The sequence below is a fragment of the Microbacterium sp. WCS2018Hpa-23 genome, assembly GCF_031843845.1.
Classification (GTDB): Bacteria; Actinomycetota; Actinomycetes; order Actinomycetales; family Microbacteriaceae; genus Microbacterium.
This window is the reverse complement of the sequence record NZ_JAVTIZ010000011.1, coordinates 1-56,277: the sequence shown is the minus strand read 5'-3', so window position 1 is coordinate 56,277 and position 56,277 is coordinate 1. Positions and strand designations below refer to the sequence as shown.

Below are 56,277 nucleotides of genomic sequence, written 5' to 3'. Positions count from 1 at the left end.
CCGTACCCTGCGGGATCGCTCACAGTAGCCCTGGGAGGTTCGCGCTTGCTATCGACATACGTCCAGCAGACACCCTTCTACACGGGTCAGAACGTTGCGGTTCTCCGCCCGAAGCGACCGACGATGACGCTGAACCAACGCCTCTACTACTCGATGTGCATTCGAGCGAACGCGTTTCGCTACAGTGCCTTTGGTCGCGAGGCTAACCGGACCCTGGGAACCCTGCTCGTTCCGGACGATATCCCGGGGTGGGTTGAGCAAGCGAAGATTCCCAGCTTGTCACTGGAAGATGTATCCGATGTGGGCGTAGTCACAGGTGTGTACAGCGGTTCCCATGACGAGCTCGTGCCCATCTCGGAGTTGTTCGAGGTTGGCGGGGGCCACGCTCTCACTCTGAGCAAGTTGACCCCAGCCTTTGCGCCAGACGGAGTCAACTTCGTCAGCAGAAAGACGAAGGACAACGGAATCGCCGGGCGAGTGATGCCCCCGAGCGGCGTCACGCCAGCGCAAGCAGGCACGCTGTCGGTTGCGCTCGGTGCGACGCCACTTGCAACCTTCTTTCATGACGAGCCCTACGTGACAGGTTTCCACGTCGCGGTACTCACGCCGAAGACCGCGATGTCGACCGGAGAGCTGCTGTGGTGGAAGCTAGCAATCGAGGCGAACAAGTATCGGTACTCATACGGGCGGCAGGCCAATCGAACATTGACCTCCCTACTTGTTCCGGCGGCGCCACCGGCATTCGTGGCGGAGGTGCTGGCAAGACGCGCACTGGCTCCGTCCTGAATTGACACGACAGCCATGATCTTGCGCCCTAGTTGCGGTTCAGTCCGTGAGGGACTCGGCTGTCCAGCGCCAACTTATAGTGCCCTTCCGCATCATTGACCTCAGCGGTTGGTGTTGAAGGGTCGAATACGCGCAGGCGAGAGTGGGTGCCGTCGATGCGTGCGTATGCTGACCGCATCTCAGCGGTCACGTCAGCGCCCAGTGTGCGCACCTGCGTCAGGCTCGGCTGGCGTCCAGCTACATGCGGCACGAAGCGCACGTGCTCCTCGATCCGGTCAGCCTCAACCTCGAACGCCTCCGTGATCTCAACCTCGGTGTCGAATACCAGGAACACCGCCGTGTGGTAGCCCGCGCTCCGGAACGGGCTGAAGCGTGCCCCGGCTCCGGCCGAACGGTTGGCCATAGCCTTGACCTGGAGTCGGTGCCCGGATGCCGTCGTGATGTCGTGCGATTTGGTTGAGTTGGGTTCCAGTACTCCGCCACGCGCCAGCCATACGACATGCTCTGCGATGTCTCCCAGCGGCTTGTTGTTGGTCCGCACCAGCTTGCGTCGCCGAAGCTCCTTCACGACGCTGGCTTCTAGTAGAAGCAGATGCTTCACCGACAGCCGGGTGACGTAGGGCAGCACACCGGCGGGCTCGGTGTCGTGGTCGATGAGCTTGCTCATGGGTGCTCCTAGGTCGATCAGTGCTCGCGAGGCGATCTAGAGGTACTGCCTCAGCCAATCAGGCATGCTCGAGTCGTCGATCGCCCAGGAGCCCTCCGGCGTCTCGCCATGCTGCCAAGTGCTCTCGTCGCCATCAAAGAACTTGAAGCGATTGCACTTGTACTTGACAACGGTGTCGCCTTCGCGCCGGTACTCGTTCCAGTAGTAGTTCTGCTTTCCGTAGCCGTTCCACTCTTGGGTCGTGTAGATCGTCGTCATGCGTCAGAGTGTAGTCATGCCCCAACAAGACGCTTGTGCGTCTTGCAGACGGCATTCTCAGTCCATTTTGTGCCGGTCGCCGTGACAAGGCCTTCGGCGTTGAGCGGCTCGGCCGTGGCCGCGAGGGTGCGCGTAGCTCTGAGGGTCAGGAGCCGTGCGCCGGTAGCCTCCGCCAGTGCCGACACTCGGCTCATATGCCGACCCTGACGCTTTGCGGCTTGCATGTCGGCAGACGTGCGCTCACCGATCACACGGCGCTCCCACTGCGCAACTAACATCATTACATTGGCGACCAGCTCGCCGGTGGGTGTGGAGGTGTCCACGCCAAGGTCGATAGCGACGAGTGCTCATTTCCGGGCGCGGGCGAGATCTAGCACGCTTGCGAAGTCCACGACGCTACGGTTCAGACGGTCGAGCTTGGCGACCACGATGCCGTCCACGTCACGACGTTCGGCGAGGCGTTGAGCCGGTCGAGCGCGGCCTGCATCTGAGGGCGGGCAAGCGACTTGGCACTCAGGCCCGCACCCTCGAACCAGATCACGTCCCAGCCATGCGCGTCGGCGTAACGCTGGATGGTGTCGCGCTGCGCCTCCAGCACGAGTCCGCTGTTCGCTTGTTCTTCGGTGGACGCGCGCAGGTAGCCAACCATGGCCGTCATAAGGTGTTTCTTCCTGAAGGTGGCCCTTCGAGCAAACGCCCACTCGCCTGATGGCGGCGTCCACGCTGGACAGCCGTTGATGGTTACGGCTTCTGCCGACAGATGAGCATTTCGTGCGGAACTGATGTCTAGAAAGCAATCGGGATGGATGACCGGTCGATGGAAACGTTTGTGTAGCCGCGGCGAGCGAGCAAAGACTCCGCCACGCGCAGGCCGCGCTCGTCACTAGCAGGTCCGTAGCGTACCGCCACAATCGGAAGTGCGGTGGAGTCGCTTGCGAACCACCGGTGCGATTCGCTCGCCTTAGCAATGGGAACGTACGGGATGAGCCGCCCTTCGCTAGCGCGATACTCTTCGATGTCTCCTACGTATGCCTTGCTGCACAGCAGTCGGACTTCCCGTTCATCAACGAACGCAGGATGCTTCATCAGTGCGGCAGCGTGCAGCAAGTAGCTCCGTGTAGATACAACATGTGAGGGCCACTCGTCCGTTCGCTTTTCCCAGTCCTCCGGACCGGGTGTGCTTTGGATCGTGTCCTGTAGCACAGCCGTTGCCAGCGCGTACTGCGAGGCTAGGTCATATCTGACAGCGTTCCACGCGGGCACTACGAAGAGTTGGGAGGGCGGACTGGTCGGATCAAACACGAGGTGAAAGCCTGCCTCGTTTGGTGCGGTCTCTGGCGGCGTTTCGAGCGGGTTCAGCGAACCAGGAAGTAGAGGCGCGAGGGAGGACTCAGCATCAATTCCAATTGCGAACCCGTCAGCGCCGCCGTAACTTCGCCATTGGCTAAGAAGGTCACCGTCGAGGCTAGCCGAGACTGAAAAGAGGCCCTCTGCGGCGAAGTCATCGAAAGCAAAGTCGAGCGCGTACTCGGTGTAGCGCCTGCAAGCGTCGGGGAGACCTTCTTTGTTCGCTGCGGCCCACACATCTCTGATCAGACGTTCGCCATAGCTGACTTCAGAAGCGTCGTTGAGGGCGAGTGACGCTGTTGCCCACAACTGGCCCGAGTTTAGGATTCCGAGGAGCCCAGCTGCATCGGTGTAGTGCCACACCGTGCCTTGTGCCCTTTCCGGGTCGAAGTGCATGCGCACGAAATCGTGATGTTCTGGATGAGCCTCGCCTGGGTGGAGGAGGACTTCGGCGTCGAGAACAGGGAGGTCCATTGGTCGATGCTATCGATTCGGAACCGTCGCCACCGAAAAACCCTGGTTCGTGACCGGGGGTCTTTCGGTGCTGGGAACCCAATCCCAGCATTGGTGAGGAGGATAGTGCCGGAAAACCCCTCACCAACCATCTCGCGGATCAGTCGAGCGGCATCGCGTAGGTGATCTGCTTCGACAGGTTATACGCGCGCGTGAGCGATCGATAGCCTCCCTTTGCTCCTTCGACTGCGACGGTGTGAAGCCGCCGGCGGCAAGGCGCTTCTCCGCGAAGGCTAGGTCGCCCTGTGCTGGTCCGAGCAGCACCAGCAGATCCGCAGACCGCATCAACAGATCAAGTCGACCGCCTCGGTTTTCGGAGTAATCAGGAGCGAACCCGGCGACTTCCTGTTCAGGCGTTCGGATAAGACGATTGCCGCGCGACCAGCGGTATGCGAACGGGGCAACCGTGCCTCGAGGTGTCGCAGTCGCCGAGACGACGCGCGCGATCGGCAGGTATGCGACCATCAGAAAAGGCGTTGACGATAGCCAAGATCGCGATGATCGTCCCCGCGTCGGTGCTGGTGGTGACGCGATCAGGCGTAAGTGGATCGCTCGCTAGGCGTTGGAGCGCGCTGAACAGCACTGACGAGAGCGACAGCCAAGTGATGAGCAACCATGCGGCCCACACCTGCCCATATCTTCTTGCCGATCGGGCGGCTTGCTTGCTGAGCCGCTTCGCGAGTAACTGCGCTTCGAGCGCGAGGGCCAACGCGGCTACGGGGATGACCTAAGCGACGACGCTCCAAAATGCAACGTCCTGATTCGTCAACGTGATCTCACGCACGCGGTAGTGATGCTTGAAGACTCGGCCATGTCAGAACGGTGTTTCTTCGGCGGACGACCACACGTCTGGACGTGTCGGCCGTATCCGGAAGTCGTCGAAGCGCCAAACATGGGCTTCGTCGTACCACCCCAGCCGAAGCGAGACTCCCTGGGTCGCGCCCTTCCCGACGACAGTCCCTTCAAAATCACCTTGAGCAAGGCCAGAAAGGTCGTCCCAGAAGGCCGCGTCGGCAAAGGTGAAACCCCCACGAAGCGCCTCGACCCGCACGTTGTACGCAACGCTCCCAGGTACTAGGTTTCTGAACCCGTACTTGACGCGGCCAAGGTCGTTGACTGCACCGAAATTAACGAAGGACCAACGAGGCTCTGGGCCGGGCAGTCCGGCTCTCGGCGAAGCCTTCGCGTCGGCCACATCACGCTCGCTTGCTTCGAGCCGCGCTTCAAGACTGCGCAACGAAGTCTTCTGCTCCAAGTTGGCCAACGACAGCTTCGCGTTCTCCTGCTGTAGCCCGATGATCTGGTTCCTGGCCAGCTCCGCCGCCGCGTCCTTCTCAATGGAGATCAGGCGCGTCGCGTCCTCAACGACGCGATCGACGTGGGCCTTGCGGCTGGCTTGACTCGTAACGCGGAGCCCGCTGAGCCAACGCCATGGACGCCGCCAGATCACTTCACGAAGCCGTTGCCGAACGAACGACAATCCCAAGAACACGACGACCGCGATGCCCGCGAAGGTCAGCAAGATCCAGACCCAGGGTAGAGAGGTCGCGTTGTTGATGATCCACGTCACGACCGCACTTACGACAGCGGTGACTACTCCGTTAACGACAACGATCCCTGCCGTGGACTGCACCCACGGAGTCCGGTTGTCGATCGTCATGGTCCGAGATTATCGCGATGTGCCGACACCTCATTGGCAACGCCAGGCGCGTGCAAAATCGCGCACCGGCTCCCCAGACCGAAGTTAGTAGACGATCGCGGCTCCACGCGGCTCCTTCGGCAGTTGGGTTTGGCCCGTCCACTTGTCACCGTTCTCGTCAAACCAGGTCAGATCGAAGGTGACGCCAAACCGGCGGCCTGCCGAAGTGGGGCTACCAAACATGGTGTGCATCCCATCGGGGAAGTCACCGCGAATGAAGGTCTTGTCCTCGAACGTGAACTCGCTCGATTCCGCCCGGATCTGAACGTCTCGCACGACGCCGCACGCTTCGGCATTTGCGATCCAGAACTGGATGCTCTCCTTGCCCAGCACGGCGGCGATCCAGTGCGGTGAGTGCTTTCGTGCCTCGAAGCGCTGCGCCTCGACCTCTGCCAGCGCCTCATCGCGCCCTGCGTTCCGGGCGGAGTCGAGAGTGCGAGCCGTGGTGAACGGTCGCCAATGCCTGATCGAGCCCCAGACACCGTGCCTCCAGGGCGTGTAGATGACCGTTGCGATGACTGCGGCTCCAAGGAGGAACCCGAGGTACCACCAGAACGGCGCTTTCGCTTCTGCGAGCGTTGACCCGATCCACCCACCAACAACGCCCAGCAACGTCACGACGCTTCCAGCCACCACCTGACCGGTCATGCTCCCGGGGTGATCCTTTGCTTCTTCGCTCACACCCGAAGGGTAGCGTCACGTCGCGCTAGTAGGCGTCCTAGGCGCGTTCGCGCACTCTCAGGCGCTTGTACGAACCTGACTTCTTGAACTCCATCGGGACCGCGATGCGGTCGATGTTCCCGACTCGGGCTCGACGAGGCCGCATCGATCGCCGTGGAGGGGTCAACAGTGCAGAAGGTCTCGCGTCTGTGGGGGTCGGGGTGAGTCGAGGCGTTCGTCACGACGAGGGGAGCGTGCTGCTCCTGACCCTGGGGTACGCGCTTCTCGCGCTCGCTCTTATCTTCGTGAGCGTCTGCGCTACCGACCTGTACATCGCCCAGAAGCGGCTCGATGCCCTCGCCGACGTAGCGGCGCTCGCCGGAGCGGACGGCTTCACGCTGGTGGTCGAGGGAGACATGGTGCCGGCCAACCTCACCGATGACGGGGTGCGAGAACGGGCCGTGGCGCTGCTGGCGGAGATGCCGGGCGGCGCGTCGCTCGTATCAGCGACGGCGCCCGACGAGCTCTCGGCGCGAGTGAGCATCATCGCCGCCGACTGGCATCCGCCCCTCGTGTCTCTTTTCGTACCTGAGGGAGTGCGATTGGAGGCGACGGGCACGAGCCGCACCGCACTGCGGTGAGGCCGCGGGAATGAGCTCAGCCCGCCACGCGATCACGAAGGAGGCGCACTCGCTCCTCGAACCCCTGGGGAACCTGCGCCGGCAACGCATCGATCGGCCACCATCGCACATCCTCGGACTCGTCGCTCACAACGAGCGCGGCGTCTTCCGAGACGACGACGGCGACCCCGATGTCGAGATGCGAGGAACAACGGCCGAAAGCGGACGAGAGCCCGTGATGGTCGAGGTCGTACACGAGAGACTCGGCCAGACCCGACACGACGACACCGGTCTCCTCCCGCAGTTCGCGCAGCGCGGCATCCGCGATCGACGCATCGACGGTCTCGAGATGCCCGCCGGGCTGGACCCAGAACTGGCCCTTGGTATGGAACACGAGCAGCGTGCGGGTGAGTGTCTGGTCGAACACGAGTGCTGACGCCGTGGCGTGGTCGGGGCCGTCGTCGCGGGACACGGGGCCATGCTCGTCGGGAAAGAAAGTCGCGAAGTCGGCCCGCGCCGCCCGCTCGTGGTCGGAGGCCGCCGCGGCCCCGAGGACCAGACGACGTACATCTGCGGCGAGATCAGCGCTCACGACGGTTCCTCTTTCGTGCGGGGAACGAACCGGGGGATCCACCGGATGAAGCCTCCGGCGCCCACCAGGCCGATCACCCCCATGGCCGCGGCCGCTATCGGCAGGGACGCGATCGCGATGATCCCCGACACCATCAGGGGAGCGATGGCCCCACCGGCATCCGTCAACGTGCGCCACGAGCCGAGGAACGCGGCGGGTTCGGTCTTCGGAGCGACGTCGGCCCCGAGCGTCAGCAGGATGCCGCTCGACAGGCCGTTGCCGACGCCGAGCACCGCGGCGAACATGCCGAACCACAGCACCGCGGCATCGAGGTCATGGGTGAACGACATCGCGAGGAACCCCGCGCCCATGAGGACCATCGCCGGCATCGCCGCCCAGAGGCGACCGAACCGGTCCATCACCTGCCCGCTCGCGTAGAACAGGGCGAAGTCGATCGCCCCCGAGATTCCGACGACGAGGGCGATGGTCGACGCATCGAGGCCGAGCGAGAGACCCCACAGCGGGAGCACGACCTGCCGCGCCGATCGCACCGCCGAGAGTGACGCGGCGGCGAGGCCGAGGCGGCCGAGCACGGCGCGCTGCTGCCACATCGTGCGGAAGATGCCCGTACGACCGACGGTCGGGATCGAACCGGTGACCGGCTCGCCCGAGTCCTCAGACAGGGGAGCGGTGCGCACCGGGGTGGTCGGTGCGATCGTCTTCTCGGGATCCGGACCGAACAGCACCAGCAGCACCATGACGACGAGGCAGCCGAGGAAGAACCAGATCGCCGCGGTCTCTGACCCGAACAGTTGCAGGAGGCCCGCGGCGACGAACGGGCCGATGAAGATCCCGAGACGGAAGCTGCCGCCCAGCAGCGAGAGCGCGCGGGCGCGGAACGCGATCGGCACCCTCGTCGTCATGAAGGCGTGACGGGCGAGACCGAAGGCAGCGGCGCAGAAGCCGAGGAGGAAGACGGATGCCGCGAGCACGCCCAGCGACGGAGCGAAGACCATGCCGACACCCGCGCCGATTGCGATCACTCCCGCGATGACCATCGTGAACCGCTCGCCGATGCGTGACACGGCCCAGCCGGCGGGTAGGTTTCCGCACAGCTGACCCACCACCAGCGCGGAGGCGACGAGTGCGGCGAACGCCACATCCGCCCCCATGCGCGCCGCGATCACGGGGATCAGCGGGATGACCGCGCCTTCGCCGAGCGAGAAGAGGACGGTGGGGAGGTACACCATCGGCCCGAATCGTCTCAGGACCGTTGATGCGCTGCTCACTCGTTTCACGCTACTCCCGTTCGAACCCGTCCCCGCCCGCACAGGCAGCACGTTAGGCTGGACGCGACATGCTCGAACTCGATCTCTCCGCCGACATCCAGGCCCTGCGACTCACCTACGGTGACATTCGCGAGGTCATCGACGTCGATACGCTCCGTTCCGACATCGCACGTCTCAGCGAGGAAGCCGGCGTGCCGGACCTCTGGGACGACCCCGAGCGCGCCCAGAAGGTGACCAGCGCGTTGAGCCACCGCCAGTCGGCGCTCGCGAGGGTCGAGGGCATCGGCTCGCGACTCGACGATCTCGAGGTTCTGGTCGGGCTCGCGAACGAGATGGGCGATGAGGAATCGGCTGTCGAGGCGCGCGCCGAACTCAACGCTCTCACCGAGATCATCAACCAGCTCGAGGTCCAGACGCTGATGGACGGCGAGTACGACGAGCGCTCGGCCATCATCACGATCCGCTCGGGTGCCGGTGGCGACGACGCCACCGACTTCGCCGAGATGCTCATGCGCATGTACCTGCGGTGGGCCGAGCGTCACAAGTACCCCGTCAAGGTTCTCGACACCTCGTACGCCGAGGGCGCCGGCATCAAGTCGGCGACGTTCGAGATCGACGCGCCGTACGCGTTCGGCACCGTCTCGGTCGAGGCCGGCACTCACCGTCTGGCCCGCATCAGCCCGTTCGGCTCTGCCGACAAGCGGCAGACCTCGTTCGCCGCGGTCGAGGTCATCCCGCTCATGGAGGAGGCGACCGAGGTCGACATCCCCGAGAGCGACATCCGAGTCGACGTGTTCCGTTCGTCCGGCCCGGGTGGCCAGTCGGTCAACACCACCGACTCCGCCGTGCGCCTGACGCACCTCCCGACCGGCATCGTCGTCTCGATGCAGAACGAGAAGTCGCAGATCCAGAACCGTGCGGCAGCCATGCGCGTGCTGCAGACCCGCCTCCTGCTGCTCCAGAAGGAGGAGGAAGCCGCGAAGAAGAAGGAACTCGCCGGCAACATCACGGCGAGCTGGGGCGACCAGATGCGCTCGTACTTCCTCTACGGTCAGCAGCTCGTCAAGGATCTGCGCACCGGACACGAGTCGGGCAACCCCGCTGCCGTGTTCGATGGCGATCTCGACGGGTTCATCTCGGCGGGCATCCGCTGGCGCAAGCGCAAAGACGAGGACTGAGCTCGTCTCAGCGGGCGGCGCCTTCGAACGTTCCCGTGACCTCTTCGTAGTCGAACACGATGCACTGGATGGCGCGGTCGTTCATGCGCTTCCATGACGTCTCGGTGGGCACGAACCAGTAGTTGTCGAGCTCGGAGTCCGCATACGGGATGCCGATGAACTCCTCGAAGGCGGCGTCGCAGCGCTCGGTGGCGAGGGTCTGCAGCTCGGCGTCGCCGGGGAAGTCGCCGTCCGGCGCATCGAAGATGAAGTAGACCTCGTCGGTGTGCGGCTGATCGCACGGCACGACGGGAAGGTCGTAGACCTCGTCCTCCCACTCGACCAGGGGGAGGCAGTGCCCGACCTCGAGGTCGTTGATGTAGACCCTCTCGGCACCCTCCGCCGCCGACTCGTCGGGCTCTCCGCCGTCGGACGACGAGGAGCCGGGCGATGACGTCGGTACTGTCGCGCCGGGCGCGGCCACGCTCAGCGACAGGAGCATCACCGCGATCGCGACGATGCTCCCGAGAACGCTCACGGCGATGCCGACGATTCCCGGCCACTTCGTCCCACGGCGGAACACCGACACCAGCGAGACGACGAAACCGAGTCCCAACAGCACCCAGCCTGCGAGCGCGATCGACGGGAAGCAGGAGAGGACGAATCCGATCGCCGCGACGCCGAGACCGATGATGCCGAGAACGGAGACTTTCGGCTTCGCCGGCGGGGGAGTGGGCGCCCCGAAGGGAGCACCCAGACCCTGCGCGGGGTAGGCCGTGTCCTGCTGGCCGTACATCGGTGCCTGGCCCCAGACGGGCGCACCTGCAGCGGGCCCGGGGTGCGCATCCGCCGAGTTCGCCGTCTGCAGAACGTACGGTGGCTCGAACGTCGCGGACTCGGTCGCGGGGGACGCCAGGCTGTCTACGACCGGATCCACGCCCGCCGTCGACTGCCCGGAGGAGTCGACAGCGGGCGCAGCGATGCCTTCAGCGGCTGTGTCCTGTGGTGCTACCTGCTGCTGTGGGGATTCCGGCTGCTGCGTGATGGTAGATGCTGGCGCGGCGGTCGGAGCCTGCGCCGTTACGGTGTGCTCCGTCCACGCGACTCCGTCCCACCAGCGCTGCCGGCCTGAACCGTCGTCGTACCACCCCGCCGGGGTCGACATGACTGGTGCTCCGTGCTCGAAGCTCAGCCGGCCGACGGAGTGAACGAGACGCGTGCGACGTCCTGCAGGAGTTCATCCGTGAAGGTGATCACGTACGAGGAACTCTGCGCGACGTCGAAGGTGATCTTGCCGCTGACGGTGTCTCCCGCGGCGAGCTCCTCCGTCACGATTCCGTCGACGTAGTAGTCGTAGGTGCCTTCGGCGCCTTCGGCGGTCTCGAGCGCGAAGTAGAACGGGTTGATGTAGCTCGTGCCCGAGACGCCGGTGAACGTGACATCGAGGATCACGTAGCCGCCGTTGGTGGAGGGGATGCTCGATCCGTCCGACGTCGCCCACGTGGCCGAGTTGATCGTGACCTCGCTCGTGCCCGACATCTGCTCGATCGTGACGGGGGAGCCGAGCTCGCCCTCGACGACATCCGTGGGGGCGGTGTCTGGGTCGTCGGTGCCCTCGTCGGTACCGGGGTCGGTGCCGTTGTCGGTGTCGGAGTCGCTGGACGGCGGAGCGGTCGGAAGATCGCGCACGACTTCCGAGACCGTCGCGAACACGATGACGAAGAACATCACGATCGCGATGACCGCACCGACCACAGAGAGGATGAGGCCCGAGATGCCCGGCCACTTCTTGCCCTTGAGGAAGAGGGAGATCAGCGACACGATGAAGCCCGCCGCGAGCAGCAGCCATCCGAATCCGAAGATCACGGGGATGCACGACAGGATCGTGCCGAGGGCTGCGAGCCCGAGACCGACGATGCCGAGGATGGACGGCTTGGTGGGCGCTGCAGGTGCGGCGCCTCCGTAAGCGGGCGGGTAGCCGCCGGCGGCGCCGTAGGCCTGGCCTGCAGGCGCGTAGGCGCTCGCGCCGGGGTGGCTGGGCGCCGCTCCCGGATAGCCGGGTGCGGGGTAGGCCTGGGTCTGTCCTGCATCCGCGGCACCGGGGTAGGCGGGCGCGCTGCCGGGGTAGGCGGGTGCGGCATTCGCGTACGGCGGGACGTTGCCGTCGAGCGGCGGGGTGGCACGGGGCGGGGTGGCACCGGGCGCGGTGTAATTCGTCGACGAGGCATCGGAAGGAGTCTCGGGGGCCGACCACGATGCGGCGGAATCGGGAGCTGCGACCTCATCGGCGGGCGATGAGGAGTCGGAGCCAGCGTCGGCTGCGACGGACTCGGCGGCGGGCGCGTTCCACGAAGGGCTCTCGACGGCCGCCACGGAGTCGAGCGCTGCCGCGGTCTCGGCGGCTGCTGCGGACTCGGGGGTCGTATCGACTGCGGCGGCACCGTCAGCTGCGGCGTCATAGCCAGCCGCAGCGGAGTCAGAGAACGATGCGTCGGCTTCGGTCGTCACGGCCTCAGGCTCGGATGCCGCAGACTCCGTCTCGGCCGCTGCCGACTCCGCGACCGGAGCGAAATGCTCGGTCCACTGCGTGCCGTCCCACCAGCGCTGGCGCCCGGATCCGTCGTCATACCAGCCTGCAGGCGTCGTCATGGTTCCCCCTCGGAGTTGTGGTCCACGCAGACGGCATGGATCGGCACCTCCATGTATAGCAGTGCGGGACGACACTCCGGGGGTGCGCGGGGTGTCGCTCGCGAGCACGGGACACGGCGCGCTTAGGCTCGAACAGCCATGATTCGGTTCGAGAACGTCACGAAGCGCTACCGCGGGACCTCACGGCCCGCTCTGTCCGCTGTCGACTTCGAAGTGCAACGCGGGGAGTTCGTCTTCCTCGTGGGTGCATCGGGGTCCGGCAAGTCCTCCTGTCTGCGACTCATCCTCCGAGAGGACGTGCCCACCACCGGCCGCGTCGCCGTTCTCGGTCGCGACCTGCGATCGCTCGCGAACCGCAAGGTGCCGTACTTCCGTCGCCACATCGGGTCCGTGTTCCAGGACTTCCGCCTCCTGCCGTCGAAGACCGTCTATCAGAACGTCGCGTTCACGCTGCAGGTGACAGGATCCTCGCGCGGATTCATCCAGCAGGCCGTGCCCGAGGCGCTTGCACTGGTCGGGCTCGACGGCAAGCAGAAGCGGATGCCGCATGAGCTGTCCGGTGGAGAGCAGCAGCGCGTCGCGATCGCCAGGGCGCTCGTGAACAGGCCTCAGGTGCTGCTCGCGGACGAGCCCACGGGAAACCTCGACCCGGCGACCTCGGTCGACATCATGCAGTTGCTCGCGCGGATCAACGCCGGCGGCACCACCGTTCTCATGGCCACGCACGAGGCCGCGTTCGTCGATCAGATGCAGCGTCGAGTCATCGAGCTCCGTGACGGCGAGATGGTGCGAGACGAGGTGCACGGCGGATACGGCGACACCTCGAACATCCCCCGTCTCGTCCCCGAAGAGGTTCGGGGAGCCGCGGCAGCCGCAGCTCTCACCGCGGTGCAGGAGGTGCAGCGCCAGACCGCCGACCTGTCGGTCGTGCGTGCTGCGCTCGCGGAGGAGCTCAGCGCACAGCGCAAGGCCGCCGCCGCATCCGCCGACGCCGTGCCCACGGCATCCGAGACTCCTGAGGCGCAGGCCGCTCCCATCGAGCCGCCGATCGCCGACGAGAGGCCCGCGGAAGCGCCGGCATCCGTCGGTCCGCTCACGCATCCGATCCTGCTTCCGCAGGTCGACGTCGCCGAACTCGGGGTCGCCGATCGTCTCGGTCTGTCCGACGACGGCGCCGAGGAAGTGGGGCCGACCTCATGAGAATCGGACTCATCCTCACCGAGGCACTCGGTGGCCTCCGGCGCAACATCTCGATGGTCATCTCCGTCGTTCTCGTCACCTTCGTGTCGCTGACGTTCGTCGGCGCCGCGATCCTCATGCAGGCCCAGATCGGCACGATGCGCGGCTACTGGACCGAGCGCGCTCAGGTCGCTGTCTACATGTGCTCCGACATCTCGGAGCAGAACACGTGCGTCGACGGCGGCGCCTCGGAAGAGCAGGTCAACGCCGTGCGCGCCCAGCTCGACGGCGAGGCGCTCGCACCGCTCATCAGCGAGGTAAGCTACGACTCCAAGGAGGACACGTACGCGAAGCTCGTGGAGCAGCTGGGTGAGGAACAGGCGAGCGTCATCACCCCCGAGCAGGCCTTCGAGGTGTTCTTCGTGACCATGAAGGACCCCGGTCAGTCCCAGGTGATCGCCGAGGCGTTCAACGGCGTGGCGGGCGTGGAACAGGTCACGGACCAGCTCCAGTACCTCGAGCCGCTGTTCTCCGCGTTGACGGTCGCCACGTACATCGCCGTCGGCATCGCCGTGCTCATGCTGATCGCCGCCATCCTCCTGATCGGCACGACCATCAGGCTCTCGGCGTACGCCAGACGCAAGGAGATCGGCATCATGCGCCTGGTCGGCGCCTCGAACCGCTTCATCCAGACGCCGTTCGTGCTCGAGGGCGTGTTCGCCGCGTTCCTCGGCTCTGTGCTCGCGAGCGCCGCCGTGGTCGCGGGTGTGCACTTCGGTGTGAACGGCTATCTGCGAGGGCGGGTCCCGTTCATCACCACCTGGGTGACGATGCAGGATGCCGCGGTCGTCGTGCCCGTACTGATCGGTATCGGCGTGATCCTGGCGGCGCTGTCGGCCGGCTTCGCCATCCGGCGCTGGCTGCGCACCTGACCGCGTCGCCTGCGGGAGCGTCGTCGGTATAGACTGACAGGCTGTCGTGCGCCCGGATCGGGCTCTGGAACCACTGCGCGACGCGGATCAGGAGAGAATCATGCCCAGGGAACGCGGGGAGAAGGTCATCGCGACCAATCGTCGCGCACGTCACGACTACAACATCGAGAAGTCGTACGAGGCGGGGATGGTGCTCACCGGCACCGAGGTGAAGTCGCTGCGACAGGGGCGCGCGAACCTGAGCGACGGATATGCGTTCGTCAAGGGGAACGAGGTCTTCCTCGACTCCGTGCACATACCGGAGTACTCGCAGGGTCACTGGACGAACCATTCCGCGAAGCGCATCCGCAAGCTGCTGCTGCACCGCGAGGAGATCGCGAAGCTGCAGCATGCCGTGTCCGCCGGCGGCTACACCCTGATCCCCCTCAAGCTGTACTTCTCCGACGGGCGCGCCAAGGTCGAGATCGCTCTCGCGAAGGGAAAGCGCGAGTTCGACAAGCGTCAGACCCTGCGCGAACGTCAGGACACGCGTGAGGCCGAGCGGGCGATGCGCCTGCGCAACCGCACCGGAGACTGATCAGCTCGACGGGGTGAATCCGAACGCACGCCCGAGGAACGCGAGCTCGCGCTCGAGGGCGTCCACGATCGTCTCGGTCGAGCGGAACCCGTGTCCCTCGCCCGGGTACAGGACGTACTCGTGATCGATGGCTCGGGCCTCCAGGGCGTCGCGCAGGGCCTCCGACTGCGCCGGCGGCACGACACGGTCGTCCGCGCCCTGCATGATCAGCACTGGCACGTCGATCCGATCGACGTGCGTCAGCGGGGAGCGGTCGACGTACAGCGCCTCGGCCTCGGGCAGCGGGCCGACAAGGCCCTCGATGTAGTGCGCTTCGAAGTCGGGGGAGTGCTCGGCCAGCATCCGGAGGTCCGCGACCCCGTATCGGCTGATCCCCGCGGCGAACGCCCCGCCGCGCACGAGAGCGGAGAGCACCGTCCAGCCACCGGCGGAGCCACCGCGGATCGCGATGCGCGCGGGATCCGCGACACCCGTCTCGGCGAGGCCACGAGCGGCTGCGATCACGTCGTCGACGTCGACCACGCCCCACTCTCCGTCGAGGCGTTCGCGGTACGCGCGCCCGTATCCGGTGGAACCGCCGTAGTTCACATCGAGCACACCGATGCCGCGGCTCGTGTAGAAGGAGATCACGGCCGATGCGGCGCCCGTCACATGCGCCGTGGGGCCGCCGTGGACGAGCACCACGTAGGGAGGAAGCTCTCCTGCCGGAGCCGACGCAGAGGGGTGTGCCGGCGGATGGGCGAACGCGTGTACGGGGCCGTGCACGCCGTCGACGAGAATCGGCGACGCCGGTGGCATCCATCCCGGATCGGTCGGCTCCGCGCCCGCGACGGCGAACACCTCGTCGGAGTCGACGTCGATGCACCATACGCCGGGCGTCGTGGTCGAGCTGTTCCCCGAGAGCAGGACTCGGGATCCCGAGACGTCGTCGACGCTGACATGCCCGTCGGCGGGGACGGCGAGCGTGCGGGCACGTCCGTCCGCGTCGATCACGACCACCTCGTCGCGTCCGTTCGTGCGCACCGCGACGATCCGGCCGTCGTCGATCGGCCGATACCAGCGGTTGCCCAGTACCCACAGGCCGTATCCGGTGTCGGCGTCGACGTCGTCGACACGGACGGCAGGCCGTACGGCGCCGAGAGGGTCCACCTGCACGCGATGCAGCGCCCAGCGACCGGTCGGGTCGTCCGCGTACAGCAGCTCGTCGTCTCCGATCCACTCGGGCTGCAGGGCTGCGCGCGTGGACAGCTCGACGGTGTCGACCCCGTCGGAGATGGCGAGTGTGGCATGCTGCCACGGCATCCGTGCGCTCGTCCACTGCACCCAGGCGATCCGTGACCCGCCGGGTGACAACGCCGGGTGCGCGTAGAAGCCTTCGCCTTCGACGACGGTCGTCACCAGCGACGGCGCCTCGGCCGCGGAGCCGTCGACGGGGATCTCGACGATGCCGCGGCGATGAGGGGCGCTGGCGAGGTCCTCGCGGACGGCGAGCAGACGCCCCTGCTGCAGCCTCAGGCCGCCGTGGGCTGGGCCTTCCTGAGTGAGCGGCTCGGGCTCGTCTCCGCGGCGCATCCGGTGCACCCGCTGAGACTTCGCGTCGACGAAGTAGAGCGTGCCGTCGGCATCCGCGGTCCAGGCTCCGCCGCCGTACTCGTGGACGCGGGAGCGGGCGCTCCAGGGCGCCGGGAGGATCTCGGCGCCGGTCGAGCTGCGCACGGTGAGTCGGCCGCCCTCGGAAGGAACCGACTCACCCCACCAGATCTCGTCGCCGACGAAGGCGGAGCCGTCGATCCTCGGAGATGACGCGGCGATTCGGGCCGCGGAGAAAGGGGATGGCCAGGTACCGAACGGCGATGACATGCCTCGAGCCTAGGCGTGGCTCCTGCATCGCGCGTTCGGATGCTGTCAGACGGCGCGCAGTACCGCGACGATCTTTCCGAGGATGACGGACTCGTCGCCGAGGATGGGCTCGAATGCCGAGTTGCGCGGCAGCAGCCAGGTGTGGCCGTCACGGCGGCGGAGGACCTTGACCGTGGCCTCGCCGTCGAGCATCGCCGCCACGATCTCGCCGTTCTCCGCGCTGCCCTGCGAGCGGACGACGACCCAGTCGCCGTCGCAGATGGCAGCGTCGATCATCGACTCTCCCGAGACCTTGAGCATGAAGAGATCGCCCTTGCCGACGAGCTGGCGGGGGAGCGGGAAGATCTCCTCGACCTGCTGATCGGCGGTGATCGGCACGCCGGCGGCGATCCGGCCGACCAGGGGAACCAGTGCGGCATCGCCCACGGGCGTCGCGACGTCTGCCGGGTTCTCGCCGCTGGTGCCGGGAAGATCGATCAGGACCTCCATGGCACGGGTCTTGCCGGGGTCGCGGCGCAGGTAGCCGCTGAGCTCGAGCTGTCCGAGCTGATGCGTCACGCTCGACAGCGACTTGAGTCCGACCGCGTCTCCGATCTCGCGCATGCTCGGCGGGTAGCCGTACCTGCTGATCGACGTCTGGATGACCTCGAGGATAGCCATCTGCTTGGGGCTCAGGCTCTTCCGGCGACGGGTGCGCGGGACGTCGGCGTCGGTGGCGGAGTTGTCGCTCATGGTGCTCCTCAGGTGTGCGATTCCGGCGTCTCAGTTCGAATGTCGGAGGCCCGTGATGGGGTGTTCGTATCGAAACCGTATCCGAGAATCGGCCAGATGTGGAAGATCTGTTCGAGCGTGTCTCCTGATTCGCGGGTCACTTTTTCGAAGAACGCTTGACAGATGTTCGAATTCGAAGATAACTTCGGAACGTAGCTTCGCATTCACGGCTCCCGGCCGAGCCGCGGATGCGAACGCTACGCCAACTTCACCGCCCACGCGGTAGATGCAGAGGAGCACGACATGAGCACCATCACCTTCAGCGACGCAGCAGTCCTCCCGGCACGTCCGGCGACGAAGCTCCGCCTGACGGTGCGCGGTCGTCGCGTCGTGCTCGCACTGGCCGCAGTCCCGCTCGCGGTGGGCATCGCCTTCGCCGCGCTGAGCGGCGGCAGCGCGATGGCCTCGGGCGAACAGGTCGCGACGGCCTCCTTCGCGACAGTGACCGTGATGCCGGGCGACACGCTCTGGTCGATCGCCGAGGGCATCGCACCCGGTGCAGACCCGCGCGAGGTCATCGGAGACATCACCCGACTGAACCTGCTCCGGGGTGGCGCTCTCCAGATCGGCCAGGAACTGGCGATCCCCGCACAGTACTCGGAATGAGCGATCGGCGGGCCATCGGGCGGGCTTCATTCTCCGTCACCGCGCGCATCTTTGATGTTCACGCCGCCTACCATGGGAAGGGTGACTGCATCACTCGCTGACCTCCCGCTTCGCGACGACCTCCGTGGGCTCACGCCATACGGAGCTCCCCAGGCGCCGCTTCCGATCGCCCTCAACGTCAACGAGAACACGCATCCGGTTCCGGATGCCGTCGCAAGCGACATCCTCGATGACATCGCGGTCGCGCTTCGCGACGTCAACCGCTACCCCGACCGCGAGTTCACCACACTGCGTGAGGGCTTCGCCGAGTACCTCGGTCACGGCCTCGATGCCGGCCAGATCTGGGCGGGCAACGGGTCGAACGAGGTGCTGCAGCACATCCTCCAGGCGTTCGGCGGCCCTGGCCGCACGGCCTTCAGCTTCGCTCCGACCTATTCGATGTATCCGCTGATCTCGCAGGGCACGGGAGCACGGTGGATCGCGGGCACCCGGGAGCCCGACTACACGATCACCCCGGACGAGGCGGCCGCGCAGGTCGCGGAAGTCGACCCCGACGTCATCCTGCTGTGCGCGCCGAACAACCCGACGGGCACGCCGCTCGGCCTCGACGTCGTCGAGGCCGTCTACGAGGCGTCCCGAGGGATCGTCGTGGTCGACGAGGCATACCAGGAGTTCGCGCCACGCGACGCAGCCTCTGCGCTGACCCTGCTCGAGGGGCGCCCGCGTCTCGCGGTCTCCCGCACGATGAGCAAGGCATTCGCGTTCGCGGGCGCCCGCGTGGGCTATCTCGCCGCCGATCCCGCCTTCATCGACGCCCTGCGCCTTGTGCGGCTGCCCTACCACCTGAGTGCGCTGACGCAGGCCGCGGCCGTCGCAGCGCTTCGCAATTCGGACGTGATGCTGGGCATGGTCGAGGAGATCGTCGAGCAGCGCGATCGCATCTCCGCGACCCTCGAGGCGCTCGGCTACACCCCGCACGAGTCATGGTCGAACTTCGTCCTGTTCGGGGGAGTGGCAGAGCCCCAGAAGGTCTGGCAGCAGCTGTACGACCGGGGAGTGCTGATCCGCGACGTCGGGATCCCCGGACACCTCCGCGTCACCGCCGGCACCGAGGCGGAGACCACCGCGTTCCTCGATGCCCTCGCCTCGATAGGATCGGCTTCATGAGCACCCCCGCCCAGAACCCGCGCACCGCCACGCGTGTGCGCAGCACGTCGGAGTCCACCGTCGAGCTCGAGCTGAACCTCGACGGCACCGGTGCGAGCCGCATCGACACGTCGGTGCCGTTTTTCGACCACATGCTGACGGCTTTCGCGAAGCACTCGCTCACCGACCTCACCGTGCGCGCATCGGGTGACACGCAGATCGACGCGCACCACACCGTCGAAGACATCTCGATCGTGCTCGGCCAGGCGATCCGAGAGGCGCTGGGCGACAAGTCGGGGATCTCCCGCTACGGCGACGCCCTCGTCCCGCTCGACGAGGCGCTGGCACAGGCCGTCGTCGACATCTCGGGCCGCCCGTACCTCGTGCACACCGGAGAGCCCGCCGGCTTCGAGCACCACCTCATCGGCGGTCACTTCACGGGCTCGCTCGTGCGGCACTCGTTCGAAGCCATCACGTTCAACGCCGGTCTCACGGTGCATGTGCGTGTGCTCGGCGGGCGCGACCCGCACCACATCGCCGAGGCCGAGTACAAGGCCTTCGCGCGTGCGTTCCGCCAGGCCAAGGCGCTCGACCCGCTGGTCGACGGTATCCCGTCGACGAAGGGTGCGCTGTGAGTGCAGCTCCTCGGGTCGCCGTCTTCGATTACGAGTCCGGCAACGTCCACTCTGCAGTGAAGGCTCTCGTCGCGGCGGGGGCGGATGCCGTGCTCACGCGCGACCGCAAGGAGGCGCTCGAAGCCGACGGCCTCGTGGTTCCGGGCGTCGGCGCCTTCCAGGCCGTTCGTGACGCGCTGCACGCCCATGGCGGTGACGAGATCATCGATCGGCGGCTCGCCGGTGGACGCCCTGTCCTCGGCATCTGCGTCGGCATGCAGGTGCTCTTCTCCCACGGCGTCGAGCGTGGCCACGATTCGGAAGGCCTCGGTGAATGGCCGGGAGCCGTCACCGAGCTGAACGCTCCGGTGCTGCCGCACATGGGCTGGAACACGGTCGAGCCCGGCCCCGACTCGGTGCTCTTCAAGGGGATCGAGAACGAGCGCTTCTACTTCGTGCACTCGTACGCCGCGCAGTCATGGGAGCTCGACGTCATCCCGCCGTTCCCGCAGCCGGTGCTGACGTGGAGCACGTATGGCGATCCGTTCCTCGCAGCGGTAGAGAACGGTCCGCTCTCGGCCACGCAGTTCCACCCCGAGAAGTCCGGCGAGGCCGGTATTCAACTGCTCCGCAACTGGGTCGACAGCCTGCGTTCCTGAGGCAGGACGCGCTGGTCGCTGCGCGTCAGAAACCGCGCGCGACTGCGGCTGCGGCCGACAGCCACGCCTGCTGCGTGGGGGCCGAGAGCGCACGGAGACGCAGGTGTCCGTCGACCATCTCGCGATCGAACGGAATGTCGACGACTTCGCGCGCCAGCGGGCGGTATCCGGCGACCACCTCTGCGACCTCGGCCGACGAGGCCTTCGGGTCGGCCTGACTGACCACGACGACGGATTCGCGCGCGAGGCGGGCCGAGCGCTCGTCGCGGTCCTCGAGCGCTTCGAGAAGGAGCGCTCCCGCCTCGGCGTGGTCGTCACGCGTCGTCGTCGCGACGACGATCTGATCCGCGAGGTCGATCATGCGCAACCACATCGGGTCGGACTCGTCGTTGCCCGAATCGATGATGATCAGTCGGTAGAACTTCGCAGCGACCGCGTGGATCGAATCCACATCCGCCGGGCTGAGACGATTCTCATGAGCGAGCCGGATGGGCTTGGACCGCAGCACGTCGTACTTCTCCTGCGGCTGGTGGTGCACGAAGTGCGCCAGGTCCGCCGACTGGCCCTGGGCGCCGAGCAGACGCTGGGTCTGCGGCAGGAGCTCGAGCAGGGTGCGGTCGTGAGCGCCGGTCTCGGTGCGCCACCCGAGCGTGCCCCGAGTCTGATTGTTGTCCCAAGCCAGCACGCCGGCACCGCCGTATTGGGCGAACACAGCAGACAGCAGCACCGTGGCGGGGGTCTTGCCTGCCCCGCCCTTCCCGTTTACGACGGCGACTGTGCGCGGACCCGGCCAATGGCGGCTGACCTCATGTTCGTCATCGCGCACCGCGCGCTCACGCGCATTGGGGCCGAGAGAGAACCCGACGCGATTGAGGAATCCGCGACCGCCTCGGCGGGCGGGTTCCTCCCGGCGTTCCTCCTGCAGGAAGGAGCGGCGTTCGATTCCCTGTTCCCGCTGGCGGCGACGCGACGAGGCCGCTGCTTCCGCCTGCGCCGGTGCAGTGGTGCCGGGTGCGAGCGTTGCGGGCGGGATCGGCGTCGCTGCCGCCGCGGCTGGAGCCTGTGCCTGTGCCTGTGCCTGTGCCTGTGCCTGTGCCGGTGACTGTGCCGGGGCCGGTGACTGTGCCGGGGCCGGTGACTGTGCCTGGGCCGGAGGCTGCGGTTGTGCGGGAACCGGTGACTGTGACGACTGGATCGCGGTGGGCCGCGTGTCCGGAGCACCCGCGGCCGGTGCAGACGGGATGGTCGCCGGGGGAGCGGAGAAGTTCGGTGCTGCCGCCGCTCCCTCTGGCGCTGCGGTCGAGGGGCGGAGAGGTGCCGTTGCCGGCTGCCCAGGCGGCGCCGGGATCGTCGGCGTGACGGGTACGGCTGCGCCGGGCGTCTGCGGAACCGCGGCGGGGTGGGAGGGCGGAGTGGACGCGGGTGAAGTCGCCGGAGCCGATGCTGCCGGTACAGCGGAAGGTCCTCCCGTGGGTTCCGTACGCACAGGTGCGGGCGGAGCAACGGGAAGCTGCGGCTCGGTGCGCGGGGTCTGCTGAGTGGGGGGAGGCGTCAGAGGAACGGGTCGTCCGGCTTCTGCGGATGCGGGAGTCACCGGTGCAGGTGCAGGTGCAGGTGCAGGTGCAGGTGCATCGGGCTGAGGGAGGGCGGGGGCTGCCGCTGCGGCAGCCGCTGCCGCAGCGCGCGTTCCCGGCACAGGGGTGTTCGACGGCGCACTCGCTGCCGGTGACCGCGGTGGCGTCGGAGCAGACCAGTCGACACCAGCATCATCGTTCGCGGTGCTGGTGTCCGCGGTGCCTGCTGCGGGGGCAGCAGACGGCTGCGAACCGTTCGGGCGCTGCGCGGCATCCTCGTTCGTGCCCTGCGCGTGCTCGACGCCCTCCGGAACCTCGGGAGGCATCGGATTGCCCCGACGAAGGGGTCCGCTTCCCCGCGCTTCCGCATCGCGCACCATGGAACATCTCCTCACCGACCGAACAGGGGCGTCTTCGAGGCTACCGCGTGGTGTCCGTCGTTCTCTGCCGTCATCATTTTGGAGCGGGCGGATGCGCGGGCTAGTGTCGACTCTCGTGCCGACGAATCGGCCCTCCCATCTCACCTGAGGACGTCATGAACGACTTCGCGCAGTCCCCTTCTCTCACTCTGCTCCCCGCTGTCGATGTCGCGGGTGGCAAGGCCGTCCGCCTCACGCAGGGCGAGGCCGGCACCGAGACCAGCTACGGCGACCCGCTGGACGCGGCAGGGGAGTGGGTCGCGCAGGGCGCGAAGTGGATCCACCTCGTCGACCTCGACGCGGCATTCGGTCGCGGTAGCAATGCCCCGATCCTCCGCAAGGTCATCAAGCAGTTCAAGAACGTCAACGTCGAGCTGTCGGGCGGCATCCGTGACGACGCCACGCTCGAGGCCGCTCTCGAGAGCGGTGCGACGCGCATCAACCTCGGCACGGCCGCGCTCGAGAACCCCGAGTGGGCGGCCGACGTGATCGGTCGCTTCGGCGAGGCGATCGCCGTGGGGCTCGATGTCCGGGGCACCACCCTCGCCGCCCGCGGTTGGACGAAGGAGGGCGGCGACCTCTGGGAGGTTCTCGAGCGCCTCGAGGATGCCGGCTGCAGCCGCTACGTCGTCACCGACGTCACCAAGGACGGCACGCTCAAGGGCCCGAACCTCGAACTTCTCCGTGAGATGACCTCGCGCACTCCGAAGCCCGTCGTCGCATCCGGTGGCATCGCCAACCTCGACGACATCGCCGCGCTCCGCGAGCTGGTTCCGCTGGGCGTCGAGGGTGCGATCGTCGGCAAGGCACTCTACGCCGGCGCGTTCACGCTGGCTGAGGCTCTGGATGTCGCAGGGGACTGACGACGCCTGCGACCACGGCCCCGAGGGCCATGGCGCGAACGATCATGCCGCGGGGAACCGAGGCGACTCCGCGGGTGTGCCCTGGGAGGGGCGCAGCTTCGAGTCGAACCCGCATGCGGGCGATGACGGCTCTGCCGACCCCGCACTCCTCGACGCGCTCCTGCGCTTCCGTGCAGGATCCGGCGCCCAGGCCGAGGTGGTCGACGCGTTTCGCGCCGCCCGAGTGCTGATACCGCTGATCGCCGAGAAGGGCGAAGAAGGGGTGGCGCCCAGCGGGCTCGCGGTCGACAAGACTCAGGAGCTATCGATCGTCACTGTTGCCGCTCCTGACGGCCGCCGCGTGCAGCCCGTGTTCTCCTCCGTCCAGGCGATGCAGCGTTGGGATGCGACCGCGCGGCCGATTCCGGTCGAGGCCACGCGAGTGGCGCTGGCGGCATCCGCCGAGGACACCGACCTGATCGTGCTCGATCCGACATCCGAGACCGAGTTCGTGTTCCGTCGCCCCGCTGTGTGGGCGATAGCTCAGGGGCGCCGGTGGGAGCCGAGTTTCCTGTCTCCCGAGGTCTTCGGCGCGTTGCAGGAGAGCGTCGCCCACGAGCTCGCGGTCATCGACGTGGCGGTGGCCGCCGGGGATCCGGATGCGCGTCTGCGGGGACCCGAGCTGATCGTCGTCCTCGAGCTCGTCGACGGGCTGGAGCGCGAGGTCCTCGACGCGGTGCTCGCTCGGCTGGCTCAGCGCTGGGCTGCGGATGACCGCATCGCGGTGCTCGCGGACTCTCTCACCGTGAAGTTGCGACGCTCGCTCTGAGCCTCGCGGCCGCGGTATCCGCGTCGATAGGGTGGCGGCATGCGCAGAGCAGCAGTGGCGGTCATCGGACTCGTCGTCGCGCTGCTGTTGCCGGGCTGCGCGACCGCGTGCCCTGCGATCGGATGGTCGAACGGCGTCGAGATCGACGCGTCCGCTTACGGCCCCGAGGTCTTCCTGCAGGTCTGCTCGGATGCGGGATGTTCGGCGGACCCCGGGGCGACACCGACTCCGGAGACGGATCCGTCCGTGCCCGCACAGGGTGACGCCGGGACCTTCCACTTCGGCTTCGCCGCCCCGGACGACATCACGGTGCGTGTCTACGACGGCTCCGGCGTCCTGATCGCGGAGACGCAGGAGGCCATCGCGTGGACGCATTCGTCGGACCGCTGTGGCGGTCCGTCCACGGCTCCGCCGATCGTCCTGCATCCCTGACCCCAGCACTGCGAAAGGTCGACGGGCAGGCGACGCTCGGGCGCGAGGCGAGGGCGCAGGGCGCGTCTTCTCGGGCAGATCGGGAGGGGCCCACGGAGTGGAGGGTCCCCGCTCTGTGCCCGAGAAGACCCACCCGGAGCCCGGACCGCAAGCTCCGAACGGAAGACCGCTTAGTTGACCGGCCCCGTCCACTTCTCGCCCGGGCCCTTGCCGATCGGGTCGGGGATCGTGGAGGCCTCGCGGAACGCGAGCTGCAGGGAGCGCAGGCCGTCGCGGAGAGAGCGGGCATGCATGTCGCTGATCTCAGGCGCCCCTGCGGTGATGAGGCCGGCCAGGGCGTTGATGAGCTTGCGAGCCTCGTCGAGGTCGAGCTGTGCCGCGGCATCCGGGTCGTCGGCGAGGCCGAGCTTCACGGCTGCGGCGCTCATGAGGTGCACGGCGGCGGTCGTGATGACCTCCACAGCTGGCACGTCGGCGATGTCTCGCGTGGCGGAAGACGCCGCCTCCTCCTGTCGGGCCCAGCGCTCTTCGCGCTCGCGTGCAGCCTCGTCCGATGCCTGGTTCGTCACTTCGCCTTGCCTTCTGTTAGACTTTGTCGGGCTCCGGAGCGTAATGCTCCGGCACGAAAGAGGATTCACTTCCCACCCGCGCTTGCCGTTCCAGGCTACCGGGTCTTGCACTCCACCGGATCGCGTCGTCAGATGCATCCGGCAGGCAGGGTGCAGAGCCGGCGTCTGAATGCCGGTGGGTGGGGGACGATTCTGATTTCGCCCGGGACGCTGACTGCATCCTGGTGGCCGAATCCACTCGTCTAAGGAGTTACGCATCAGCGATCCCCGCACCAATGAGCGCATCCGCGTCCCCGAGGTCCGCCTCGTCGGCCCCGCGGGTGAGCAGATCGGCGTCGTCCGCATCGAGGCGGCGCTGCGCCTTGCGCAGGAAGCCGACCTCGACCTCGTCGAGGTCGCACCCAACTCGAAGCCGCCCGTGGTCAAGATCATGGACTACGGCAAGTTCAAGTACGAAGCTGCCCAGAAGGAGAAGGAAGCTCGCCGCAACCAGGCGAACACCATTCTCAAGGAGGTCCGCTTCCGCCTGAAGATCGAGGCTCACGACTACACGACCAAGCTCAAGCGCGCCGAGGGCTTCCTCAAGGCGGGCGACAAGGTGAAGGCCATGATCCTCTTCCGCGGTCGCGAGCAGTCGCGTCCGGAGCAGGGTGTCCGTCTTCTCCGCAAATTCGCAGAGGATGTCGCCGAGCTCGGAACCGTCGAGTCGAACCCGACCATCGACGGTCGCAACATGGTCATGATCGTGGCTCCGCTGAAGAGCAAGTCAGAGGCCAAGCAGGAGCAGAACGCGGTTCGCGACGCACAGCGCGCGGCGAACAAGCAGGCTGCTCGTGAGGCCAAGAGCGACGCAGACGCACCGGCCGAGGCCGCAGCGGAGTAACTCCCGCCCCCAAGACTCCCGCACCGCGGGTTGACACCGTCGCCTGAGAAGGCGCCATACGAAGGAAGAGAAGATGCCGAAGCAGAAGACCCACTCGGGTGCTAAGAAGCGCTTCAAGATCACCGGCAGCGGCAAGCTGAAGAAGCAGCAGGCCGGAATGCGCCACAACCTCGAGCACAAGTCGAGCCGTCGCACCCGCCGCCTCAACCAGGACCAGGTGCTGTCGAAGGCTGACACCAAGGTCGCGAAGAAGCTTCTCGGTCGCTGAGCGCCCGAACGCACGAATAGGAACACAGGAAAATGGCAAGAGTCAAGCGGGCGGTAAACGCCCACAAGAAGCGCCGGGTCATCCTCGAGCGCGCAAAGGGTTACCGCGGTCAGCGTTCGCGCCTGTACCGCAAGGCCAAAGAGCAGGTCATCCACTCGCTGGTCTACTCGTACCGTGACCGTCGCAAGCGCAAGGGTGACTTCCGTCGCCTGTGGATCCAGCGCATCAACGCCGCTGCACGCCAGAACGGCATCACGTACAACCGCTTCATCCAGGGCCTCGGTCTCGCGGGTGTCACCGTCGACCGTCGCATGCTCGCCGACCTCGCGGTCAACGACGCAGCGACCTTCACGACGCTGGTCGAGACGGCCAAGAAGGCTCTGCCCTCTGACGTCAACGCTCCGAAGTCGGCCGCGTAAGCAGCTCTTCACCACAGAGGACGCTCTCCTTCGGGAAGGCGTCCTCTGTTGTTTCCCTGGTGTGTGCGCAGCGAGGTGCCTGCGGTTCTCTAGACTGAGAACGTGCTGGAGAACCCCCGTTCGCCCCGAGTCCGAGCCGTCGCGAAGCTGACCAAGCGCAGCGCGCGCAGTGAGACGGGTCTGTACCTCCTCGAAGGTCCCCAGGCCGTCCGTGAGGCGCTGACCTACAGCCCCGAGGCCATCGTCGAGCTTTTCGCGACCGCGACCGGGTGGGAGAAGCATCCCGACATCCGGTCGAAGGCGGCCGACGCCGACGTCGAGGTCGAGTACGTCACGGAATACGTGCTGAATGCGATGGCCGACACGGTGACGCCGCAGGGACTCGTCGCGGTCGTCCGGCAGACCCCGACCTCGGTGCGCGACGTCTTCGCGTCATCTCCTCGTCTTGTCGCGATCTGCGAGGAGATCCGTGACCCGGGCAATCTCGGCACGATCATCAGGGCCGCCGACGCGGCGGGCGCGGATGCGGTGATCCTCACCGGGCGGACGGTGGATCCCTACAACCCCAAGGTCGTCAGGGCCACCACAGGTTCTCTGTTCCACCTGCCCATTTCTGTGGGCGCCGAGCTCGACGACGTCGTGAAGAAGGCGCACGCCGCCGGGCTGCGGGTGCTGGCTGCTGACGTGAAGGGCGACGATCTGCTGCGGGCGCGTGCAGACGGTGTCCTGGCGGAGCCGACCGCGTGGCTGTTCGGCAACGAGGCACGAGGTCTCGAGGATGACGCGCTGGCTCAGGCCGATCAGGTGCTCAAGCTCCCCATCTTCGGTCGGGCCGAGTCGCTGAACCTCGCGACCGCGGCGAGCGTCTGCCTGTACGAGAGCGCCTTCGCCCAGCGGGCGGACTCTCTCGCCTGACCTCCCGGCCCGAGGCGAGCGCGCACGCCTGATAGGTTTGTCCCTGCTCGAGCGGAGAAGGGGACCCGGAGTCGATGCGGATTCTGATCGTGGAGGACGACGAGCGCGTCGCCGCTGCGCTCGAGGCCTTTCTCGCGCGGTCGGGGTATGCCACGGTAAGGGCAGCCGACGGAGGATCCGCGTTGGCGATGCTCGGCGCCGACACCGAGGTCGTCCTGCTCGACCTGGGGCTCCCCGACGTCGACGGCATCGACCTGTGCCGTCGCATCCGGGGCCGGTCGGAGGTCCCGATCGTCATCGTCACCGCACGCAACCAGGTCACGGAGCGCATCAGAGGTCTGCGTGCCGGTGCCGACGACTTCGTCGTCAAGCCCTATGACGTGCACGAGCTCCTCGCCAGGATCGAGGCGGTCACACGCCGTTCGCGGCCGGTGCGCCCGGAGTCGGAGGCGCGGGTGCTGCTGCAGGACGATGAGGTCGAGATCGACCTCATCGCCCGCCAGGTGATCATCGGAGGGGAGCCGATCGAGCTCACCCGCAAGGAGTTCGACATCGTCGCGGTCCTCGCCAGGTATCCAGGTGTCGCCGTGCCGAAGGAGCGCCTCATCCGCGAGGTGTGGAACACCGACTGGCGGGGCTTCGGACACTCGCTGGAGGTGCATGTCGGCGCGATCCGGCGCAAGGCCGGCCAGCGCAGCCTCATCGAGACCGTGCGTGGCGTCGGCTACCGGCTGGCGGGGTAGCGTCGGATGCGCAGGCGTCTCATCGTCGTGTTCCTCGTTCCGCTGGTCGCGATCCTGTTGTCGCTGGGCGGTGCCGCGGCGTGGAGCGCTACCCGCAGCGTCCAGCAGACGTTCTACACCGAGCAGCTCGGTGACGTCGGGTATTTCGTGACCAGTGCGCGTCAGGCGCTGCGCTCGGGGAGCGCCACGGTGATCGACGCCGAGGTCAGACGTTTCGAGCAGGTCTACGGCATCGATGTCGTGGTGTTCGATCTGACGGGGAGCATCTGGGCCGCGGGGAACAACGATGCCGCGATGATCGCCGAGGACGAAGCCGCTCGGGTCCGGCTCGCTCTCTCGGGCCGTCGGGCGGAGGCCCCTGAACCGGTGTTCCCCTGGGGAATGGCGGAATCCTCGATCGTCGAACCCGTCTTCGACGACGGCGACGTCATCGGCGCGGTGATGGTGTCGGCGGATGGCGAGGCGCCGCGCACCGAGATCGTGCAGCAGGTGCTCGCGCTGGCGGTCGTGGCGGTCGTGTCGATCCGCCTCGGAGTGCTTCTCGTCTTCCAGCTCGCGCGGTGGGTGCTGTCTCCCGTGCGCCGCCTGGACGAGGCCATGATCGCGATCGAACGCGGCGAGATGGATGCTCGGGTCGCGGAGGACACGGGACCGCCGGAGCTGCGCAGGATGACCCGTGTGTTCAACGGCATGGCGGATGAGATCGAGAGGGTCATGACGCGACAGCAGGAGTTCGCGCTCAATGCTTCGCACGAGTTGCGGAATCCGCTCAATGCGCTGCTGCTGCGCGTGGAGCATCTCTCGACAGGTCTCGACCCCGACTGGGACGACGACGTCGAGGAGACGAGGGAGGAAGGGCGGCGGATGGCTCGAATCCTCGAGACCCTGCTCGGACTCGCTCGAGGCGGACGCGCGGACACCACCATCTCGGCCGTCGACCTGACGACACTCGCGACGAGGCGAGCCGATGCATGGAGCGAGGTGGCATCCCAGCGGGGGATCCGCACTCACGCGACCGGAGGCGACCCGGTGATGAGCGTCACCGATCGCACGATCGTCGAGAGCGCACTCGATGCGGTCATCGACAACGCGGTCAAGTTCTCGCCCGCGGGAGCGGTGGTCGAGATCGGTGCGCGTCGCGACGGCGACCTGTGTCGGCTTGTCGTCCGCGATCACGGTCCTGGGCTCAGTCCTGAGCAGGCCGCGAACGCGGCCGATCGATTCTGGCGCAGCGACGACAGTGGCGAGACGCCGGGGTCGGGACTCGGCCTCGCGATAGCCACCGACCTGCTCGGGTCGATCGGCGGCGAGCTGCGGGTCGAGTCGCCCGAGGGCGGCGGCCTGCTGGTGACTCTGCTGCTCCCGGACGGAGCCGCGAAATGAGTCGGCGGGGCAGCGCGCGTCGGCGCTTGATGCGGATCTCGGCGACGCTCGCCATGCTGGTGGTCGTCGGAGCGTCGAGCGCCTGCAGTACGCGGGCGAGCGAATGGGACGACTCTCGATACGAGATCGCGAGCGGCGGATCCGACGGGGTCTATTTCGCCTACGGTTCTGAGCTCGCCGACGAGCTCTCGGCGTCGCTCGACGTCGACATCGCTGCGGAGGAGTCGGCGGGCTCTGTCGACAACCTCCTGCGAGTGAGCTCCGGAGAGGCGCTTCTCGGCTTCGCCCAGGGCGATGCGGCGGCGGATGCCGTCGCGGGTTCCGGCGCCTTCGACGAGCCTCTGCCGGTGCGTGCCGTCGCGCGCCTCTACGACGAGTACCTGCACGTGGTCGTCCGCGCGGATTCGGACATCGTCGACCTCGCCGACCTCTCCGGGATGACGGTATCGCTCGGCGCGGAGAACTCCGGTGTGCATGTCATCGCCGCTCGCGCGCTGGATGCGGCGGGCGTCGACATCACGTCGATCAGCGACCCGGAACTCGGCCTCCGCGAATCGATCGGGGCGCTCGAGCGCTCCGAGATCGACGGGTTCTTCTGGGTCGGCGGGATCCCCACTCCGGGCATCGCGGAACTCGCGATGACGACTCCCGTGCGGCTGGTGCCGATCGATCAGACCTGGGTGAACGCGATCAACGCGCGCTACTCCGATGCATATCGTCCGTCGGACTTCCCCGTCGGTCTCTACGGGCTCGACGAATCGCAGCCCACGATGGCAGTCCCGAACTACCTCGTCGCAGCATCGGACGCACCGGATGCCGTTGTACGCGATATCCTCACCGGCCTCTTCGGCGCCAGAACCCGGATCGCGCAGGAGGTCCCCGCCGCCGCCCTGCTCGACCGCAGGCAGGCGATCTTCACGGGGCCCGTCGATCTGCACCCCGGGGCGATCGAGTACTACCGGGACCAGCGCGACTGAGCCCTCAAGAAATCCTCAAGAAGTCCGCTCGCGCACGTGGGCCTCTGCCAATCTGGGGGTCGATCGCGATCGATTCGACGGAGAATTCAGATGCCACAGAGCCCACGCCCCTCATGCAGGCGCGGGCTCCGTCCATCCCTCGGATCGTCTCGTGATCGGATCCGATCGGAGGCTTGCCGTTTCGTCCCGCCTGGGGGAGGAACGGGGCGGCAGGGACGCCCCCACGGTTCGCGGGGGCGGGCCGTGGGGCACTCCGGTGCTCCCGTGCGATCCCACCCCTCTCGTGGTTACGAACGTGTAAATGTCGACGCACCTGTATGGAGCCACGTGACCGACCTGGCTAGTTTGGAGAAATGATGACCTCTGGTAAGCCTCTCGTCGTGGTCGACAACGTCCAGAAGCACTATGGCGACTTCCAGGCGCTCACGGATATCGATCTCACGGTGAACGCCGGCGAGGTCGTCGTCGTGATCGGCCCCTCCGGCTCGGGTAAGTCGACGCTGTGTCGCACGATCAACCGGCTCGAGACGATCACGAGTGGCACGATCAGCATCGACGGCAAGGCGCTCCCCGCCGAGGGCAAGGGGCTCGCGAACCTGCGCGCCGACGTCGGCATGGTGTTCCAGTCGTTCAACCTCTTCGCGCACCTGACGATCCTCGAGAACGTCACGCTCGGGCCGATCAAGGTCCGTGGCATGAAGAAGGCGGACGCCGACAAGGAGGCGATGACGCTCCTCGAGCGCGTCGGGGTCGCCCAGCAGGCATCGAAGCTCCCCGCTCAGCTCTCGGGCGGACAGCAGCAGCGCGTGGCGATCGCGCGTGCTCTCGCCATGCAGCCCAAGGTCATGCTCTTCGACGAGCCGACCAGTGCGCTCGACCCCGAGATGATCAACGAGGTACTCGACGTGATGGTCGAGCTCGCCCACGACGGAATGACCATGATCGTCGTGACCCACGAGATGGGCTTCGCGCGCAAGGCCGCCAACCGCGTGGTCTTCATGGCCGACGGGCGGATCGTGGAGGAGGCGACTCCCGAGGAGTTCTTCACGAACCCGAAGAGCGATCGCGCCAAGGACTTCCTCTCCAAGCTCCTCACGCACTGACGAGCCAGACAGCCCCGAGCTTCACAGACCTTTGCACACACAGCACACGAAGGAGACGCACATGCGACGCACACGCACACTGGCAGGAATCGGGATCGCGACGGTGGCACTGTTCGCGCTGACCGCCTGCAACAGCGGCAGCCCGTCCAGCCCCGGCGCCGGAACCGGCGGCGACGAGGGTGAGGACTCCACCTGGTTCGAGGTCGCCGAAGACGTGCAGCTCGAGGGCAGCCCGACGTTCGACGCCATCCAGGAGCGCGACAAGGTCATCGTCGGCGTCAAGGAAGACCAGCCCGGCCTCGGCTACCTCGACGTCACGACGGGGGAGCGCACCGGCTTCGATGTCGACATCGCCCGGTGGATCGCGGCCTCGCTCGGCTACGACGAGGACAAGATCGAGTTCAAGCCGATCGCCTCGGCGAACCGCGAGCAGGCGATCACCAACGGTGACATCGACTACTACGTCGGCACCTACTCGATCAACGACAAGCGCAAGGAGCTCATCGACTTCGCCGGCCCGTACTTCATCACCGGCCAGGGCCTCCTGGTCGCGGCAGATGCGGACGACGCCGAGGCGCTCGAGGACTTCAACGGCAAGACCGTGTGCTCTGCGACCGGCTCGACGCCGATCCAGAACATCAAGGCGAACTTCCCCGACATCACGACGCAGGAGTACGACCTGTACTCCGCCTGCGTCCAGGATCTGATCGACGGCAAGGTCGACGCGGTCACCACCGACCAGGCGATCCTGATCGGCTACGCGGCTCAGTACCCGGATGACGTGAAGGTCACCGGCGGCCTCTTCACCGAGGAGCGCTACGGCGTCGGCCTCACCAAGGGCGACGACGCACTGCGCACGCACATCAACGAGCTCTTCACCGACGGTGGCGACATCTGGCAGGCGATCTTCGACGCGAACCTCGGCTCCAGCGGCATCGAGGTCGAGCAGCCCGAAGTCGACGCGTACTGATCTGACCTGGGCGGCCTCCTTCGGGAGGCCGCCCACACAGTCTGAAGAAGGGAGGGTGGCGTGGACGTCATCTTCGGCAACCTCGATCTCTGGGGAGAGGCGATCAGCAACACGCTGCTCGTGTTCTTCGCCGGTGGGGTCATCGCACTGATCCTCGGTCTCATCGTCGGAGCGATGCGCGTATCTCCGGTACCGATCGCCCGGGGCGTCGGCACCGTGTACGTCAACACCGTACGCAACACCCCGCTCACCCTCGTGTTCTTCTTCTTCATCTTCGGGTACCCGCAGCTGGGCCTCCCCGAGCTGTCGAACCTGGTGCTCGGCATCCTCGCGATCGGCATCTACACCGCCACCTACGTGGCGGAGGTGCTGAGGGCGGGAATCAACACCGTTCCGGTCGGCCAGGCCGAGGCCGCACGAGCGATCGGCCTGCCTTTCGGGCAGGTGATGGGTCTCGTGATCCTTCCGCAGGCGTTCCGCTCCGTGGTCCCGCCGATGATGAGCGTGTTCATCGCCCTGCTGAAGAACACGACCGTCGCCGCCGGGTTCTCGGTCGCCGAGCTCGCCGCACTGCGCTCGACGGTCAACGACTCCGCCGACCGACCCGGCAACCCCATGGAGGTCCTGCTCTGGGTCGCCGTGGTGTTCGTCGCCCTGGTGCTGCTGTTGAGCTGGCTGCAGCGATATCTCGAGAATCGATGGAGGATCGCGCGATGAGTTCCGTACTGTACGACGTCCCGGGTCCCCGGGCGATCGCCCGCAACCGCATCATCGCCGTCCTCACGGTCGTCCTCGTCCTCGTCGCGGTCGGATTCGTGGTCCTCCGGATGGTGGAGACCGGTCAGTTCTCGGCCGAGAAGTGGTACGTCTTCACCTTCGCCAACGTGTGGATGGGCATCCTCAAGGCGCTCGGCAACACCCTCGCCGCTTTCGGCTTCGCTGCGCTCCTGAGCATCATCGTCGGATTCCTGCTCGCGATCGGTCGGCTGTCCGACCGTGCGTGGATCCGCATCCCGGTCACCGCGGTCACCGAGCTGTTCCGAGCCGTGCCCGTGCTGGTCTTCATGATGCTGCTCTACTACGGGCTTCCTGTGATCGGCATCAAGATGGACCCGTACTGGGCCGTCGTGCTCGCCCTCATGGCCTACAACGGATCCGTCCTCGCCGAGGTGCTGCGCGCCGGAGTCGAGTCGCTGCCCCGCGGGCAGAAGGAAGCCGGATACGCGATCGGCCTGCGCAAGAGCGGTGTGATGGGACTCATCCTGCTGCCGCAGGCCATCCGAGCGATGCTGCCGGTGATCGTGGCGCAGCTCGTCGTCACCATGAAGGACACCGCACTCGGGTTCATCATCACCTACCCCGAACTGCTGTACTACGCCAAGCAGCTGACCTCGCAGCAGGGGCGCCCCATTCTGCAGTCGGCGTTCGTGATCGGCGGCATCTACATCATCATGTGCCTGATCCTCTCGGGCATCGCACGTCGGGTCGAGATCAGCACCCGGCGCTCGCCGAAGGTGCAGGCCATCCACGCCGCAGAGGATCCCCGCCAGCATGGCGACGGAACGGACACCGAGCTGATCACTCTGCAGCGCGGAGGCAGCGGATTCGGTGGAACCGGCGGCGTAGGCGGGCTGGACAGCTCCGATCCGAAGTGACCTCTACCGGCGCGGGGCGACCGCCCCGCGCCGGTAGACTCCTGTCTCGTGTCTGAGTCTCCCGAAATCACCCCGGAAGCAGTCGAGGCCGCTGTCGCAGCGGCGCTCGAAGCGATCGCCGCAGCCGCCGATACGGCCGAGCTGAAGGCCACCCGTACCGCTCACGTCGCAGAAGGATCGCCTCTGGCGGTGCTGAACGCGTCGATGCGCCAGGTGGCTCCCGAGAACAAGGCCGCGTTCGGCAAGCTCGTCGGCCAGGGCCGCGGCCAGGTCACCAAGGCGCTCGCCGCCAAAGAGGCCGAGCTCGCGACCGCGGAGGTCGCCGCGCGCCTCGAGTCAGAGCGCGTCGACATCACCGCAGTGCCCTCGCGCACGCGCGTCGGCGCACGGCATCCGCTGACTCTGCTCAGCGAGCAGATCTCCGACATCTTCGTCGGCATGGGGTGGGAGATCGCGGAGGGACCCGAACTCGAGCACGAGTGGTTCAACTTCGACGCCCTGAACTTCGACGTCGATCACCCCGCCCGCCAGGAGCAGGACACGTTCTACGTCGACCCGCCGTCGCGCCACCTCGTGATGCGCACGCACACCAGCCCCGTGCAGGTGCGGTCGATGCTCGACCGCGACGTGCCGATCTACGTGCTGTGCCCCGGCCGCGTGTACCGCACCGACGAGTTCGATGCGACCCACCTCCCCGTCTTCACCCAGTTCGAAGGTCTCGTCGTCGACAAGGGCATCTCGATGGCACACCTCAAGGGCACGCTCGACCACGTCGCGCGCCAGCTCTTCGGTCCGGAGGCGAAAACGCGCTTCCGCACGAACTTCTTCCCCTTCACCGAGCCGTCCGCCGAGCTCGATCTGTGGCACCCGACCTTCAAGGGCGGCGCCCGATGGATCGAGTGGGGCGGTTGCGGAATGATCAACCCGAACGTCTTGCGGGCGGCCGGGATCGATCCCGATGTCTACAGCGGCTTCGCATTCGGGATGGGCGTCGAGCGCGGACTGATGTTCCGCAGCGATGTGCAGGACATGCGTGACATGGCAGAGGGCGATGTCCGATTCAGCGAGCAGTACGGGATGGTGGTGTGATGCGCGTCCCGCTTTCGTGGCTGCGTGAGTACGTCGATCTGGCAGCGGATGCGACGCCCGAGGACGTCTTGGCGGCGATGGTCACCGTCGGCTTCGAAGAGGAGGACGTGCACCGCTTCGAGATCTCCGGTCCCGTGGTCGTCGGTCAGGTCGTCTCCCTCGAGGCGGAGCCCCAGTCGAACGGCAAGACGATCAACTGGTGCCAGGTCGACGTCGGAGAGGCGAACGGCGGCATCCGCGGGATCGTCTGCGGTGCGCACAACTTCGTCGCCGGCGACAAGGTCGTCGTGACCTTGCCCGGTGCCGTGCTGCCCGGCCCGTTCCCGATCGCCGCGCGCAAGACGTACGGTCATGTGTCGGACGGCATGATCGCGTCGGCGCGCGAGCTGGGTCTCGGCGACGAGCACAACGGCATCCTCGTGCTCGCCGACCTCGGCATCGACGCGCCTGTCGGCACCGATGCCATCGCGCTGCTCGGGCTCGACGACGTCGCGGTCGAGATCAACGTCACCCCTGACCGCGGGTACGCGTTCTCGCTCCGAGGCGTCGCCCGCGAGTACTCGCACGCGACCGGCGCGGCCTTCCGCGACCCGGCCGAGCGCGACTTCGCCGAGCTCCAGCCCGGTACCGGCCACACGGCGGTCGTCGACGACGCCGCTCCCATCCGCGGACGCGTCGGTGCGAGCGAGTTCGTCACCCGTGTGGTCCGCGACGTGGACCCGTCGCGGCCGACCCCGCCGTGGATGATCGCTCGCCTGTCTCTTGCGGGCATGCGCTCGCTCGGCATCCTGATCGACATCACCAACTACGTGATGCTCGAGCTCGGTCAGCCGCTGCACGGGTACGACCTCGACAAGCTCGCGGGGGGGATCACGGTGCGCCGTGCGACCGCCGGCGAGAAGATGACGACCCTCGACGGCCAGGAGCGCGCGCTCCACGCCGAGGATCTGCTCATCACGGATGAGTCGGGCCCGATCGGCCTTGCCGGTGTCATGGGCGGCGGCACCACCGAGATGAGCGACACCACGCACAACGTGCTCATCGAGGCGGCGACGTTCGACCCGATCACGATCGCGCGCACCGCCCGCCGGCACAAGCTGCCGAGTGAGGCCTCCAAACGCTTCGAGCGCGGCGTCGATCCGCTCGTGCCGTTCGTCGCCGCTCGTCGCGCCGCCGACCTGATGGTCGAGTTCGCCGGCGGCACGCTCACCGAAGAGGGCGGCGCGCTGTTCGCCGAGGTCTTCGTCGCCGACATCGATCTGCCGAAGGGATTCGTGCAGGGCCTCATCGGCGTCGACTACACCGACGCCGAGATCGAGGGGGCGCTGACGACCATCGGTGGCGAGGTCACCGAGACGGATGCCGGCTGGACCGTCATACCGCCGACCTGGCGCCCCGACCTCACCGACAAGTGGTCGCTCGCCGAAGAGGTCGCGCGCATCCACGGGCTCGACCGCATCCCCTCTGTGCTGCCCACGCCGCCCTCGGGTCGCGGGCTGACCGCGCACCAGCAGGGCCGTCGTCGGGTCGCCGACGCACTCGCCGCCGCCGGTTTCGTCGAGACGCCGTCGTTCCCGTTCACGACCGAGGTCGAGAACGACCTGCACGGTTCGGCGTCGGGCGCGCACCTGCCCAGCATCCGGCTCGCGAACCCGCTCGACGGCTCTGCTCCGTTCCTGCGTCGCTCGCTGATCCCCGGGCTGTTGCAGACCGCGCATCGCAACATCTCCCGCGGTCTCACCGACCTCGCGCTGTTCGAGACCGGTGTCGTCTTCCTCCCGGAGCCGGGTGTCGAGTACGGCACCGACGAGGTGCCTCCGCTCGGGGCGCGTCCGTCGGACGAGACGCTCGCCGCCCTGAATGAGTCGATCCCGCCGCAGCACCGGCACGTGGCGGTGCTGCTCACCGGCAACGTCGTCGCGCGCCAGCCCGGCCGCGCCGCAGAGCCGGCAGGCCTGTCCGAGGCGCTCGACGCTGCCCGCGTCATCGCCGCGGCAGCGGGCGTCGACATCGACGTCGTCCAGGGGCAGCGTGCCGCGCTGCACCCCGGGCGTACCGGCGTCCTCTCGGTGGGTGACGTCGAGGTCGGGTATGTCGGCGAGCTCCACCCCGAGGTCGCCGCCGGCGCCGACCTTCCCGGTCGGGCCACGGTGCTCGAGCTCGACCTCGACGGCATCCTGGCGCTGGCTGACTCCCGTGCCGTGGCTGCCTCCCTCTCGACGTTCCCCGCCGCTACGCAGGACGTCTCGCTCGTGCTCGGCGCCGACGTGCCGGCGGGCGCTGTCCGTGCCGCGCTGGCGGAAGGAGCCGGTGCGCTGCTCGAGGCGATCCGTCTCGTCGACGACTACCGGGGAGAGGGCCTATCGGCGGGGGAGAAGAGCCTCACGTTCGCGCTGCGGTTCCGCGCCGACGACCGCACGCTCACGGCTGCCGAGGCCACAGAGGCGAAGCTCGCCGGTGTCGCCGTCGCGTCCGAACGCTTCGGCGCCACGCTGCGCGACTGACAGCGGCCGCGCCTGAAACGACGCGCACGCGGACTTCACCCGAGTGGTGCAGTCCGCGTGCGCGTGTTCGCTCCGGATGCGATGTTCGCCGCCGAGCCGACCTGAGCTCGGTGGACCTCCGAGGTACCGTGTCGTGATGAGCATCCTTCCCCACAGCACCCCTGCGGCGGTGCCGGACGGCGTCAGGGCGATGGGCGAGGGGCCCTTCCTGCAGCCGGGCGATCAGATCGACTGGCACTACCGGAAGCCGGGCTGGCAGCCGGGTGACGCGTCGACCATCACACCCATGCGCGTGGTGCGCGACGACGAGCGCGGGCTCGTGGCGTGGCTCGCTCCAGGGACCCTCCAGGAGGGGCAGGGGACGCCCGAGGGTGAGCGGGTTCGCACTGTTCCCCTGGATCGCCGCTGGCTCGACCCCCGGACGCGGATCGTCGAGGAGTGGTGGGGCAACGGCATCCTGCGCATCGCCCCGGCGGGCGCCGCGTGGTCGGTGTGGTTGTTCTGGAGCGAGGTGAGCGGACCGGACTGGCAGTTCGCCGGATGGTACGTGAACCTCGAGAACGCGCATCTGCGCACCGACCGCGACACCTACTCGTCGGATCACATCCTCGACGTCGAGATCGAGCCGGACGGCCGCGTGCACCTCAAGGACGAGGACGAGCTCGTCGCCGCGATCGCGCAGGGGCGCCTCACGCGCGAGCAGGCCGCTCAGATCGAACGACACGCGGATGCCGCGATCGAGTCGTTCCATGCGGGCGAGTGGCCGTTCGATCCGGAGTGGCGGGACTGGCGCCCTGAGTCCTCGTGGACCGTTCCGGTGCTTGCCGGGCTGGGCGAACTGCGCAGGTCGTGAGCACGGCATCCGCCCTGAGCGGAAGACCCTTCCCCTCGTGGACGGATGCTGATGGCATGGGTGCATGACAGACGTACTGATCCTCGGCGGAACGGGCTGGCTGTCGGGCCGGATCGCCCGACGGATGCTGGTGAACGGTTCGAGCGTGATGTGCCTCGCACGGGGAGGACGCCCGTCTCCCGAGGGGGCGAGCCTCGTGCTGGCCGACCGGGATGACCCCGCGGCCTACGACGCCGTGGCGGGTCGTGACTGGGACCACGTGATCGATGTCTCATCGAATGCGGCGCACGTCGAGGCGGCGGTGACCGCGCTCGGGGAACGGGCCGCCCGCTGGACCTATGTCTCGTCGATGTCGGTCTACTCCGACGACGAGGCGGTGGGAACCGACGAGACGGCACCCGTGCATGCACCGGCGGAGCCGGGTGACGAATACGAGTACGGCGCGCAGAAGGTCGCGGCCGAGAACTCCGTGCGTGCGCTCGGTGAGCGAGCGCTGATCGTGCGCCCCGGGCTGATCGTCGGCGAGGGCGACCCGAGCGATCGTTTCGGATACTGGGCTGCGGCCTTCCTGCGCGCGGTCGACGGGCCCGTTCTGCTGCCGAACGCCGAGGGGCGCAGCGCGCAGGTGATCGACGTCGACGATCTGTCGGAGTTCGTCGCCACGACGCATGCCACCGGCGTCGTCAACGCGATCGGCGACCGGCATCCGCTCGCCGAGGTGCTCGCGACCGTGCGGCGGAGCGCCGCACACGGGAGCGACACGGTGACGGCCGATGACGAGTGGCTGATCGAGAACGGCGTCGGGTACTGGGCGGGGGAGCGCTCGCTGCCGCTCTGGCTGCCCGCCGAGATGACCGGTTTCATGACCCGCACCAACGCCCGGTACCGTGCCGCGGGCGGCACCCTGCGACCGCTCGGCGAGACCGTCTCGGCCGTCATCGCCGACGAGCAGGAGCGAGGGATCGACCGTGACAGGCGCGCGGGGCTCACCCGTGCCGACGAGCTGGAGCTGCTGCAGCGGCGAGGGTGATCTCCGGTCGTCGCTAGACTTCGAGCAGTGACACGGGGTGCCGCATCCGCGGCTGAGAACAGACCCGTCGAACCTGATCTAGTTCGTACTAGCGAAGGGATGTCGCATTGAGCGATCGTCTGCGTCCAGAATCCGAATCGACCCTGGTGGCCTCGGCCGCCGAGCTGTTGTCCGCGCTCCGTGAGTCACCACCGCTGACCCACTGCATCACCAACACCGTCGTCACCGGCTTCACGGCCAACGTGCTCCTGGCTCTCGGGGCCGCACCCGCGATGGTCGACATCGTCGACGAGGCGGGTCTCTTCGCGGGCGTCGCATCCGGAGTGCTGATCAACCTCGGGACGCCGACCCCCGAGCAGCGGGCCGCGAGTCTCGAAGCCGTCGCCGGTGCCGCAGCCGCGGGCACTCCCTGGGTGCTCGATCCGGTCGCGATCGGTTCGTTGCCCGTGCGCACGGCGCTCGCGCACAGCCTCGTCACCTCGCGCCCCGCGGCGATCCGTGGGAACGCCTCCGAGATCCTCGCACTCGCGGGGCTCACCGCCGGAGGGCGCGGAGTCGATGCCACCGACACCACGGATGCCGCCTCTGACGCCGCCCTCGCACTCGCCGCCCGTCACGGCTCGGTCGTCGCCGTCTCCGGCCCCATCGACCTGATCACCGACGGGCGGCGCGTCGTGCGGATCGCGAACGGCGACGAGCTGCTCACCAGGGTCACCGGTGGCGGGTGCGCACTGGGCGCCGTGATGGCCGCCTTCCTGGGGACCGCCCGCACTGCCGAGATCGATCCGCTTACCGCCGTCGCGTCGGCGAGCCTCGTGTACACGATCGCCGCGGAGCGCGCCGCCGCACGGGCCTCGGGTCCTGGCAGCTTCGCGGTCGAGCTCCTCGACGCGCTGGCGGCCGTTGAGCCACAGGACATCGCCGCTGCGGCACGCGTCGAGGAGCGTGCACTGTGAGCGCGGACCTCTCGCTGTACCTGGTCACCGACGCGGATCTCTGCGGGGAACGCGGTGTCGTCGAGACCGTCCGCCGTGCCGTCGACGGGGGAGTGCGGATCGTGCAGCTGCGGGATAAGACGGCGACGGATGCTGAGACCACGGCGCAGCTCGTCGAGCTCTCCCGCGTGATCGACGGACGCGCTCTCCTCGTCGTGAATGACCGCCTCGATGCGGCTCTCGCCGCGCGTGAACAGGGAGCGAGGGTCGACGGCGTGCATCTCGGGCAGGGTGACGCATCGGTGCTGCGCGCGCGAGAAGCTCTGGGCGCCGAGGCGCTCATCGGTCTCACGGCGAACAGTCGGGAGCACTTCGAGGCGGTGGGCGCTCTGCCGCCCGGCACTGTCGACTACCTGGGCGTCGGCGTCATCCGCCCCACCAGCACCAAGCCCGACCATCCGCCGGCCCTCGGCGTCGAGGGCTTCCGAGCTCTCGTCGAGACGACCGTGCTCCCGTGTGTGGCGATCGGAGGGGTGGGCCTTGGCGACACCGAGCGACTGCGAGGTGCGGGTGCGGCCGGCCTCGCCGTGGTCTCGGCGCTCTGCGCGGCTGCCGACCCGGCCGAGACCGCGGCGGCATTCGTGCGTCGTTGGCGTGCGGCCGGCACGCCGCGCGTGCTCAGCATCGCCGGGAGCGACCCGTCAGGAGGGGCGGGGATCCAGGCCGACCTCAAGTCGATCGCCGCGAACGGCGGTTACGGCATGGCCGCGCTCACCGCGCTGACCGCCCAGAACACCACGGGCGTGCGGGGAGTGCACGTGCCTCCTGCGGCCTTCTTGCGCGAGCAGCTCGACGCGATCTCCGACGACATCGTCATCGACGCGGTCAAGATCGGGATGCTCGCGAACGCCGACGTCATCCGCACGGTCGCCGACTGGCTCGATGTCGTTCGGCCGCCGATCGTCGTCCTCGATCCGGTCATGGTCGCCACCAGCGGCGACAGGCTGCTCGATCAGGATGCCGAGGCGGCGTTGCGCGACCTCCTCCGGCGTGCACACGTCGTGACGCCCAATCTCGGCGAGCTCGCCGTGCTGACAGGGCGGACGATCGGGGGATGGGGCGACGCGCTCGCCGCAGCAGAGGATCTGTCGACGGCGATCGGGGCGGCGGTGCTCGTCAAGGGCGGGCACCTCGACGGGGACGACGTCCCCGATGCGCTCGTGGACGCCGCCGGGGGAGTACGGCAGGAGTTCCCCGGCACGCGGATCCGTACCGAGAACACCCACGGCACCGGGTGCTCGCTCTCCTCTGCACTTGCCACCCGTCTGGCTCGTGGCGAGACGGCCGTCGGCGCCGTCGCCTCGACCCGGGCGTGGCTGCGCGAGTCACTGCGCGAGAGCGAGCCACTGCACGTCGGACGCGGTCACGGACCGGTCAGCCATTTCGCAGGACTGTGGGAGCGCGGCGGGCTCGAGACGAGACCGACGCCAGCGCAGATCCGGGCCGCGTGGTGGGCGCGCACAGCCGATGTGAGGGCGGGGATCGATGACCTCCCCTTCATCCGCGGGCTGGCCGACGGCACTCTCGATCGGGAGCCGTTCCTGTTCTACCTCTCGCAGGACGCGCTGTACCTCCGCGAGTACGCCCGTGTGCTCGCCGAAGCCTCACGCCTCTCTCCCACTCCGCACGAGCAGGCGTTCTGGGCGCGCTCCGCCGAGGGGGCGATCATCGGCGAGCTCGAGCTGCATGCGTCGTGGCTGACTCCGGGTGAGGGAGTGGAGGCGGCGATGTTCTCGGTCGCCCCCGCTCCGGCGACCGTCGCGTACCTCGACCATCTGCGATCCGTGGCGTTCGGCGGGGACTACGCCGAGCTCGTCGCCGCGGTGCTGCCGTGCTTCTGGCTCTACACCGACCTCGGTCAGCGCCTGCACGCGGGGGAGTTCGGCGACTATGCGCGGGATCCCCGGCATCCGTACGCCTCCTGGCTCGCAACCTACGCGGACCCGGCGTTCGAGGACGCCACGGACCAGGCGATCGCCCTGGTCTCGGCCGCAGCGGCGACCGCCGCCCCGGCCACCCGGGATCGGATGCTCCGCGCCTTCGAGGTGTCGAGCGCCCACGAGCTCGCCTTCTTCGCCGCACCGTTCGCCTCTGCCGCCTCTGCGTGACGGAGCGGATTTGCGCATGCCGCGACGAGCGCGCTATCGTCGCGGCATGCCTTCGGCCGCCACCGCAACTCTGACGCTCGCTCCGAGCGTCATCGCCGTGCGCCGACGCCGCAGCGGCCGCCGACTCTAGGCGACCCTGCGCTTCTGCCTGCTCACGCACGGCGGTCGAGTGCCGGTGTCGCCGCCCCGGTTCCCGACACTGCGCCCCGAGTTCGACACGGGGCATGACCGTTAAGGTAGAAGCATGACGTACTCCGTCGCCGTCTCCGGCGCATCCGGCTACGCGGGCGGCGAGATCCTGCGCCTCCTCGCGTCGCATCCCGACATCGAGATCCGCACCGTCACGGCGCACTCGAATGCAGGCCAACCGCTGGTGCAGCATCAGCCGCATCTGCGCTCTCTCGCCCACCTCACGCTGCAGGACACGACCCCCGAGATCCTGTCAGGGCACGACATCGTCTTCCTCGCCCTCCCGCACGGCCAGTCCGGCCAGTACACGGATGCGCTCGGCGACACTCCTCTCGTGATCGATGCGGGAGCCGACCACCGACTCACCTCGCAGGATTCGTGGGACGCGTTCTACGGGGGCGACTTCCACGAGCCCTGGGCGTACGGCGTGCCCGAGCTGCTGGTCGGCGGCGTCAAGCAGCGGGAGATACTGCGCGGCGCGACGCGGATCGCGGCGCCGGGCTGCAATGCCTCGACCGTGAGCCTCAGCCTGGCACCGGGAGTCGCGGCCGGTGTGATCGATGCCAGTGACATCGTCTCGGTGCTCGCGGTCGGTCCTTCGGGGGCGGGCAAGAGTCTCAAGACGAACCTCCTCGCCAGCGAGATCCTGGGCAGCGCCAACCCCTATGCGGTCGGCGGCACCCATCGGCACATCCCTGAGATCCGCCAGGCGCTCGCCGCAGCGTCCGGGGCCGCGCCCGACGGCGTCCGCATCTCCTTCACGCCCGTCCTCGTGCCGATGTCGCGGGGGATCCTCGCCACATCGACCGCACCGATCGTCAATGGCGTCAGCGACGCGGAGATCCGCGCCGCATGGGAGGACGCATACGGTGACGAGACCTTCGTGCAGCTGCTTCCGGCCGGTCAGTTCCCGCGCACGGCCGACGTCGTCGGCGCGAACACCGCGCTGATCGGTCTCGCGATCGACCGCGCGGCGAACCGCGTGACCGTGGTCACCGCGGTCGACAACCTCGTCAAGGGCACCGCAGGCGCTGCCATCCAGTCCATGAACCTCGCGCTGGGGCTGCCCGAGTCCCGCGCCCTCTCAGTGAACGGAGTCGCGCCGTGAGCGTCACCGCCCCCGCAGGATTCGAGGCGGCCGGAGTCGCCGCCGGCCTCAAGTCGACCGGCAAGCCTGATGTCGCCGTGGTCGTCAACCGTGGCCCGCGCAAGGTCGGTGCCGCGGTCTTCACGAGCAACCGTGCCAAGGCCAACCCGATCATCTGGTCGCAGCAGGCCGTCGCCGACCGCGTCGTCGAGGCAGTCGTGCTGAACTCCGGCGGCGCGAACTGCTTCACCGGCAGCTTCGGCTTCCAGACCACGCACCAGACCGCCGAGAAGGCGGCAGAGCTCCTCGGCGTCAGCGCCGGCGACGTGCTCGTCTGCTCGACCGGCCTCATCGGCGTCGGCGACGAGGCATTCCGCGCCAAGGTGCTCTCGGGCACCGAGCAGGCGATCGCCGAGCTGTCGACAGACGGCGGCGAGGGTGCGGCCGAGGCCATCATGACCACCGACAGCGTCTCGAAGACCGCCGTCGTCAGCCGCGACGGCTGGAGCATCGGCGGAATGGCCAAGGGCGCGGGCATGCTCGCCCCCGGCCTCGCGACCATGCTGGTCGTCATCACCACGGATGCCGTGCTCGAGCCGCTCGAGGCGGATGCCGCGCTGCGTGCCGCGACCGGAACCACGTTCGACCGCCTCGACTCCGACGGATGCATGTCGACGAATGACCAGGTCACCCTGCTCGCGAACGGCGCGTCCGGCGTCACCCCCGACCTCGAGGAGTTCTCGGCCGCACTCGCCGAGCTCTGCCAGCAGCTCGCAGTCAAGCTGCAGGGAGATGCCGAGGGGGCGAGCCACGACATCACCATCGAGGTGCAGCACGCGGTGTCCGAGGGCGAAGCGGTGGAGGTCGGCCGGTCCGTCGCGCGGAACAACCTGTTCAAGGCGGCGATCTTCGGAAACGACCCCAACTGGGGCAGGGTGCTCGCCGCGATCGGCACCACGAACGCCCAGTTCGACCCGTACGACGTGGATGTCTGGATGAACGGCGTGCGCGTGTGCAGCGAGGGCGGCCCCGATCGCCCCCGCGAGGAGGTCGACCTGACGCCCCGTGCCACCCACCTCGTGATCGATCTCAAGGTCGGCGACGCCACGGCCACGATCCTCACGAACGACCTCACCCACGATTACGTGCACGAGAACAGCGCCTACGCCTCATGACCGACATCCAGGACACCACGCCAGACGTCGCCGCGGTCAAGGCCGCGACGCTCATCGAGTCGCTCCCGTGGCTGAAGAAGTTCCGTGACCAGATCGTCGTCGTGAAGTACGGCGGCAACGCCATGGTCTCGGACGAGCTGCAGGAGGCGTTCGCGCAGGACATCGCCTACCTGCGGTACGTCGGAGTGCAGCCTGTCGTCGTTCACGGTGGTGGCCCGCAGATCTCCGACATGCTGCAGCGGCTCGAGATCCCGAGCGAGTTCAAGGGCGGCTACCGCGTCACCAACACTGAGGCGATCAGCGTGGTGCGCATGGTGCTCACCGGTCAGGTGAACCCGCAGCTGGTCTCCAAGATCAACTCGCACGGCCCGATCGCGACCGGTCTCAGCGGTGAGGACGCCGGGCTCTTCGGCGGCCGTCGTCGAGGCGTGGTGATCGACGGCGAGGAGATCGACCTCGGACGCGTCGGAGACGTCGTCGAGGTCGACCCGACGCCCGTGCTCGACCACCTGGCGGCCGGTCGAGTGCCGGTGGTCTCCAGCATCGCGCCCGATCTCGATCACCCGGGTCAGTCGCTCAACGTGAATGCGGATGCCGCGGCTGCAGCCCTCGCCGTGGCGCTGAACGCACGCAAGCTCGTCATCCTCACGGATGTCCCCGGGCTCTACGCCGATTGGCCCAACCGCGACTCGCTCGTCTCGCACCTCACCTCGGAGGCGCTCATCGAGATGCTTCCGACACTCGAATCCGGCATGATCCCGAAGATGAAGGCCTGCCTGGATGCGATCCAAGGCGGCGTGGATGCGGCCGCCATCATCGACGGACGCGTGCCGCACTCGGTGCTCGTCGAACTCTTCACCAGCAAGGGAATCGGAACAGAAGTGGTCATGGGAAGCGCAGGGACGAACGCATGAGCAATTGGCAGGATGACGCAGCGAGCGATCTGGTCCTCAATGCCGGGCCCCGCCTGGCGATGCTCACGCGTGGCGAGGGCTCGTACCTCTGGGACTCCGAGGGCAAGCGCCACCTCGATTTCCTCGCCGGCATCGCGGTGACGTCGCTCGGGCACGCGCATCCGGTGTTCGTCGAGGCCGTCTCACGGCAGGCGGCGACTCTCGCACATGTGTCGAACTACTTCGCCACCCCGTCGCAGCTCGCGCTCGCCGCACGGCTGAAGCGCCTCGCCGGTGCCGGCATCGACGGTCGCGTGTTCTTCTCGAACTCGGGAGCCGAGGCGAACGAGGCTGCGTTCAAGCTCGCCCGCCTGCACGGCGGCACGGAGAAGCCCCGCATCATCGCCCTCGAGAACGGCTTCCACGGGCGCACCATGGGCTCGCTCGCGCTCACTGCCAAGGCCGCGATGCGCGCGCCGTTCGAGCCGATGCCCGGGGGAGTCGAGCACATCCCGGCGACGATCGAGGCTCTCGAGGCAGCGATCGACGATCGGGTCGCCGCCGTGATCGTGGAGCCCATCCAGGGTGAAGCCGGTGTCGTCGAACTGCCGGAGGGCTATCTGCAGGCGGCGCGGTCGCTGACTCTGAAGCACGGAGCACTGCTCATCGTCGACGAGATCCAGACGGGCGCTGGGCGCACCGGAGCTTGGTTCGGATTCAGCCACGAGGGCATCACCCCCGACGCCATCACGCTCGCGAAGGGCATCGGCGGCGGCTTCCCGATCGGCGCACTCGTCACCTACGGTGCGGCGAGCTCGCTCTTCACCCCCGGTTCGCACGGCTCGACATTCGGCGGCAACCCGCTGGCGACCGCCGTGGCCGACGCGGTGCTCACCGAGATAGAGAACGCGGGCCTCGTCGACAACGCCGCGCGTCGGGGCGAGGCGCTCCGTGAGATCATCACCGGGCTCGACTCGCCCCTCGTCACCGGCATCCGCGGCCGCGGACTCCTCATCGGCGTGGCGCTCAGTGCCCCCGTCGCGAACGACGTGGTCGCCGCCGCGCAGGAGCGTGGCCTCATCGTGAACGCCGCGAACCCCGAGACCGTGCGCATCGCGCCAGCGCTCACCATCGGAGACGAAGAGCTCGCCGAGTTCCGCGAGCTCTTCGCCGCATCGCTCGCCGATGTCCAGGCATCCCTCACCGAATCCGGAAAGGCCCTCGCATGACCCGCCACCTTCTGCGTGACGACGATCTGACCCCCGCCGAGCAGGCGGAGATCCTCGATCTCGCCATCGAACTGAAGAAGGACCGCTGGGCGAACAAGGCGCTCGCCGGTCCCCAGACGGTCGCGGTGATCTTCGACAAGTCATCGACCCGCACCCGCGTCTCGTTCGCGGTGGGCATCGCCGACCTCGGCGGCTCGCCGCTGATCATCTCGACCGCCAGCAGTCAGCTCGGCGGCAAGGAGACTCCGTCCGACACGGCTCGTGTTCTCGAGCGTCAGGTCGCGGCCATCGTGTGGCGCACCTACGCGCAGGCGGGGCTCGAAGAGATGGCGGAGGGAACCACAGTGCCTGTCGTCAACGCGCTGTCCGACGACTTCCACCCGTGCCAGCTGCTCGCCGACCTGCTCACGATCCGCGAGCACAAGGGAGACCTGAAGGGGCTCACGCTCACGTTCTTCGGCGACGGTCAGAGCAACATGGCGCACTCCTACGCGCTGGCCGGCGTCACCGCCGGCATGCATGTGCGGATCGCGTCGCCCGCCGACTACGCGCCCCGCGCCGACGTCGTCGAGGCGGCCGACCGCCGCGCCGCCGAGACCGGTGGGTCCATCACGCTGTACACCGACGCCGTCGAGGCGGCAGCCGGTGCCGACGTCGTGGTCACCGACACCTGGGTGTCGATGGGCAAGGAGGAGGAGAAGCTCGCGCGCATCCGCGATCTCGGTGGCTACAAGGTGACACCCGAGACGATGCAGATCGCCGATTCCGAAGCGATCTTCATCCACTGCCTCCCTGCCGACCGTGGCTACGAGGTCGACTCCGAGGTGATCGACGGCCCGCAGAGCGTCGTCTGGGACGAGGCCGAGAACCGTCTGCACGCGCAGAAGGCGCTGCTCGTCTGGCTGCTCGGCAAGAAGGACGCGTGATGGTCGACTCGAAGAACGAAGGCACCAACGAGGGCGCGCTCTGGGGGGCTCGTTTCGCGAGCGGACCCTCGCCCGAGCTGGTCGAGCTCAGCCGATCGACGCACTTCGACTGGGTGCTCGCACCGTACGACATCGCCGGCTCCCACGCCCACGCGACCGCGCTCGCGGCGGCCGGGTATCTCGAGCCCGATGAGGCGGCCCGGATGCACGAGGGACTGGATGCCGTCGCGCGCAAGGTCGCGGACGGCACCCTGCAGCCCGTCCCGTCCGATGAGGACGTGCACGGTGCTCTCGAGCAGGCTCTCATCGCCGAGCTCGGACCGGAACTGGGCGGGCGTCTGCGCGCAGGCCGCAGCCGCAACGACCAGATCGCCACGCTCGTGCGGATGTACCTGATCGATCATGCCCGCGTGATCGCCCGTGATCTGCTCCGTGTCATCGACGCGCTCGTCGCCCAGGCGGAAGCGCACCCCGACGCGATCCTCCCTGGACGCACGCACCTGCAGCACGCGCAGCCGGTGCTGCTCGCCCATCACCTGCAGGCGCACGGATGGCCGCTCGTGCGCGAGCTCGAGCGTCTCGTCGACTGGCGTCGTCGTGCCGGCGTCTCGCCATACGGCGGGGGAGCCCTCGCGGGTTCGACGCTCGGCCTCGACCCCGCTCTCGTCGCGACCGAGCTCGGCCTCGATCGTCCGGCCGAGAACTCGCTCGACGGCACGGCCGCACGTGACGTGGTGGCCGAGTTCGCCTTCATCACCGCGATGACCGGCGTCGACATCTCGCGTCTGAGCGAGGAGATCATCCTCTGGAACACGCGTGAGTTCGGATTCGTGACGCTGCACGACAGCTACTCGACCGGCTCGAGCATCATGCCGCAGAAGAAGAACCCCGACATCGCCGAGCTCGCTCGCGGAAAGTCCGGGCGTCTGATCGGAAACCTGTCGGGTCTCATGGCCACGCTCAAGGGCCTCCCGCTCGCGTACAACCGCGACCTGCAGGAGGACAAGGAGCCGGTCTTCGACTCCGTGCAGACGCTCGAGGTGGTGCTCCCCGCATTCGCCGGAATGATCGCGACGCTGCGCTTCGACACCGAGCGGATGGCGGCGCTCGCGCCCCAGGGCTTCTCGCTGGCGACGGACGTCGCGGAGTGGCTCGTCAAGCGACGAGTCCCGTTCCGCGATGCGCACGAGATCTCCGGCGCCCTCGTCCGAGCCTGCGAGGAGCAGGGCATCGGGCTCGAGGACGCCTCCGACGAGCTGCTGCTGTCGGTCTCGCCGCACCTGGTCCCGGATGTCCGTGAGGTTCTCACGATCGAGGGCTCGGTGGCCTCGCGCACCGGCGCCGGAGGAACCGCGCCCGTGCGGGTGGCGGAGCAGCGCGCAGAGCTCGTGGCGCGCGCTCAGGCGGCCGCGCACGCGCTCGGCCTCTAGCCGGCGTCCCGGCGGCGCGGCGACTCGCACCACGCAGAACGGCCCGCGGGCACTCTCGACGAGAGTCTCCGCGGGCCGTTCGATTCTCCGCGGGTGGTCCGCTGGTGAGACTCAGTGCAAGGCGGCGTCGGCGGCCGAGCGCGTCCAGCGGATGAAACGCACGATGAGCCCGGAACGGGTGGGGCCTGCGAGGAACGGACCGGCGGATGCGGCGGCGGCGCCGTCGAACGGAGCGACCCGGACGAGGCGCCATTCGCCGTCATCCGCACGTGCGCGCACGATCACGGCATCCGGCCATCGGCTCACGCGGACGGTGATCTCGCTGCCGTGCCAGTCATCGACGTACCCGACCGACCAGTCGGATCGGATGTCGGTGACGACGGCTCCGAGGCCGAGGTGCTCGTCGGCGTATTCGATGCCCGCCTTGATCCAGTGCTCGTCATCGATGCGCACGAAGACTCCGGCCTGGTCGAACTGGCCGTCCCACGGTGCGCGGAAGGTGACGTCCATCGCCTCGCCCACCGCCAGGGGAGCGAGGAGCGCGTGCTCGGTGTCGTGCACGAAGCCGTAGGCGGTGTGCCGCCAGGCGTCGCTGCCCTCCACCGCGGTCACGTCGAGGTTCTCGCCCTCGGTGGAGGCAGCGACGGGTGGGTGGGTCCAGGAGCCTTCGGCCCAGGGGATGATGTCTGATTCAGGCATGTTCCGAGACTATAGCCAAATAGGGCATAAATGGAAGTTATTCGTGATACGGTTATCACATGGTCATCGCCGTACTCGCCGACATCGTGGGCTCCCGCCAGCTCGACGATCGGTCGGCGGCGCAGCGCATCCTCGACGACACCATCAGGCGGGTGGAGGGCGATCTGCCTCTCGCGCACCAGTCGCTGACGCCCACGGTAGGGGACGAGCAGCAGGGCGTCTACCTCGCGCTCGAAGACGCGATGGTGTCGCTTCTGATGATCCAGCTCGCTCTTCCCGACGGCATCGCCTTCCGCTTCGGGGTCGGTGTCGGCGACGTGCGCGCGGTCGACTCCGTGCACGGCGAGCTCGCCGACGGCCCCGGCTGGTACGCCGCGCGTGCCGCGATCGAGACCGTGCATGCGAGGGAGGGGCGCACCGTGCCGCGCACCCGCACATGGATTGTCGGTGCTCCCGGGCAGGATGAGGTCATGGACAGCGTGATCGCCGCATCGAACGCCTACCTCCTCGTCCGAGACGAGCTGGTCGGCGCGATGAACGAGCGCGAGCGCCGTCTCACCTACGGGCGCCTGATCGGCAGATCGCAGCATGAGCTTGCGGCCGAGGAGGGCATCTCGCAGCCGAGCGTCTCGAAGTCGTTGCGCAGCGCGGGGAGTGCCGCACTGATCGAGGGCGTGGCCGCCTTGAGGGGATCGAACGCATGATCGTCGCCGGATTCCTGCTGCTGGCGGTGGGCGCCGCCGATCTCGTGCGGCAGTTCGCGCCGCGTCGGTGGATCGGCTACCTCGCGGTGGCTGTCATCCTGCTGCTGCTCGGCAGCGTGAGCGATGCGCTGCTGCCGATGCTCGCAGGTCTGGTCGTCGGCGCCCTGTGGGTCTGGTGCATGCCGTCGGAGCGACCGGCGCCGCTCGGGTTCTGGCCCGCCGTGCTGCTCGGCGTGCTGAGCATCGGTGCGGTGGTGTGGCTCGGTGCTCGAGCGGATGCCGGTCTGATCGGCTCGGTGTGGACCCTGCGCTCGCCCTTCGGCGATGTCCCGTTCGATCTCGCGATCCTCACCCTGGGTGCGGCTGTCTTCCTGCTCGAGTCCTCGAACCTCGTGGTGCGCGCCGCGCTCGACGGCGAGCACACCTGGCGGCCCGCCGAGCTGCGGCTCGTCGCGTCCGACACCGCGGTCTCGATCCCTGCTGTCGCCGACGGCGTCGCCGCCGAACCGGGCCATGACGCCGCGGCCGCAGAATCCCCCGTCGAGGGCGCGAACGCTGAAAGCGTGTCTGTCGAGGGGATGACCGCCGATACCCCGGTGTCCGACCCGCGGGCCGGATTCAAGGGCGGGCGCCTGATCGGCCCGCTCGAGCGCATCCTCGTGATGATCCTCACATTGGCCGCCGCCTACCCGATCCTCGCGGCCATGCTCGCGGCCAAGGGCATCGTGCGATTCCCTGAGATCTCCCGCGACGGTGAGACCGGGGCGCGGGCCGAGTACTTCCTGGTGGGCAGTCTCGTGAGCTGGGTGATCGGGCTGGGCGCGGCGTTCCTGGTGTGGTGGGCAGCCCACAGCTGACAGCAGCATCCGCCTGTGCGGCGGCGGGGAATGGCGGGCACTCACCGCTGATAGCCTGGAGCGCGTGTCGAATACCGATCTGACGACCGCCCCGCCGGCGATCGACCCCACGTTCGAGAACGTGTGGGACGAACTGCTGTGGCGCGGCCTCGTCCATGTGTCCACTGACCAGGAGGCGCTGCGCGCCCTTCTCGCCGGGGACCCGATCACGTATTACTGCGGTTTCGACCCGACTGCTCCCAGCCTGCACCTCGGCAACCTGGTGCAGCTGCAGACGCTGCGTCGTATCCAGCTCGCCGGGCACAGGCCGCTGGGCCTGGTCGGCGGCTCGACCGGCCTGATCGGCGACCCGCGGCCCACCGCCGAGCGCACGCTCAACACGCGTGAGACCGTCGAGGAGTGGGTCGGGCGCCTGCGGACGCAGGTCGAGCGCTACCTCAGCTTCGAAGGCGACAACGCCGCGCGCATCGTCAACAACCTCGACTGGACGGCGCCCCTGTCGGCGATCGACTTCCTGCGCGAGATCGGCAAGCACTACCGTGTGGGCACGATGCTCAAGAAGGATGCGGTCGCCGCGCGCCTGAACTCCGACGAGGGCATCAGCTACACGGAGTTCAGCTACCAGATCCTGCAGGGCATGGACTTCCTCGAGCTGTACCGCCAGTACGACTGCGTCCTGCAGACCGGCGGCTCGGACCAGTGGGGCAACCTCACGAGCGGCACCGACCTCATCCGTCGGTCCGAGGGCGTCGCCGCGCACGCGATCGGCACGCCGCTGATCACGAACAGCGACGGCACCAAGTTCGGCAAGAGCGAGGGCAATGCGATCTGGCTGGATCCGGAGATGTGCAGCCCGTACCGGATGTACCAGTTCTGGCTCAGCACAGCGGATGCCGACGTCATCGAGCGCCTCAAGGTGTTCACGTTCCTCACGCGCGCCGAGATCGAGGAGTACGAGGCGCTCGTCGAGTCCGAGCCGTTCCGGCGTGCCGCTCAGAAGCGTCTGGCGCTCGAGGTCGTCGCCACCGTGCACGGCATCGATGCGACGGCCGCGGTGATCGCGGCATCCGATGCTCTGTTCGGCCAGGGTGACCTGACCGCGTTGGACGCATCGACGCTGCGCACCGCGCTCGAAGAGCTCCCGAACGCCACGGTCGATGCGGGCTCGTCGGTCGTCGACGCGCTCGTCGCGACGGGGCTGGTCTCGAGCCTGTCCGAGGCTCGCCGTGCGATCGGCCAGGGGGGCGTGTCCCTCGACGGCGAACGCATCGACGACGAGGCGGCCACCGTGCAGGGAACCCTTCCCGGAGGTGTCTCCGTGCTCCGCCGCGGCAAGAAGACCCTCGCGGGAGTCTTCCTCACCTGACGATCGATCTCTGATCGCGAGACGGCGGTCGCCTGGGCTGTTCTCAGGTGGCCGCCGGCACGCTTCTCGCCAGCCGGATCGACAGGAGACATCGGATGCCGTTCACCCCCAGCCACGCGCTGGTCGCGCTGCCTTTCATCCGCACTCCGCTGGTGCCGGCCGCGATTGCGATCGGCGCGATGACGCCCGATCTTCCGCTGTTCCTGCGCGGTGTCGGCCTCGACTACTCGTTCACGCACACGTTCGGCAATGTGGTGTGGACGGCTCTGGTCGCTTTCGTGCTGTTCATGATCTGGCGGGTCGTGCTCCGTCCGGCCGTGGGCGAGCTCGCCCCACTCTGGCTGGCCGAGCGGATTCCCGCCGAGTGGTCCGAGTCGGGAGTCGAGGCGGCAAGCGCCGCGGTGGGGGCCGGGTCGAAGCGCCCGCTGTACCCGGTGCTGCTCGCCGTCTCGTTGATCCTGGGTGTGCTGTCGCACATCCTCTGGGATCTCTTCACGCATGAGGGGCGCTGGGGCGTCGACGCATTCCCCGCGCTCGAAGAGATGTGGGGACCTCTGACCGGCTACAAGTGGCTCCAGCACGGGTCGAGTGTGGTCGGTCTTGTGGTCATCGGGATCTGGGCGGCGCTGCGACTGCGTCGAACCGAACCGCGGGGTGACCTGGTGCGGACGCTGCCGGCGGGAGTCCGGATCTCGTGGTGGCTGTCGCTTCCCGTGGTGCTGGTAACGGCCTCGATCGTCGGGTACTTGGCGTACGGTCCGTTCACGGAGGAGTTCACGTACCAGCACCTCGCGTATCGGATGCTGCCTCCGGCCTGCGCACTGTGGGGTGCGCTGACCCTGGCGCTGTGCCTCGCCCTGCCGCTCTTCCGCCGCCATCACCAGCGCGGCTGATCCGACCCCCACCGATGCGGAGCCGCGAACTCGAGCCCGGGAAGTGCCGGCCTCGCGGTGGTGACCTTCCGTCCGGCGACATCGAACGGCGCGGAGTGTGCGCCGGGGTCGAACTCACGCTCCGATCCCGGTTCATCCGTGCGCGGCATCCCGAGCAGCTCAGCGGCCACCCGACGCAGTGACGTGCGCACCGTCCAGCTGCCGCCTTCGCGCTGACGCCGCTCCAGCACCGCGATGACAGCGGTCGCGAGCAGGTAGCCGGCGCTGTGGTCGAGCGCCTGGGCAGGGAGTGCTCCTGGCCGATCGCCGTCAGGCGACTCGATCAGCGAGATTCCCGATTCGGCCTGCACCAGGCTGTCGAAGCCGGCGCGATCCGGGTCGCCCATTCCCCAGGCGCTGAGTTGGGCGATCACCACCCCCGGATACTGCTCGGTCAGCGCGGCCGCCGACAGGCCGAGGCGGTCGAGCGATGACGGGCGGTATCCGAGCACGACCACATCCGCGCCGGCGAGGAGTTCGCGGAAGCGCTCGCTTCTCGCCTCGATCAGCGTCGTTCGCTTGCCATGGCCGGTGTCGAGGTGCTGCCACTCGGGCTCTGGGAGGTCGGGCGGATCCACTCGGAGCACGTCGGCGCCGAGCAGCGCCAGAGTCCGCGTGCACACCGGGCCCGCGATCACGCGCGTGAGGTCGAGGACGCGAATACCGGTGAGCGGTGCGTCACGGTCCTGCACGAGCGGACCGCGGCGGGAGCGAATGCGGGATTCCCCGGAATCCCGACGTGTGACCTCGAGCAGGGGAGTGGCGCGCCACCGCGCATCGAGGTGAGGGTCCTCGCGGAGCACGGGAACGGCGAGGCCACGCTCGGACGTGATGACTCCGACCGCCTCGGCGGTCGTGCGCTCCAGGATGGCTGCACGCACTGCGTCGCCGCTCGCGCCGAGATCGAGTCCGAGCCCGGTGAGGAGCCGGTGGGCGTGGTGTGGATAGTTGCCGTGGGTGCGCACCCACCCGTCTGCCGAACGCCAGAACCCCGAGTATGCCGACCACACGTCGGGCGCGATCCCGTCGACCGCGAGAACGCGGTCGCTCCTGTAGGCGGTGGCGATGCGGTCCGGATCCGGCAGTTCTCGGATGCCAACCATCAGACTGACCGCGTGCGCGCTCGCCCACGCGAGATCCGCGGTGGCGAGACGCGAGGGGAGGGGGACGGGATGCGGTGGCACAGCGTCGACGTCAGACATGTCGTCCGCCATGCCGAGATCGGAGAACACCCGCTCCAACAGGGCTGCCGAGGGGGAGGGATCAGTGGGCTGCGTCACGTTGCGATCGTACTCGTGACGCCGATCCGAGCCGATAACCGGTTCTGGACTGGGGAAATCCTGGCGCGGAGTGACGGCGACACGCCCGGGGGTGGTGCCTCGATTTGCCAGAACCCCAGAACCCACGTAACTTATTACTTGTTCGCCCCACAGGGAAGCGGAGAGGCCGAGAGCTTCACCCCCCTCAAGCGGAGAACCACCTCCCACTCCACTCACTTGTGAGAACAGGCGCCTGCGTCTAGGATGGGAGGTCCACCCCATCTGCGGCTGTCACAAGCTGCGCAGCGGATCCAAGATCTGCCGGCGCGCTGATTTGACAAGCGAGACAGGGTGGCTAAGATAGAGAAGTTGCCCTTCGGGCCTGGTTGTGATGACTGGGTCGTGGGAGCA

57 protein-coding genes and 1 riboswitch (1 of these 58 only partly in view) are annotated in these 56,277 nt (G+C 67.9%); of the genes, 40 read left to right on the top strand and 17 right to left on the bottom strand.

The annotated features are described in order from the left end of the window. On the top strand, positions 1–786 hold the 3' portion of the coding sequence (locus RQG77_RS17170; protein ID WP_311245817.1) for a restriction endonuclease subunit S. Its footprint begins 168 nt before the window's first position; 786 of the gene's 954 nt are visible here — the last part of the coding sequence; its start codon lies beyond the left edge, outside the window; its stop codon occupies positions 784–786. A gap of 28 nt (positions 787–814) precedes the next feature. Here the strand turns inward: RQG77_RS17170 and RQG77_RS17165 are convergent, their stop codons facing one another. The 7 genes from RQG77_RS17165 to RQG77_RS17135 all read right to left on the bottom strand — a co-directional run bounded on the left by RQG77_RS17165 (position 815) and on the right by RQG77_RS17135 (position 5,951). After that, positions 815–1,453 carry a DUF6998 domain-containing protein gene (locus RQG77_RS17165; protein ID WP_311245816.1) on the bottom strand — a complete coding sequence of 213 codons (639 nt, stop codon included), beginning with the start codon at positions 1,451–1,453 and terminating at the stop codon, positions 815–817. Positions 1,454–1,489: 36 nt separating this feature from the next. Further along, positions 1,490–1,711, bottom strand: coding sequence for a hypothetical protein (locus RQG77_RS17160; RefSeq protein ID WP_311245815.1), 222 nt, complete (start codon positions 1,709–1,711; stop codon positions 1,490–1,492). 14 nt (positions 1,712–1,725) lie between these two features. Next, positions 1,726–2,034 (bottom strand): recombinase family protein, encoded by a 309-nt coding sequence (locus RQG77_RS17155; protein ID WP_311245814.1) that lies wholly within the window; start codon positions 2,032–2,034, stop codon positions 1,726–1,728. An 80-nt stretch (positions 2,035–2,114) separates the two neighbouring features. Beyond that, on the bottom strand, positions 2,115–2,369 hold the full coding sequence (locus RQG77_RS17150) for a recombinase family protein (protein WP_311245813.1): 255 nt from the start codon (positions 2,367–2,369) through the stop codon (positions 2,115–2,117). A gap of 128 nt (positions 2,370–2,497) precedes the next feature. Then, complete coding sequence (locus RQG77_RS17145; protein ID WP_311245812.1) at positions 2,498–3,532, bottom strand: DUF2971 domain-containing protein; 1,035 nt, start codon at positions 3,530–3,532, stop codon at positions 2,498–2,500. A gap of 853 nt (positions 3,533–4,385) precedes the next feature. Next, a complete protein-coding gene (locus RQG77_RS17140; RefSeq protein ID WP_311245811.1) occupies positions 4,386–5,231 on the bottom strand; it encodes a hypothetical protein in 846 nt (281 codons plus the stop codon). A gap of 84 nt (positions 5,232–5,315) precedes the next feature. Beyond that, positions 5,316–5,951 carry a hypothetical protein gene (locus RQG77_RS17135; RefSeq protein WP_311245810.1) on the bottom strand — a complete coding sequence of 212 codons (636 nt, stop codon included), beginning with the start codon at positions 5,949–5,951 and terminating at the stop codon, positions 5,316–5,318. 233 nt (positions 5,952–6,184) lie between these two features. On the opposite strand from RQG77_RS17135, the gene RQG77_RS17130 reads away from it, so the two are divergent. After that, a complete protein-coding gene (locus tag RQG77_RS17130; protein WP_311245809.1) occupies positions 6,185–6,571 on the top strand; it encodes a hypothetical protein in 387 nt (128 codons plus the stop codon). A gap of 16 nt (positions 6,572–6,587) precedes the next feature. On the opposite strand, the gene RQG77_RS17125 is transcribed toward RQG77_RS17130, so the two are convergent. Both RQG77_RS17125 and RQG77_RS17120 read right to left on the bottom strand, forming a co-directional pair. Continuing rightward, positions 6,588–7,142 carry an NUDIX domain-containing protein gene (locus tag RQG77_RS17125; protein WP_311245808.1) on the bottom strand — a complete coding sequence of 185 codons (555 nt, stop codon included), beginning with the start codon at positions 7,140–7,142 and terminating at the stop codon, positions 6,588–6,590. Continuing rightward, a complete protein-coding gene (locus RQG77_RS17120) occupies positions 7,139–8,371 on the bottom strand; it encodes an MFS transporter (RefSeq protein ID WP_311245887.1) in 1,233 nt (410 codons plus the stop codon). Before RQG77_RS17120 ends, RQG77_RS17125 begins: the two co-directional genes overlap by 4 nt. 107 nt (positions 8,372–8,478) lie before the next feature. On the opposite strand from RQG77_RS17120, the gene prfB reads away from it, so the two are divergent. After that, positions 8,479–9,588, top strand: coding sequence for a peptide chain release factor 2 (prfB, locus tag RQG77_RS17115; RefSeq protein WP_311245807.1), 1,110 nt, complete (start codon positions 8,479–8,481; stop codon positions 9,586–9,588). A gap of 7 nt (positions 9,589–9,595) precedes the next feature. On the opposite strand, the gene RQG77_RS17110 is transcribed toward prfB, so the two are convergent. Continuing rightward, on the bottom strand, positions 9,596–10,732 hold the full coding sequence (locus RQG77_RS17110; RefSeq protein ID WP_311245806.1) for a DUF2510 domain-containing protein: 1,137 nt from the start codon (positions 10,730–10,732) through the stop codon (positions 9,596–9,598). Positions 10,733–10,755: 23 nt separating this feature from the next. Further along, entirely contained in the window at positions 10,756–12,216 is a 1,461-nt protein-coding gene (locus RQG77_RS17105) for a DUF2510 domain-containing protein (RefSeq protein WP_311245805.1), read from the bottom strand. A gap of 138 nt (positions 12,217–12,354) precedes the next feature. Here RQG77_RS17105 and ftsE point away from each other — a divergent pair, with 138 nt between their 5' ends. The 3 genes from ftsE to smpB all read left to right on the top strand — a co-directional run bounded on the left by ftsE (position 12,355) and on the right by smpB (position 14,904). Further along, a complete protein-coding gene (ftsE, locus tag RQG77_RS17100; RefSeq protein ID WP_311245804.1) occupies positions 12,355–13,416 on the top strand; it encodes a cell division ATP-binding protein FtsE in 1,062 nt (353 codons plus the stop codon). After that, entirely contained in the window at positions 13,413–14,327 is a 915-nt protein-coding gene (gene ftsX, locus RQG77_RS17095) for a permease-like cell division protein FtsX (RefSeq protein ID WP_311245803.1), read from the top strand. The genes ftsE and ftsX overlap by 4 nt, the downstream gene beginning before the upstream one ends. A 100-nt stretch (positions 14,328–14,427) precedes the next feature. Next, entirely contained in the window at positions 14,428–14,904 is a 477-nt protein-coding gene (gene smpB / locus RQG77_RS17090; RefSeq protein ID WP_056312202.1) for an SsrA-binding protein SmpB, read from the top strand. Here the strand turns inward: smpB and RQG77_RS17085 are convergent, their stop codons facing one another. Next, on the bottom strand, positions 14,905–16,764 hold the full coding sequence (locus RQG77_RS17085) for a prolyl oligopeptidase family serine peptidase (protein ID WP_311245802.1): 1,860 nt from the start codon (positions 16,762–16,764) through the stop codon (positions 14,905–14,907). A 45-nt stretch (positions 16,765–16,809) separates the two neighbouring features. Beyond that, complete coding sequence (gene lexA / locus RQG77_RS17080; RefSeq protein WP_120493959.1) at positions 16,810–17,496, bottom strand: transcriptional repressor LexA; 687 nt, start codon at positions 17,494–17,496, stop codon at positions 16,810–16,812. Positions 17,497–17,778: 282 nt separating this feature from the next. On the opposite strand from lexA, the gene RQG77_RS17075 reads away from it, so the two are divergent. From RQG77_RS17075 to hisH, 4 genes are all read left to right on the top strand, one after another. After that, the gene (locus RQG77_RS17075) at positions 17,779–18,141 is read left to right on the top strand and encodes a LysM peptidoglycan-binding domain-containing protein (RefSeq protein ID WP_311245801.1); all 363 of its coding nucleotides are present in this window, start codon (positions 17,779–17,781) and stop codon (positions 18,139–18,141) included. A gap of 72 nt (positions 18,142–18,213) precedes the next feature. Then, on the top strand, positions 18,214–19,308 hold the full coding sequence (locus RQG77_RS17070; protein ID WP_311245800.1) for a histidinol-phosphate transaminase: 1,095 nt from the start codon (positions 18,214–18,216) through the stop codon (positions 19,306–19,308). After that, positions 19,305–19,922: an imidazoleglycerol-phosphate dehydratase HisB gene (hisB, locus tag RQG77_RS17065; protein ID WP_311245799.1), complete on the top strand. Its 618-nt coding sequence runs from the start codon at positions 19,305–19,307 to the stop codon at positions 19,920–19,922. Before RQG77_RS17070 ends, hisB begins: the two co-directional genes overlap by 4 nt. Beyond that, entirely contained in the window at positions 19,919–20,560 is a 642-nt protein-coding gene (hisH, locus tag RQG77_RS17060; protein ID WP_311245798.1) for an imidazole glycerol phosphate synthase subunit HisH, read from the top strand. Before hisB ends, hisH begins: the two co-directional genes overlap by 4 nt. Before the next feature lie 25 nt (positions 20,561–20,585). On the opposite strand, the gene RQG77_RS17055 is transcribed toward hisH, so the two are convergent. Beyond that, a complete protein-coding gene (locus RQG77_RS17055) occupies positions 20,586–21,386 on the bottom strand; it encodes an AAA family ATPase (RefSeq protein WP_311245797.1) in 801 nt (266 codons plus the stop codon). A gap of 1,283 nt (positions 21,387–22,669) precedes the next feature. Here RQG77_RS17055 and priA point away from each other — a divergent pair. From priA to RQG77_RS17040, 3 genes are read left to right on the top strand one after another with little or no spacing between them, the layout of a single operon-like run. Continuing rightward, positions 22,670–23,416 (top strand): bifunctional 1-(5-phosphoribosyl)-5-((5-phosphoribosylamino)methylideneamino)imidazole-4-carboxamide isomerase/phosphoribosylanthranilate isomerase PriA, encoded by a 747-nt coding sequence (priA, locus tag RQG77_RS17050; protein WP_056312186.1) that lies wholly within the window; start codon positions 22,670–22,672, stop codon positions 23,414–23,416. Further along, positions 23,400–24,224, top strand: a complete 825-nt coding sequence (locus tag RQG77_RS17045) for an SseB family protein (RefSeq protein ID WP_311245796.1) — start codon at positions 23,400–23,402, stop codon at positions 24,222–24,224. The genes priA and RQG77_RS17045 overlap by 17 nt, the downstream gene beginning before the upstream one ends. Before the next feature lie 39 nt (positions 24,225–24,263). Beyond that, a complete protein-coding gene (locus RQG77_RS17040) occupies positions 24,264–24,656 on the top strand; it encodes a hypothetical protein (RefSeq protein ID WP_311245795.1) in 393 nt (130 codons plus the stop codon). Positions 24,657–24,826: 170 nt separating this feature from the next. On the opposite strand, the gene RQG77_RS17035 is transcribed toward RQG77_RS17040, so the two are convergent. Further along, positions 24,827–25,225, bottom strand: coding sequence for a DUF1844 domain-containing protein (locus RQG77_RS17035; protein ID WP_056513077.1), 399 nt, complete (start codon positions 25,223–25,225; stop codon positions 24,827–24,829). Positions 25,226–25,457: 232 nt separating this feature from the next. On the opposite strand from RQG77_RS17035, the gene infC reads away from it, so the two are divergent. The 23 genes from infC to argH all read left to right on the top strand — a co-directional run bounded on the left by infC (position 25,458) and on the right by argH (position 50,049). Further along, the gene (gene infC / locus RQG77_RS17030; protein WP_311245886.1) at positions 25,458–26,108 is read left to right on the top strand and encodes a translation initiation factor IF-3; all 651 of its coding nucleotides are present in this window, start codon (positions 25,458–25,460) and stop codon (positions 26,106–26,108) included. Between the two features lie 73 nt (positions 26,109–26,181). Then, positions 26,182–26,376 (top strand): 50S ribosomal protein L35, encoded by a 195-nt coding sequence (gene rpmI / locus RQG77_RS17025; RefSeq protein ID WP_017828564.1) that lies wholly within the window; start codon positions 26,182–26,184, stop codon positions 26,374–26,376. 32 nt (positions 26,377–26,408) lie between these two features. Further along, on the top strand, positions 26,409–26,795 hold the full coding sequence (gene rplT / locus RQG77_RS17020; RefSeq protein ID WP_029262486.1) for a 50S ribosomal protein L20: 387 nt from the start codon (positions 26,409–26,411) through the stop codon (positions 26,793–26,795). 102 nt (positions 26,796–26,897) lie between these two features. Continuing rightward, positions 26,898–27,710, top strand: a complete 813-nt coding sequence (locus RQG77_RS17015; RefSeq protein WP_311245794.1) for an RNA methyltransferase — start codon at positions 26,898–26,900, stop codon at positions 27,708–27,710. A gap of 74 nt (positions 27,711–27,784) precedes the next feature. Then, positions 27,785–28,453, top strand: a complete 669-nt coding sequence (locus RQG77_RS17010; protein ID WP_311245793.1) for a response regulator transcription factor — start codon at positions 27,785–27,787, stop codon at positions 28,451–28,453. Positions 28,454–28,459: 6 nt separating this feature from the next. After that, positions 28,460–29,836: a HAMP domain-containing sensor histidine kinase gene (locus tag RQG77_RS17005; protein WP_311245792.1), complete on the top strand. Its 1,377-nt coding sequence runs from the start codon at positions 28,460–28,462 to the stop codon at positions 29,834–29,836. 29 nt (positions 29,837–29,865) lie between these two features. Next, positions 29,866–30,813, top strand: a complete 948-nt coding sequence (locus RQG77_RS17000) for a TAXI family TRAP transporter solute-binding subunit (RefSeq protein ID WP_311245885.1) — start codon at positions 29,866–29,868, stop codon at positions 30,811–30,813. Between the two features lie 353 nt (positions 30,814–31,166). Further along, positions 31,167–31,916, top strand: coding sequence for an amino acid ABC transporter ATP-binding protein (locus tag RQG77_RS16995; protein WP_396653426.1), 750 nt, complete (start codon positions 31,167–31,169; stop codon positions 31,914–31,916). Between the two features lie 61 nt (positions 31,917–31,977). Then, positions 31,978–32,886: a glutamate ABC transporter substrate-binding protein gene (locus RQG77_RS16990; protein ID WP_311245791.1), complete on the top strand. Its 909-nt coding sequence runs from the start codon at positions 31,978–31,980 to the stop codon at positions 32,884–32,886. Positions 32,887–32,946: 60 nt separating this feature from the next. Continuing rightward, the gene (locus RQG77_RS16985; protein ID WP_056513061.1) at positions 32,947–33,603 is read left to right on the top strand and encodes an amino acid ABC transporter permease; all 657 of its coding nucleotides are present in this window, start codon (positions 32,947–32,949) and stop codon (positions 33,601–33,603) included. Further along, positions 33,600–34,541 carry an amino acid ABC transporter permease gene (locus RQG77_RS16980; RefSeq protein WP_311245790.1) on the top strand — a complete coding sequence of 314 codons (942 nt, stop codon included), beginning with the start codon at positions 33,600–33,602 and terminating at the stop codon, positions 34,539–34,541. The genes RQG77_RS16985 and RQG77_RS16980 overlap by 4 nt, the downstream gene beginning before the upstream one ends. A 48-nt stretch (positions 34,542–34,589) precedes the next feature. Continuing rightward, positions 34,590–35,630: a phenylalanine--tRNA ligase subunit alpha gene (pheS, locus tag RQG77_RS16975; protein ID WP_311245789.1), complete on the top strand. Its 1,041-nt coding sequence runs from the start codon at positions 34,590–34,592 to the stop codon at positions 35,628–35,630. Next, positions 35,630–38,134 (top strand): phenylalanine--tRNA ligase subunit beta, encoded by a 2,505-nt coding sequence (pheT, locus tag RQG77_RS16970; RefSeq protein WP_311245788.1) that lies wholly within the window; start codon positions 35,630–35,632, stop codon positions 38,132–38,134. The genes pheS and pheT overlap by 1 nt, the downstream gene beginning before the upstream one ends. A gap of 136 nt (positions 38,135–38,270) precedes the next feature. Beyond that, positions 38,271–38,987 carry a DUF402 domain-containing protein gene (locus RQG77_RS16965; protein WP_311245787.1) on the top strand — a complete coding sequence of 239 codons (717 nt, stop codon included), beginning with the start codon at positions 38,271–38,273 and terminating at the stop codon, positions 38,985–38,987. Positions 38,988–39,051: 64 nt separating this feature from the next. Further along, positions 39,052–40,017 (top strand): NAD-dependent epimerase/dehydratase family protein, encoded by a 966-nt coding sequence (locus RQG77_RS16960; protein ID WP_311245786.1) that lies wholly within the window; start codon positions 39,052–39,054, stop codon positions 40,015–40,017. A 23-nt stretch (positions 40,018–40,040) separates the two neighbouring features. Further along, positions 40,041–40,134: riboswitch (TPP riboswitch) on the top strand. Next, entirely contained in the window at positions 40,125–40,973 is an 849-nt protein-coding gene (gene thiM / locus RQG77_RS16955; protein ID WP_311245785.1) for a hydroxyethylthiazole kinase, read from the top strand. Its footprint overlaps the riboswitch before it by 10 nt. Continuing rightward, entirely contained in the window at positions 40,970–43,120 is a 2,151-nt protein-coding gene (locus RQG77_RS16950; protein WP_311245784.1) for a bifunctional hydroxymethylpyrimidine kinase/phosphomethylpyrimidine kinase, read from the top strand. The genes thiM and RQG77_RS16950 overlap by 4 nt, the downstream gene beginning before the upstream one ends. Before the next feature lie 244 nt (positions 43,121–43,364). Beyond that, positions 43,365–44,417: an N-acetyl-gamma-glutamyl-phosphate reductase gene (argC, locus tag RQG77_RS16945; protein WP_311245783.1), complete on the top strand. Its 1,053-nt coding sequence runs from the start codon at positions 43,365–43,367 to the stop codon at positions 44,415–44,417. Then, positions 44,414–45,571, top strand: a complete 1,158-nt coding sequence (gene argJ, locus RQG77_RS16940; protein WP_311245782.1) for a bifunctional glutamate N-acetyltransferase/amino-acid acetyltransferase ArgJ — start codon at positions 44,414–44,416, stop codon at positions 45,569–45,571. Before argC ends, argJ begins: the two co-directional genes overlap by 4 nt. After that, positions 45,568–46,485 (top strand): acetylglutamate kinase, encoded by a 918-nt coding sequence (argB, locus tag RQG77_RS16935; protein ID WP_056513034.1) that lies wholly within the window; start codon positions 45,568–45,570, stop codon positions 46,483–46,485. Before argJ ends, argB begins: the two co-directional genes overlap by 4 nt. After that, positions 46,482–47,693: an acetylornithine transaminase gene (locus tag RQG77_RS16930; RefSeq protein ID WP_311245781.1), complete on the top strand. Its 1,212-nt coding sequence runs from the start codon at positions 46,482–46,484 to the stop codon at positions 47,691–47,693. The genes argB and RQG77_RS16930 overlap by 4 nt, the downstream gene beginning before the upstream one ends. Further along, on the top strand, positions 47,690–48,619 hold the full coding sequence (argF, locus tag RQG77_RS16925) for an ornithine carbamoyltransferase (protein WP_311245780.1): 930 nt from the start codon (positions 47,690–47,692) through the stop codon (positions 48,617–48,619). Before RQG77_RS16930 ends, argF begins: the two co-directional genes overlap by 4 nt. Then, on the top strand, positions 48,619–50,049 hold the full coding sequence (gene argH, locus RQG77_RS16920; protein ID WP_311245779.1) for an argininosuccinate lyase: 1,431 nt from the start codon (positions 48,619–48,621) through the stop codon (positions 50,047–50,049). The genes argF and argH overlap by 1 nt, the downstream gene beginning before the upstream one ends. A 111-nt stretch (positions 50,050–50,160) precedes the next feature. On the opposite strand, the gene RQG77_RS16915 is transcribed toward argH, so the two are convergent. Then, on the bottom strand, positions 50,161–50,748 hold the full coding sequence (locus RQG77_RS16915) for a DUF1349 domain-containing protein (protein WP_311245778.1): 588 nt from the start codon (positions 50,746–50,748) through the stop codon (positions 50,161–50,163). A gap of 59 nt (positions 50,749–50,807) precedes the next feature. Between RQG77_RS16915 and RQG77_RS16910 the strand changes: the two genes are divergently transcribed. The 4 genes from RQG77_RS16910 to RQG77_RS16895 all read left to right on the top strand — a co-directional run bounded on the left by RQG77_RS16910 (position 50,808) and on the right by RQG77_RS16895 (position 54,568). Then, a complete protein-coding gene (locus RQG77_RS16910) occupies positions 50,808–51,452 on the top strand; it encodes a SatD family protein (RefSeq protein ID WP_311245777.1) in 645 nt (214 codons plus the stop codon). After that, positions 51,449–52,309: a hypothetical protein gene (locus RQG77_RS16905; protein WP_311245776.1), complete on the top strand. Its 861-nt coding sequence runs from the start codon at positions 51,449–51,451 to the stop codon at positions 52,307–52,309. Before RQG77_RS16910 ends, RQG77_RS16905 begins: the two co-directional genes overlap by 4 nt. A gap of 64 nt (positions 52,310–52,373) precedes the next feature. Further along, a complete protein-coding gene (gene tyrS, locus RQG77_RS16900) occupies positions 52,374–53,675 on the top strand; it encodes a tyrosine--tRNA ligase (protein WP_311245774.1) in 1,302 nt (433 codons plus the stop codon). A gap of 95 nt (positions 53,676–53,770) precedes the next feature. After that, a complete protein-coding gene (locus RQG77_RS16895; RefSeq protein WP_311245773.1) occupies positions 53,771–54,568 on the top strand; it encodes a DUF4184 family protein in 798 nt (265 codons plus the stop codon). On the opposite strand, the gene RQG77_RS16890 is transcribed toward RQG77_RS16895, so the two are convergent. Beyond that, positions 54,553–55,887 (bottom strand): CoA transferase, encoded by a 1,335-nt coding sequence (locus tag RQG77_RS16890; protein ID WP_311245772.1) that lies wholly within the window; start codon positions 55,885–55,887, stop codon positions 54,553–54,555. The genes RQG77_RS16895 and RQG77_RS16890 overlap by 16 nt on opposite strands. Positions 55,888–56,277: the final 390 nt, after the last annotated feature.

What these genes read in the sequence shown, in the direction of transcription:
- RQG77_RS17165 (WP_311245816.1), bottom strand. Translation starts at nt 1,453, where the DNA reads ATGAGCAAGCTCATCGACCACGACACCGAGCCCGCCGGTGTGCTGCCC.
- RQG77_RS17160 (WP_311245815.1), bottom strand. Translation starts at nt 1,711, where the DNA reads ATGACGACGATCTACACGACCCAAGAGTGGAACGGCTACGGAAAGCAG.
- RQG77_RS17150 (WP_311245813.1), bottom strand. Translation starts at nt 2,369, where the DNA reads ATGACGGCCATGGTTGGCTACCTGCGCGCGTCCACCGAAGAACAAGCG.
- RQG77_RS17145 (WP_311245812.1), bottom strand. Translation starts at nt 3,532, where the DNA reads ATGGACCTCCCTGTTCTCGACGCCGAAGTCCTCCTCCACCCAGGCGAG.
- RQG77_RS17140 (WP_311245811.1), bottom strand. Translation starts at nt 5,231, where the DNA reads ATGACGATCGACAACCGGACTCCGTGGGTGCAGTCCACGGCAGGGATC.
- RQG77_RS17120 (WP_311245887.1), bottom strand. Translation starts at nt 8,371, where the DNA reads ATGGTGTACCTCCCCACCGTCCTCTTCTCGCTCGGCGAAGGCGCGGTC.
- prfB (WP_311245807.1), top strand. Translation starts at nt 8,479, where the DNA reads ATGCTCGAACTCGATCTCTCCGCCGACATCCAGGCCCTGCGACTCACC.
- RQG77_RS17110 (WP_311245806.1), bottom strand. Translation starts at nt 10,732, where the DNA reads ATGTCGACCCCGGCGGGGTGGTACGACGACGGTTCAGGCCGGCAGCGC.
- RQG77_RS17105 (WP_311245805.1), bottom strand. Translation starts at nt 12,216, where the DNA reads ATGACGACGCCTGCAGGCTGGTATGACGACGGATCCGGGCGCCAGCGC.
- ftsE (WP_311245804.1), top strand. Translation starts at nt 12,355, where the DNA reads ATGATTCGGTTCGAGAACGTCACGAAGCGCTACCGCGGGACCTCACGG.
- ftsX (WP_311245803.1), top strand. Translation starts at nt 13,413, where the DNA reads ATGAGAATCGGACTCATCCTCACCGAGGCACTCGGTGGCCTCCGGCGC.
- smpB (WP_056312202.1), top strand. Translation starts at nt 14,428, where the DNA reads ATGCCCAGGGAACGCGGGGAGAAGGTCATCGCGACCAATCGTCGCGCA.
- RQG77_RS17085 (WP_311245802.1), bottom strand. Translation starts at nt 16,764, where the DNA reads ATGTCATCGCCGTTCGGTACCTGGCCATCCCCTTTCTCCGCGGCCCGA.
- lexA (WP_120493959.1), bottom strand. Translation starts at nt 17,496, where the DNA reads ATGAGCGACAACTCCGCCACCGACGCCGACGTCCCGCGCACCCGTCGC.
- RQG77_RS17075 (WP_311245801.1), top strand. Translation starts at nt 17,779, where the DNA reads ATGAGCACCATCACCTTCAGCGACGCAGCAGTCCTCCCGGCACGTCCG.
- RQG77_RS17070 (WP_311245800.1), top strand. Translation starts at nt 18,214, where the DNA reads ATGGGAAGGGTGACTGCATCACTCGCTGACCTCCCGCTTCGCGACGAC.
- hisB (WP_311245799.1), top strand. Translation starts at nt 19,305, where the DNA reads ATGAGCACCCCCGCCCAGAACCCGCGCACCGCCACGCGTGTGCGCAGC.
- priA (WP_056312186.1), top strand. Translation starts at nt 22,670, where the DNA reads ATGAACGACTTCGCGCAGTCCCCTTCTCTCACTCTGCTCCCCGCTGTC.
- RQG77_RS17045 (WP_311245796.1), top strand. Translation starts at nt 23,400, where the DNA reads ATGTCGCAGGGGACTGACGACGCCTGCGACCACGGCCCCGAGGGCCAT.
- RQG77_RS17040 (WP_311245795.1), top strand. Translation starts at nt 24,264, where the DNA reads ATGCGCAGAGCAGCAGTGGCGGTCATCGGACTCGTCGTCGCGCTGCTG.
- rpmI (WP_017828564.1), top strand. Translation starts at nt 26,182, where the DNA reads ATGCCGAAGCAGAAGACCCACTCGGGTGCTAAGAAGCGCTTCAAGATC.
- rplT (WP_029262486.1), top strand. Translation starts at nt 26,409, where the DNA reads ATGGCAAGAGTCAAGCGGGCGGTAAACGCCCACAAGAAGCGCCGGGTC.
- RQG77_RS17010 (WP_311245793.1), top strand. Translation starts at nt 27,785, where the DNA reads ATGCGGATTCTGATCGTGGAGGACGACGAGCGCGTCGCCGCTGCGCTC.
- RQG77_RS17005 (WP_311245792.1), top strand. Translation starts at nt 28,460, where the DNA reads ATGCGCAGGCGTCTCATCGTCGTGTTCCTCGTTCCGCTGGTCGCGATC.
- RQG77_RS17000 (WP_311245885.1), top strand. Translation starts at nt 29,866, where the DNA reads ATGCGGATCTCGGCGACGCTCGCCATGCTGGTGGTCGTCGGAGCGTCG.
- RQG77_RS16995 (WP_396653426.1), top strand. Translation starts at nt 31,167, where the DNA reads ATGATGACCTCTGGTAAGCCTCTCGTCGTGGTCGACAACGTCCAGAAG.
- RQG77_RS16990 (WP_311245791.1), top strand. Translation starts at nt 31,978, where the DNA reads ATGCGACGCACACGCACACTGGCAGGAATCGGGATCGCGACGGTGGCA.
- RQG77_RS16980 (WP_311245790.1), top strand. Translation starts at nt 33,600, where the DNA reads ATGAGTTCCGTACTGTACGACGTCCCGGGTCCCCGGGCGATCGCCCGC.
- pheT (WP_311245788.1), top strand. Translation starts at nt 35,630, where the DNA reads ATGCGCGTCCCGCTTTCGTGGCTGCGTGAGTACGTCGATCTGGCAGCG.
- RQG77_RS16965 (WP_311245787.1), top strand. Translation starts at nt 38,271, where the DNA reads ATGAGCATCCTTCCCCACAGCACCCCTGCGGCGGTGCCGGACGGCGTC.
- RQG77_RS16960 (WP_311245786.1), top strand. Translation starts at nt 39,052, where the DNA reads ATGACAGACGTACTGATCCTCGGCGGAACGGGCTGGCTGTCGGGCCGG.
- argC (WP_311245783.1), top strand. Translation starts at nt 43,365, where the DNA reads ATGACGTACTCCGTCGCCGTCTCCGGCGCATCCGGCTACGCGGGCGGC.
- argB (WP_056513034.1), top strand. Translation starts at nt 45,568, where the DNA reads ATGACCGACATCCAGGACACCACGCCAGACGTCGCCGCGGTCAAGGCC.
- RQG77_RS16930 (WP_311245781.1), top strand. Translation starts at nt 46,482, where the DNA reads ATGAGCAATTGGCAGGATGACGCAGCGAGCGATCTGGTCCTCAATGCC.
- argF (WP_311245780.1), top strand. Translation starts at nt 47,690, where the DNA reads ATGACCCGCCACCTTCTGCGTGACGACGATCTGACCCCCGCCGAGCAG.
- argH (WP_311245779.1), top strand. Translation starts at nt 48,619, where the DNA reads ATGGTCGACTCGAAGAACGAAGGCACCAACGAGGGCGCGCTCTGGGGG.
- RQG77_RS16915 (WP_311245778.1), bottom strand. Translation starts at nt 50,748, where the DNA reads ATGCCTGAATCAGACATCATCCCCTGGGCCGAAGGCTCCTGGACCCAC.
- RQG77_RS16910 (WP_311245777.1), top strand. Translation starts at nt 50,808, where the DNA reads ATGGTCATCGCCGTACTCGCCGACATCGTGGGCTCCCGCCAGCTCGAC.
- RQG77_RS16905 (WP_311245776.1), top strand. Translation starts at nt 51,449, where the DNA reads ATGATCGTCGCCGGATTCCTGCTGCTGGCGGTGGGCGCCGCCGATCTC.
- RQG77_RS16895 (WP_311245773.1), top strand. Translation starts at nt 53,771, where the DNA reads ATGCCGTTCACCCCCAGCCACGCGCTGGTCGCGCTGCCTTTCATCCGC.